57 protein-coding genes and 5 pseudogenes (1 of these 62 running past the window's edge) are annotated in these 55,844 nt (G+C 68.9%); 15 read left to right on the top strand and 47 right to left on the bottom strand.

Going from position 1 to position 55,844, the window contains the following annotated elements:
* Positions 1 to 35: 35 nt before the first annotated feature.
* From ACH45E_RS42945 to ACH45E_RS42955, 3 genes and pseudogenes are all read right to left on the bottom strand, one after another.
* Positions 36 to 380, bottom strand: coding sequence for a hypothetical protein (locus tag ACH45E_RS42945; protein ID WP_361456129.1), 345 nt, complete (start codon positions 378 to 380; stop codon positions 36 to 38).
* A complete protein-coding gene (locus tag ACH45E_RS42950; protein WP_361456126.1) occupies positions 381 to 515 on the bottom strand; it encodes a hypothetical protein in 135 nt (44 codons plus the stop codon).
* Positions 516 to 600: 85 nt separating this feature from the next.
* A pseudogene (locus ACH45E_RS42955) lies at positions 601 to 879 on the bottom strand (dCTP deaminase domain-containing protein); the annotation flags it as partial.
* A gap of 257 nt (positions 880 to 1,136) precedes the next feature.
* Between ACH45E_RS42955 and ACH45E_RS42960 the strand changes: the two are divergent.
* Positions 1,137 to 1,835, top strand: a complete 699-nt coding sequence (locus ACH45E_RS42960) for a hypothetical protein (RefSeq protein ID WP_361456124.1) — start codon at positions 1,137 to 1,139, stop codon at positions 1,833 to 1,835.
* A 45-nt stretch (positions 1,836 to 1,880) separates the two neighbouring features.
* Here ACH45E_RS42960 and ACH45E_RS42965 read toward each other — a convergent pair whose 3' ends face one another.
* Positions 1,881 to 2,087, bottom strand: a complete 207-nt coding sequence (locus ACH45E_RS42965; RefSeq protein WP_361456121.1) for a hypothetical protein — start codon at positions 2,085 to 2,087, stop codon at positions 1,881 to 1,883.
* A 22-nt stretch (positions 2,088 to 2,109) separates the two neighbouring features.
* On the opposite strand from ACH45E_RS42965, the gene ACH45E_RS42970 reads away from it, so the two are divergent.
* Positions 2,110 to 2,340: a hypothetical protein gene (locus ACH45E_RS42970; RefSeq protein ID WP_361456118.1), complete on the top strand. Its 231-nt coding sequence runs from the start codon at positions 2,110 to 2,112 to the stop codon at positions 2,338 to 2,340.
* A 62-nt stretch (positions 2,341 to 2,402) separates the two neighbouring features.
* On the opposite strand, the gene ACH45E_RS42975 is transcribed toward ACH45E_RS42970, so the two are convergent.
* From ACH45E_RS42975 to ACH45E_RS42990, 4 genes are all read right to left on the bottom strand, one after another.
* Positions 2,403 to 3,470: a hypothetical protein gene (locus tag ACH45E_RS42975; RefSeq protein WP_361456115.1), complete on the bottom strand. Its 1,068-nt coding sequence runs from the start codon at positions 3,468 to 3,470 to the stop codon at positions 2,403 to 2,405.
* A gap of 395 nt (positions 3,471 to 3,865) precedes the next feature.
* Positions 3,866 to 4,825 carry a hypothetical protein gene (locus ACH45E_RS42980; RefSeq protein ID WP_361456113.1) on the bottom strand — a complete coding sequence of 320 codons (960 nt, stop codon included), beginning with the start codon at positions 4,823 to 4,825 and terminating at the stop codon, positions 3,866 to 3,868.
* Between the two features lie 295 nt (positions 4,826 to 5,120).
* Entirely contained in the window at positions 5,121 to 5,981 is an 861-nt protein-coding gene (locus ACH45E_RS42985) for a DUF6551 family protein (protein ID WP_361456111.1), read from the bottom strand.
* Between the two features lie 200 nt (positions 5,982 to 6,181).
* Complete coding sequence (locus ACH45E_RS42990; RefSeq protein ID WP_361456108.1) at positions 6,182 to 7,579, bottom strand: replication-relaxation family protein; 1,398 nt, start codon at positions 7,577 to 7,579, stop codon at positions 6,182 to 6,184.
* Positions 7,580 to 8,289: 710 nt separating this feature from the next.
* Here ACH45E_RS42990 and ACH45E_RS42995 point away from each other — a divergent pair.
* Positions 8,290 to 8,733, top strand: a complete 444-nt coding sequence (locus tag ACH45E_RS42995; RefSeq protein WP_361456106.1) for a hypothetical protein — start codon at positions 8,290 to 8,292, stop codon at positions 8,731 to 8,733.
* Between the two features lie 86 nt (positions 8,734 to 8,819).
* Positions 8,820 to 8,930 (top strand): annotated as a pseudogene (locus ACH45E_RS43000) (RNA polymerase subunit sigma-70); the annotation flags it as partial.
* Between the two features lie 12 nt (positions 8,931 to 8,942).
* On the opposite strand, the gene ACH45E_RS43005 reads toward ACH45E_RS43000, so the two are convergent.
* Both ACH45E_RS43005 and ACH45E_RS43010 read right to left on the bottom strand, forming a co-directional pair.
* Positions 8,943 to 10,226, bottom strand: a complete 1,284-nt coding sequence (locus ACH45E_RS43005; protein ID WP_361456104.1) for a hypothetical protein — start codon at positions 10,224 to 10,226, stop codon at positions 8,943 to 8,945.
* Positions 10,227 to 10,281: 55 nt separating this feature from the next.
* A pseudogene (locus tag ACH45E_RS43010) lies at positions 10,282 to 10,497 on the bottom strand (transposase); the annotation flags it as partial.
* A 55-nt stretch (positions 10,498 to 10,552) separates the two neighbouring features.
* Here ACH45E_RS43010 and ACH45E_RS43015 point away from each other — a divergent pair.
* Positions 10,553 to 10,900 carry a hypothetical protein gene (locus tag ACH45E_RS43015; protein ID WP_361456101.1) on the top strand — a complete coding sequence of 116 codons (348 nt, stop codon included), beginning with the start codon at positions 10,553 to 10,555 and terminating at the stop codon, positions 10,898 to 10,900.
* Positions 10,901 to 10,917: 17 nt separating this feature from the next.
* Here ACH45E_RS43015 and ACH45E_RS43020 read toward each other — a convergent pair whose 3' ends face one another.
* Positions 10,918 to 11,745, bottom strand: coding sequence for an aminoglycoside phosphotransferase family protein (locus ACH45E_RS43020; RefSeq protein ID WP_361456098.1), 828 nt, complete (start codon positions 11,743 to 11,745; stop codon positions 10,918 to 10,920).
* Between the two features lie 144 nt (positions 11,746 to 11,889).
* Here ACH45E_RS43020 and ACH45E_RS43025 point away from each other — a divergent pair, with 144 nt between their 5' ends.
* On the top strand, positions 11,890 to 12,711 hold the full coding sequence (locus ACH45E_RS43025; protein WP_361456095.1) for a class I SAM-dependent methyltransferase: 822 nt from the start codon (positions 11,890 to 11,892) through the stop codon (positions 12,709 to 12,711).
* A 147-nt stretch (positions 12,712 to 12,858) separates the two neighbouring features.
* Here the strand turns inward: ACH45E_RS43025 and ACH45E_RS43030 are convergent.
* The 6 genes and pseudogenes from ACH45E_RS43030 to ACH45E_RS43055 form a co-directional block, all read right to left on the bottom strand.
* Positions 12,859 to 14,316 (bottom strand): annotated as a pseudogene (locus ACH45E_RS43030) (NF041680 family putative transposase).
* Between the two features lie 309 nt (positions 14,317 to 14,625).
* Complete coding sequence (locus ACH45E_RS43035; RefSeq protein ID WP_361456092.1) at positions 14,626 to 15,861, bottom strand: hypothetical protein; 1,236 nt, start codon at positions 15,859 to 15,861, stop codon at positions 14,626 to 14,628.
* A 680-nt stretch (positions 15,862 to 16,541) separates the two neighbouring features.
* Positions 16,542 to 16,712: a hydrophobic protein gene (locus ACH45E_RS43040; protein WP_133028738.1), complete on the bottom strand. Its 171-nt coding sequence runs from the start codon at positions 16,710 to 16,712 to the stop codon at positions 16,542 to 16,544.
* Between the two features lie 288 nt (positions 16,713 to 17,000).
* Entirely contained in the window at positions 17,001 to 18,962 is a 1,962-nt protein-coding gene (mobF, locus tag ACH45E_RS43045; RefSeq protein WP_361456089.1) for a MobF family relaxase, read from the bottom strand.
* A gap of 735 nt (positions 18,963 to 19,697) precedes the next feature.
* A complete protein-coding gene (locus ACH45E_RS43050) occupies positions 19,698 to 20,192 on the bottom strand; it encodes a lamin tail domain-containing protein (RefSeq protein ID WP_361456086.1) in 495 nt (164 codons plus the stop codon).
* Between the two features lie 430 nt (positions 20,193 to 20,622).
* Positions 20,623 to 21,900, bottom strand: a complete 1,278-nt coding sequence (locus ACH45E_RS43055) for a S28 family serine protease (protein WP_399042727.1) — start codon at positions 21,898 to 21,900, stop codon at positions 20,623 to 20,625.
* Between the two features lie 763 nt (positions 21,901 to 22,663).
* Between ACH45E_RS43055 and ACH45E_RS43060 the strand changes: the two genes are divergently transcribed.
* A complete protein-coding gene (locus tag ACH45E_RS43060; protein ID WP_361456080.1) occupies positions 22,664 to 23,554 on the top strand; it encodes a replication-relaxation family protein in 891 nt (296 codons plus the stop codon).
* 653 nt (positions 23,555 to 24,207) lie between these two features.
* Here the strand turns inward: ACH45E_RS43060 and ACH45E_RS43065 are convergent.
* Both ACH45E_RS43065 and ACH45E_RS43070 read right to left on the bottom strand, forming a co-directional pair.
* A complete protein-coding gene (locus ACH45E_RS43065) occupies positions 24,208 to 26,076 on the bottom strand; it encodes a serine/threonine-protein kinase (RefSeq protein ID WP_361456135.1) in 1,869 nt (622 codons plus the stop codon).
* 27 nt (positions 26,077 to 26,103) lie between these two features.
* Positions 26,104 to 26,385 (bottom strand): annotated as a pseudogene (locus ACH45E_RS43070) (helix-turn-helix domain-containing protein); the annotation flags it as partial.
* Positions 26,386 to 26,537: 152 nt separating this feature from the next.
* Here ACH45E_RS43070 and ACH45E_RS43075 point away from each other — a divergent pair.
* Positions 26,538 to 27,698, top strand: coding sequence for an NlpC/P60 family protein (locus ACH45E_RS43075; protein ID WP_361456077.1), 1,161 nt, complete (start codon positions 26,538 to 26,540; stop codon positions 27,696 to 27,698).
* A gap of 141 nt (positions 27,699 to 27,839) precedes the next feature.
* A complete protein-coding gene (locus ACH45E_RS43080) occupies positions 27,840 to 28,844 on the top strand; it encodes a hypothetical protein (protein ID WP_361456074.1) in 1,005 nt (334 codons plus the stop codon).
* Positions 28,845 to 28,975: 131 nt separating this feature from the next.
* Here ACH45E_RS43080 and ACH45E_RS43085 read toward each other — a convergent pair whose 3' ends face one another.
* Positions 28,976 to 30,220, bottom strand: a complete 1,245-nt coding sequence (locus ACH45E_RS43085; protein ID WP_361456072.1) for a hypothetical protein — start codon at positions 30,218 to 30,220, stop codon at positions 28,976 to 28,978.
* Positions 30,220 to 30,729: a hypothetical protein gene (locus ACH45E_RS43090; RefSeq protein ID WP_361456069.1), complete on the bottom strand. Its 510-nt coding sequence runs from the start codon at positions 30,727 to 30,729 to the stop codon at positions 30,220 to 30,222. Before ACH45E_RS43090 ends, ACH45E_RS43085 begins: the two co-directional genes overlap by 1 nt.
* 286 nt (positions 30,730 to 31,015) lie before the next feature.
* Here ACH45E_RS43090 and ACH45E_RS43095 point away from each other — a divergent pair, with 286 nt between their 5' ends.
* Positions 31,016 to 31,264 carry a hypothetical protein gene (locus ACH45E_RS43095; RefSeq protein WP_399042730.1) on the top strand — a complete coding sequence of 83 codons (249 nt, stop codon included), beginning with the start codon at positions 31,016 to 31,018 and terminating at the stop codon, positions 31,262 to 31,264.
* Positions 31,265 to 31,277: 13 nt separating this feature from the next.
* Here ACH45E_RS43095 and ACH45E_RS43100 read toward each other — a convergent pair whose 3' ends face one another.
* Complete coding sequence (locus ACH45E_RS43100; RefSeq protein WP_361456063.1) at positions 31,278 to 31,478, bottom strand: hypothetical protein; 201 nt, start codon at positions 31,476 to 31,478, stop codon at positions 31,278 to 31,280.
* Positions 31,475 to 31,651: a hypothetical protein gene (locus ACH45E_RS43105; RefSeq protein ID WP_361456060.1), complete on the bottom strand. Its 177-nt coding sequence runs from the start codon at positions 31,649 to 31,651 to the stop codon at positions 31,475 to 31,477. Before ACH45E_RS43105 ends, ACH45E_RS43100 begins: the two co-directional genes overlap by 4 nt.
* Positions 31,652 to 31,757: 106 nt before the next feature.
* On the opposite strand from ACH45E_RS43105, the gene ACH45E_RS43110 reads away from it, so the two are divergent.
* Positions 31,758 to 32,114 (top strand): DUF6233 domain-containing protein, encoded by a 357-nt coding sequence (locus ACH45E_RS43110; protein WP_361456057.1) that lies wholly within the window; start codon positions 31,758 to 31,760, stop codon positions 32,112 to 32,114.
* On the opposite strand, the gene ACH45E_RS43115 is transcribed toward ACH45E_RS43110, so the two are convergent.
* On the bottom strand, positions 32,111 to 32,995 hold the full coding sequence (locus ACH45E_RS43115) for a Ku protein (RefSeq protein ID WP_361456054.1): 885 nt from the start codon (positions 32,993 to 32,995) through the stop codon (positions 32,111 to 32,113). The genes ACH45E_RS43110 and ACH45E_RS43115 overlap by 4 nt on opposite strands.
* Before the next feature lie 276 nt (positions 32,996 to 33,271).
* Here ACH45E_RS43115 and ACH45E_RS43120 point away from each other — a divergent pair, with 276 nt between their 5' ends.
* Positions 33,272 to 33,403: a hypothetical protein gene (locus tag ACH45E_RS43120; RefSeq protein WP_361456051.1), complete on the top strand. Its 132-nt coding sequence runs from the start codon at positions 33,272 to 33,274 to the stop codon at positions 33,401 to 33,403.
* A gap of 125 nt (positions 33,404 to 33,528) precedes the next feature.
* Here ACH45E_RS43120 and ACH45E_RS43125 read toward each other — a convergent pair whose 3' ends face one another.
* The 7 genes from ACH45E_RS43125 to ACH45E_RS43155 form a co-directional block, all read right to left on the bottom strand.
* Positions 33,529 to 33,771 (bottom strand): DUF6207 family protein, encoded by a 243-nt coding sequence (locus ACH45E_RS43125; protein ID WP_361456048.1) that lies wholly within the window; start codon positions 33,769 to 33,771, stop codon positions 33,529 to 33,531.
* 215 nt (positions 33,772 to 33,986) lie between these two features.
* Positions 33,987 to 34,367, bottom strand: coding sequence for a CU044_2847 family protein (locus tag ACH45E_RS43130; protein WP_361456045.1), 381 nt, complete (start codon positions 34,365 to 34,367; stop codon positions 33,987 to 33,989).
* Between the two features lie 102 nt (positions 34,368 to 34,469).
* A complete protein-coding gene (locus tag ACH45E_RS43135) occupies positions 34,470 to 38,735 on the bottom strand; it encodes a trypsin-like peptidase domain-containing protein (RefSeq protein ID WP_361456042.1) in 4,266 nt (1,421 codons plus the stop codon).
* A 430-nt stretch (positions 38,736 to 39,165) separates the two neighbouring features.
* Positions 39,166 to 39,402: a hypothetical protein gene (locus tag ACH45E_RS43140; RefSeq protein ID WP_361456039.1), complete on the bottom strand. Its 237-nt coding sequence runs from the start codon at positions 39,400 to 39,402 to the stop codon at positions 39,166 to 39,168.
* Positions 39,403 to 39,531: 129 nt separating this feature from the next.
* A complete protein-coding gene (locus tag ACH45E_RS43145; protein ID WP_361456036.1) occupies positions 39,532 to 40,236 on the bottom strand; it encodes a restriction endonuclease in 705 nt (234 codons plus the stop codon).
* Positions 40,233 to 40,487, bottom strand: coding sequence for a hypothetical protein (locus ACH45E_RS43150; RefSeq protein ID WP_361456033.1), 255 nt, complete (start codon positions 40,485 to 40,487; stop codon positions 40,233 to 40,235). The genes ACH45E_RS43145 and ACH45E_RS43150 overlap by 4 nt, the downstream gene beginning before the upstream one ends.
* A 453-nt stretch (positions 40,488 to 40,940) precedes the next feature.
* Positions 40,941 to 41,162 (bottom strand): hypothetical protein, encoded by a 222-nt coding sequence (locus ACH45E_RS43155; protein WP_361456030.1) that lies wholly within the window; start codon positions 41,160 to 41,162, stop codon positions 40,941 to 40,943.
* Positions 41,163 to 41,413: 251 nt separating this feature from the next.
* Between ACH45E_RS43155 and ACH45E_RS43160 the strand changes: the two genes are divergently transcribed.
* Together ACH45E_RS43160 and ACH45E_RS43165 are read left to right on the top strand one after the other, a co-directional pair.
* Positions 41,414 to 42,568 carry a ParA family protein gene (locus ACH45E_RS43160; RefSeq protein ID WP_361456027.1) on the top strand — a complete coding sequence of 385 codons (1,155 nt, stop codon included), beginning with the start codon at positions 41,414 to 41,416 and terminating at the stop codon, positions 42,566 to 42,568.
* Entirely contained in the window at positions 42,565 to 43,872 is a 1,308-nt protein-coding gene (locus tag ACH45E_RS43165; protein WP_361456024.1) for a ParB/RepB/Spo0J family partition protein, read from the top strand. The genes ACH45E_RS43160 and ACH45E_RS43165 overlap by 4 nt, the downstream gene beginning before the upstream one ends.
* A 1,087-nt stretch (positions 43,873 to 44,959) precedes the next feature.
* On the opposite strand, the gene ACH45E_RS43170 is transcribed toward ACH45E_RS43165, so the two are convergent.
* The 12 genes from ACH45E_RS43170 to ACH45E_RS43225 form a co-directional block, all read right to left on the bottom strand.
* Complete coding sequence (locus ACH45E_RS43170) at positions 44,960 to 45,952, bottom strand: immunity 49 family protein (protein ID WP_361456021.1); 993 nt, start codon at positions 45,950 to 45,952, stop codon at positions 44,960 to 44,962.
* Positions 45,953 to 46,151: 199 nt separating this feature from the next.
* Positions 46,152 to 46,499, bottom strand: coding sequence for a hypothetical protein (locus ACH45E_RS43175; protein WP_361456018.1), 348 nt, complete (start codon positions 46,497 to 46,499; stop codon positions 46,152 to 46,154).
* Between the two features lie 80 nt (positions 46,500 to 46,579).
* Entirely contained in the window at positions 46,580 to 47,071 is a 492-nt protein-coding gene (locus ACH45E_RS43180; protein WP_361456015.1) for a hypothetical protein, read from the bottom strand.
* On the bottom strand, positions 47,068 to 47,259 hold the full coding sequence (locus tag ACH45E_RS43185) for a hypothetical protein (protein WP_361456012.1): 192 nt from the start codon (positions 47,257 to 47,259) through the stop codon (positions 47,068 to 47,070). Before ACH45E_RS43185 ends, ACH45E_RS43180 begins: the two co-directional genes overlap by 4 nt.
* Positions 47,256 to 47,651 (bottom strand): WhiB family transcriptional regulator, encoded by a 396-nt coding sequence (locus ACH45E_RS43190; protein ID WP_361456009.1) that lies wholly within the window; start codon positions 47,649 to 47,651, stop codon positions 47,256 to 47,258. The genes ACH45E_RS43185 and ACH45E_RS43190 overlap by 4 nt, the downstream gene beginning before the upstream one ends.
* Positions 47,652 to 47,688: 37 nt before the next feature.
* Positions 47,689 to 48,003 (bottom strand): hypothetical protein, encoded by a 315-nt coding sequence (locus ACH45E_RS43195; RefSeq protein ID WP_361456006.1) that lies wholly within the window; start codon positions 48,001 to 48,003, stop codon positions 47,689 to 47,691.
* Positions 48,000 to 48,677, bottom strand: coding sequence for a GGDEF domain-containing protein (locus ACH45E_RS43200; RefSeq protein ID WP_361456003.1), 678 nt, complete (start codon positions 48,675 to 48,677; stop codon positions 48,000 to 48,002). The genes ACH45E_RS43195 and ACH45E_RS43200 overlap by 4 nt, the downstream gene beginning before the upstream one ends.
* Positions 48,678 to 48,776: 99 nt before the next feature.
* Positions 48,777 to 48,911 (bottom strand): hypothetical protein, encoded by a 135-nt coding sequence (locus ACH45E_RS43205; protein ID WP_361456138.1) that lies wholly within the window; start codon positions 48,909 to 48,911, stop codon positions 48,777 to 48,779.
* Positions 48,908 to 49,417 (bottom strand): hypothetical protein, encoded by a 510-nt coding sequence (locus ACH45E_RS43210; protein ID WP_361456000.1) that lies wholly within the window; start codon positions 49,415 to 49,417, stop codon positions 48,908 to 48,910. The genes ACH45E_RS43205 and ACH45E_RS43210 overlap by 4 nt, the downstream gene beginning before the upstream one ends.
* A 121-nt stretch (positions 49,418 to 49,538) precedes the next feature.
* Complete coding sequence (locus ACH45E_RS43215) at positions 49,539 to 50,000, bottom strand: RRQRL motif-containing zinc-binding protein (RefSeq protein WP_361455997.1); 462 nt, start codon at positions 49,998 to 50,000, stop codon at positions 49,539 to 49,541.
* Between the two features lie 279 nt (positions 50,001 to 50,279).
* Positions 50,280 to 50,798 carry a hypothetical protein gene (locus ACH45E_RS43220; protein ID WP_361455994.1) on the bottom strand — a complete coding sequence of 173 codons (519 nt, stop codon included), beginning with the start codon at positions 50,796 to 50,798 and terminating at the stop codon, positions 50,280 to 50,282.
* A gap of 225 nt (positions 50,799 to 51,023) precedes the next feature.
* A complete protein-coding gene (locus ACH45E_RS43225) occupies positions 51,024 to 51,575 on the bottom strand; it encodes a hypothetical protein (RefSeq protein WP_361455991.1) in 552 nt (183 codons plus the stop codon).
* Between the two features lie 157 nt (positions 51,576 to 51,732).
* Here ACH45E_RS43225 and ACH45E_RS43230 point away from each other — a divergent pair, with 157 nt between their 5' ends.
* Positions 51,733 to 51,894 (top strand): hypothetical protein, encoded by a 162-nt coding sequence (locus tag ACH45E_RS43230; RefSeq protein WP_361455989.1) that lies wholly within the window; start codon positions 51,733 to 51,735, stop codon positions 51,892 to 51,894.
* Here ACH45E_RS43230 and ACH45E_RS43235 read toward each other — a convergent pair whose 3' ends face one another.
* The 4 genes from ACH45E_RS43235 to ACH45E_RS43250 all read right to left on the bottom strand — a co-directional run.
* The gene (locus ACH45E_RS43235; RefSeq protein ID WP_361455986.1) at positions 51,895 to 52,083 is read right to left on the bottom strand and encodes a hypothetical protein; all 189 of its coding nucleotides are present in this window, start codon (positions 52,081 to 52,083) and stop codon (positions 51,895 to 51,897) included.
* A 79-nt stretch (positions 52,084 to 52,162) separates the two neighbouring features.
* Positions 52,163 to 54,313, bottom strand: coding sequence for a chromosome segregation protein ParM (locus ACH45E_RS43240; RefSeq protein WP_361455983.1), 2,151 nt, complete (start codon positions 54,311 to 54,313; stop codon positions 52,163 to 52,165).
* Between the two features lie 80 nt (positions 54,314 to 54,393).
* Positions 54,394 to 54,810, bottom strand: a complete 417-nt coding sequence (locus ACH45E_RS43245; protein ID WP_361455980.1) for a conjugal transfer protein TraB — start codon at positions 54,808 to 54,810, stop codon at positions 54,394 to 54,396.
* 20 nt (positions 54,811 to 54,830) lie between these two features.
* Positions 54,831 to 55,844, bottom strand: partial view of an ATP/GTP-binding protein gene (locus tag ACH45E_RS43250; RefSeq protein WP_361455977.1) — the 3' portion only. The gene runs 1,158 nt beyond the window's last position; only the last 1,014 of its 2,172 coding nucleotides appear in the window; its start codon lies off the right edge, out of view; its stop codon occupies positions 54,831 to 54,833.

Genomic DNA, 55,844 nt, shown 5'->3' on the forward strand with positions numbered 1-55,844 from the left:
GGAACAGCTCCCACAACTCGTCTGGCACCAGCCGCTCAACAATCCCCACCACGGCCCACAGCATAACGACTCGGCCAAATGAGATGACCTCTTAGTGACCAGCCCTGGACGTCGGCGATCCGCGCACGCCACAACGGACGCGACGGGCCCTGCGGTGTGATCCCGTCCATGCTGCCCACGTAGTTCGTGATGAAGTGCGCATCCTTCAGGTGGAGATGGGTCGGCCGGGTCGGCTCGTGCTCCGCCAGCTCCTCCTTGACGATCCCGACCAGATCAGAAATGACGTCCGAGCCACCACCGATCGTGGCCAGCCACGCCTTCAACTCGCTCTGCCACCTGCCGTGCCCGATCAGCTCCCCGCAGACGAGGGCTCCACCCACCTACAGCGTCACGCTGAGGGCTGACCTGTTGCTCTTGTCCTCATCGAGCATGGCCAGGATCGACATCAAGTAGACGTCCCTGACCGGTTCGGGGATCACTACATGGCTGTGGGCTTCGTGGGTTTCTTCGCTCACCGTTCACCGTCCCCGCGCTGGTGCACATTGCCAGCGGGGCCATGCTATCCGGCCTGGCTGACAAAGGGGAGATCACGTAGGCGACGGTGCGGTGGAAGATCTGCCAGGACCGGGATGCGGTCGGCCCCCGCTGTCCCTGGTACCGGGGGCCGCGCTCCTCGGACCCGTACGGGAACTCCGCGGGGCCGCTCCTCTCCAAGACGGCCAACTGCCCGATCTTGATGCCCGGCCACACCAGGATCGGCAGACTGACCAGGTTGGACAGATCGAGGGTGACGTGCCCTGCGGAGCCGGGGTCGATGAACCCGGCGGTGGAGTGCGTGATCAGGCCCAGACGCCCGAGGGACGACTTCCCCTCCAGGCGGCCCAGGCCCGCGATCCCGGCTGCGGGTTCCGCACCGTCTGAAGCCGGTGCCCGGCAGTACGGCCCGCCGTCGGCGGGTCAGGGCACTCTCGAGTCATGCACGGCCCAGGGCGGTCATGGCCCCTGTGGTGGTGTAACCGCCTCGGGGGGATCTTCGGTCGTGGGGGCAGATCGAGTCCATTTCTTGATGGATGGATCCAGCCGGGACTCAATCCGGATCTTGAGCGGTGGGTTCCTCTGCGGCAAAATCGACATCCATGATCAAGGGGGAATCAACTTTGGTGGGCGACAAGTTGGCAGGCCGCCTTCCCAGCCTCGTGCGTGTTGTGCTCGTGTCGGCGGTTTGCTGCATCGCAGCGGCCGGGTGCGGTGGAACTTCCGCGGATCCGACCGGCAAGGGCGCTGCCAGCCCGTCCAGCGACCGCATACCGGTCGTGGACTCCACGCAATTGCAGCCCGTTCTGCCCACAAGTCGCAACATGCCCGCGGACTTGGGGGCACGCACGGTCGATTCCTGGGACTTGGCGGAGGATCCTTCCCAGTGTCAGGACGAGGATTGGCCGGATGCCTGGTGCGCCAGGGCCGGGGCGGTGGGCCTTTCTGTGTTTACCAACCTAGTAGATCAAGAGATCGGCATCCACCTGGTTTCTTTCCCCGACGAACGGGCGGCGGCTCAAGCTTTCAAAACAAGAGACAAAACGGATGATATGGACCGCTATCCGGGCCCGGCCGGAGGGCTCGTGTATACGCTCGACCTCGTTGCGCCAAAGGATCATTTGCTCTGGACGGGTAGGGGCACGACCTTCCAGCAGGGCACGGTCATCGGCAGGATCGAGTACTCGTGGAAGCCGGGAACGCACGTGCCGGCCGGCCGTTTGCTGGCGGTGACGCGCATGGTGATCCAGCGGATCGATGAGAAGGAAAAGGGCTTGAACCCTACGGCCTCAACGCGCTGAGGTTACGAACTTCGCTTCGGGGGCTCCTCCTGCTCTCCCGCGTGGTCATGTTCCCGGTGGTGGTCCAACCGCGTCCGGGGGGCTTTCGGTCGTGGGGTAGATCGAGTCGGCCGCAATCTCCTCCACCGGTACCGTCGCCCCCTGGGCGACCAGACGGGTCGCGTTCCCCAGTCCTGATCCGCCCAGAAGCGTGGACCACCGGGGCACCCAGTCGCCGTCGGCCTTGCCGTAGAGGTCGCGGTTCTCGGACATCGGTGCCGCCCGGACCACCGCATTGCTCAGGTCCTCAGCCCGGCAGCACCGCGAGCGCGGCATCAGTGATGGCCTGGGGTACGGAGGAGGGGATCTTTCTGACGAGCAGTGGGCCGTCGAGACCCTGGTCCACCTGGAGCGGATGGAGGCCGTGCCGTTCCTCCTGCGCGGCCGGTGGGAGGAGGAGTTGGAGACCGTCTTCCTGGACGACCTCGAGTTCGTGTGGGGGCCGCGCATTCGCCTCAGCCGGTGAGCAGCCGGGAACGAGCAGCGGGGCCGGGCAGGGTGATCCTGTCCGGCCCCGCTGTCGTCGGGTCAACCGAAGTCGAGCGTGTCCTGGGCTAAGTCGGCCGGGGTCGGCGTGGGCGGGGGCGCCGGCGGTCCGTCCGGGCGGGCGGCCTGCCAGCGTTCGGCCAGCTCGTCTTTCCAGCCCTTCGGCGGGGGCCACGGCACGCCCCAGGCGGCGAGCTGATCCCGCTTCCAGCCGCCAGCGGGCGTGCGGGCGGCTTCGACCTCTTCGGGTGAGGGGAGGTACGTCATGGATGGTGCGCGCTCCGTGTTCAAGAGTTGTCCCGCAATGCGGTGACGGAAGACCGACAGGTCAGATGCCTTGCTCAGAGGGAGCCACCCCTCGGGCATGGGAGAGTTCGCAAGCGAGGGAGGTTGAGCACCAACGGGTGCGTAGTACATCTCGGCACGTTCTTCCCACACGGTCGACTTCAAGGCGACCTGCTCGTCGAACACTTCCTGTCGAAGTTTCAGCATCCCGGCCTCGTTCAGTGCCCGGACAAAATTCAGGAGTTCGATCGTGCCGACCATCGCCCAGGCCACCAGGGGCACAGCGGCGCGAAACCGGTCGCGCAGTCCGAAGGTATCGCCTTCCTTGCGTCGCTCTGGGTCGTGATGCACCACGTCTCCGTAGATCCAGGCCATGGCCAGCCCATGCGCATCGAGGTCACGCTCTTCGCCCGTGGGCGTGTCAGCGACCATGACCCAATAGCCGGATTCGTCGCGCGTTGAGGGGCTCACCCGTGTCCGCCACTCAGCGCGTGCGGCCCGTATCCACGCCGCATCTTGCGGCGCTGCTCGACAGGTGTAGCCCAGAGCCGAGAGCGCCTTCATGTGAAAACAGTCCTCCTGCTCCAACAGAATTGGCCTGATACGCGCTGCCGCAGATTCGACCACTTCCTCGGGCGGGAGCTCGTACGAGATCCAGACCTCACCGCGGTCGACACGGACGTTGATGCTCATGCGGGTCAGCTCGACAAGGGCGTCCCAGTCGGCGGCCAGCGAATGCTCCTCCACCCTGCGGGCCCTCAACACGAAAGCTTCCAGCAAGCGCTGGTGCTTCTCGTCAAGAGTTTCCGTCTGCCCGCGGCTCACGCTTCCCCCTCGCATCGATCGCTTCCAGCATGACGTGCCTTCTCCGTCGTAGCCATCCAATTCGCCGGGCTGGTCCTTGCCACAAGGAGAAGCGCGGCTGGTCGGGAGGCGTGCCCAGCTCAGCGGCGCAGGCGCGAGAGCCAGCCGGTGACCTTCTGCTCCGGCACGGCCGACTCCTGCTCCTGGCGCGTCGCGTTCGGCCAGGCTTCCTCCCAGTCGGTCCCATGTCGCTGGCGCAGTCCCCGCACAGGGTCGGACGGGCCTTCGGAGGGAGGCGTCCCAGCCAGTGCACTCCACCGCCTGCCACCACTCGTACGTGAACGCTGCCTTGCACTCGGTGCAGCGAGGACGGCGGGCGTAGCGTATGAGGGCATGCCGTATGGATCTCCAGGGCCTCAGCTCTTGCCGGATCCGCTCAAGAACAACTCTTCGAACCGCTGATACTCGCGGCGCAGGCTGCCCTTCCCTGTGTAGGCGGCGTGCGTTGCAAGGAAGAGACGCGGTCCCGCCCAAGCGCCGTTCGACCACAACTGGATCAACCATGCCGGAGCTGTGCCGATGTCCTGGGACAGTTCAACCCACACCGCCGTGTCGGCAGCATGCTCGCCGTGAGCCATCGACGAGCCGCTCGTCCAGGCGTACCCCTCGATGCCGATACGGCGCTCAAGGTTCTCGCTGAGCCAGTCAATCGAAAGGGGTGTGATCTCGGGGGTGCGACGGCCCCTCTTCACAGGCCAGCCCCGGTCCTTGGCGTAAGCCAAGATGTCGCTGATGTCCTTCGCAGGATCGCGGTTGGTCCCGTGCGCGTCATCCACGTCGCCGTCGTTCTCAACGAGCTGGTCGGCATCGGTATCGCCGCCGAGCATTTTCCTGAGACGGATACCTGCCGAGAGTCGTGCGAGGCGACGCGTCAGGGCACGTTGCAGGCGTTCGTCAGTGCTGATGGTCGGGTCGATTACCGCTGTGGCCCACAGGCACGCCTCGAAGACGCCACGCGCGACCGAGACCGCGCCCATCAGCGATTTCTCTGCACGAAGCAGGACGGCGAAACCCCGAAGCTGATCGGCGGCGCTGAGGATGTTGACCGCTGATTCATACCGGAGAACCGTTGCGGCTGGTTCGGCGCGGTCACCGAGCATGACGTCCGGGACCTTCATGTCCTCTCGCGCCGGGCTCTTACGCTCCGATTTCCAAGGCTTGAGGCCCAGTTGCGTGAAACCGTCGGCTATTTCGTCGACCGCTGCCGCAAGCGCGTCGCGACGCGCATGTGCCTCCTGTCTGCCTTGGCGCAACTGGACGAGGATATCCATCGCCCACGCCTCGCCGTCCCTGCTCGTATCGCCTTCGCTTGTCACACGCCACACCCTGCCAGATGGCTCCGACCAGGAAGTAGCGCTTTCCGTCCCGTGCTCCATCGCGGCGACCGCTACAGGGTGGTGGACTCCTGGTTCAGCTACGACACCACGGCGTCTTCGATGACGGCCTGCGCATATTCCTCGAACCGGTCACTGAGGGAGATGACCGGCTCCGGCACCTCGCCCCCGACTACTTCCGGCAAGACCCCGACGCCTGAGCACCGCGACAAGGCCGCCCCGCAACCCGGTCCGGGTTGCGGGGCGGCCTTGTCGCGCCTCCTCCACGCACCGTGGCTCACGCGGCGACGGTGACCGTCTTCGTCTTCCGGCGCTTCGGCGGACCAAAGGCCGGCCCATGCTTCGGGCCGAACGCGACGGTGTACTCATACGCGATGTTGTTCGCGAGCGGGATCGAGCGGGACTGCGAGCCGCCGCCGCTGACCGTGTCCTTGATCGCGGAATCCTTCCATACACCGACCGGCTCCTGCTTGAGGGTCAGCGAGAGAGAGGGTAGGTCGATCGTGTCCCAGTTACGGTGGATCACGATGGCGACCGCCCGCAGCATCATGCCGTCCCAGCTGGTCGGGTCCGAGCCCCAGGCGCCCAGGACCGTCGTCAGCGTCTTGCGCAGGAGACCGTCTGCGGGGTCGCGCATCCCGTGGACCACCTTGAGCGCCTGGATTGCCGAGATGCCGTTCTTCGACGTGCCACTCGACACATGCAGACCGCAGCTCTCCACGTCCGCGTTGATCGTGACCGCCTCGACCTCCTGCGCGGTGACCGCCACTGCGAAGTTCTCATACGGCTTCACCGCACGGCGGTCGCGGTTCGCGGCTAGGAACAGCTTCGCCTCCTGCTTCTTGGTCAGCCCCTCGAACACCATGCAGTCCCGGAGGAAGTCCGGGCCCTCGATGTCGCGCGCGACCTTGGTGGAGTGCTGACCGTCGAGGAGGTAGTCGCCGTCCGGGCGGCGGGAGACCAGCGCGGGGCCGACCACCTCGGGGTCCCAGATCTTCGCCAGGCGGTTGGCCCACTTGGGCTGGAACATGCGCTGCGCGTCGAGGTTCGGGTCGACCCTCAGCTGCGAGACCGGGATGGCCTCGTAGGACTTCTTCACGACCGGCTTGGACCGGATGATTTTGCGCGTGCTGGACACGCATCTCCCTCGGTGTGAGTGGACGTCAGATGACGACCACCGTACGCGGAAAAATTTCCGCGCGTAGCTTTTTCTCGCGGGTAATGAATCCTCGCGGGTGGTGGCAGGGGCCGTAGTTCACCCCTACCGAATCAGCTACTCGTCATCACGGTCCATCCGTTCAGCCTGGCAGTTGCCACTGACAGGCAGGTCCGGCCGGGTCATCTGCGGAAGCGGGAGAGCCAGGTGCCGCCGGCCTTCTGCTCGGGCACGGCCTGGTCGTGCTCCTGGTGCTCGGGCCCGTTCTGCTCGGCTTGACGCTCGGGGGTGACGGCGCGCTGCTTGCATTCGTCGCACAGGTGCGGGTGGGTCTCGCGCGGGGTGCCCCACCCGGCGGGCTCGATGGCCTTCCACCGTGCGTCGGTGAACCGGGTGCCGCAGTCGGCGCACACGGGGCGGCGGGCTTCCCGCTCAGCCGCACGTTCCTGCGCCACGCGGCGCAGTTGTTCCTTGTACTCCCGCTCGCGGGCGGCGTACTCGGCTTGCTGGCGGGCGTCGTGGGCTTCGCGGCGCGGGTTGCCGATCGCCTCGAGGAGCGTCTGGTTGTGCGGCCGGCCGAAGCGCCGGAAGACCGCTCCGGCCGGGCCGTGCTCCTTGACGTGCTTCATGCCGGCGACCACGATGGGCAACTTGCCGTCGTACATGTGGAAGCCGCCCTCGTACGCGGTGCCCTGCCAGTGCCGCTCGGTCAGCTCAGCCAACTGCGCGATGACGGTGTTGGGGTTGCGCGGGCCGACACGGTTGAAGACGAGCAGCAGCGGCGGGTGCGGCTGGTCACCGCGGCGACCGTCGGGCACCCACCAGCGGGTGCGCCACATCGGCCGCTCCTTGCCGTCGACGTCCTTCACCTTCCGCTGGCAGAACCGCATGTACTTGTCGATCTTCGCGGCGAGGACCTGCGCGGACTCGAAGCAGTTGTCGATCTCCACAAACAGCAGCGGCACCCCGTCCTCGGGCGCGGTGATGACGATGTCCGCCTGGGCGCCGCCCCTGCCCGGGTTGGACCAGGTGCCGGTCGCGGGCAGCGCCACCTCGGTCGTGTAGGAGGCGATGGTGCCCAACCCGTCCGGCGCGTCGACGGCGGCCTGCGCGGCGGCGAAGACGTCGGCCGGCTCGCTGGCGAGCTGGGACAGGTCCGGCTTCGGGCGCAGCAGGGCGAGCACGGCTTCGTTGACCGTCATCGGGTGGGAGGCGCCGGTGCGCCCGGCGCCGCGGGCCGGGTTGCCCATCTCCCCCACCGGCCGCCCCAGCTCGCGAGCGGCGGCTTTCAGGCCCATGGGCGTCAGGTTGCGCAGCGTGTCCCCGCTCGGAAGCTGCCCGCCGTTCTCCGCCAGGCCGTGCTTGCGCAGATCGGACAGCGCGCCCGTGTGGGAGGCGGTGCGGGCCTGTTTCCGCTTCGACGGGGTCGGCTTGTCGGTGTGCCGGTAGCTCAGGTGCGGGGCTGCGATCTGCTGGATCTGTTCGACCGTCGCGACCTTCAGCACCCCGAGCACGCGCAGCACGTCGCCGCGCAGGTTGTTCGACGACCCTGCCGGGTTCTCCTCACGCTTCCTCGCCATCAGCCCCGCCCTCCCGTCGTCCGCGTCCGGCCACCGGCCGGGCGCCGGCCCCGCCCGGCCGCAGAGGGCACCAGGTGCGCCCTGAACCCGGTGATCGCCTCCACCACTGACACCCCACCCCCACCTATTTCCCAGGGCTTGGTCAGTGAGAGGAGGAGAGAAGAGGGTTGTGACAACGCGGGGCGCGGCCGTGTCTGCGTGGTGACCTGGGCTTTCTCCGTCCGGTTCGGTGCCGGGCACCAAAGTGGGTTCCACAGTGGCGTCCCGAGTGCGCACCACAGGAGGCCGGGGCGGCGTGCCCGGTGCTGGTCGGGCCCATGGTCGGGGCGGGCGCGCCGGGCGCCTGCCGGTGGTCGGTGCGTGGTCATCGCGGTGGCTCCTTCGCTTCGGGCCGCCCTTGGGTGGGCGGGGACTCGAAGGAGCAGCGTGCAGGGGAGCCCCTTGTCCGCGGTCTGACGGCCGCCGGTAGCGGGCGTGGACGGGGAAACGCGGCGGTGGTCGGGGCGGTAGCCGACCCGGACAAGGGGTCATGGTCGGGCTTGTGGTCGGGCCGACCAGGCTAGGCAAGGGGGCTGGGTTTGGCCCTTGCAGCCCGATTCATTCCGTCTGGCGGGGCCGGAGAGTTCTCCGTCCTCTGTCCACAGGTCAGCGCGCCGACCATGCGAGGACGACGCCGTGAGTCGCGCGGCGGCCATCGTGAGGAGAGCTTGATGCCGTACCTGATTCCGTCCCGCACGCCGCTGACGCCCGAGCAGGTGGAGCGGGGATTCGACTACCTCCTGGCGCTGCAGACGGGTGGCTGCGCCGCTGTCGCCGGGCGGGCGGAAGCGGACCCGGAGCTGGCGTTCGTCCTGTTGCGGCTGGCCGAAGACATCATCTGGCCCGTCACGGCCGTGGACGGGGAGGCCGACCCGTGCGCGGACTCCTTCGCACTGGACGAGGTCGGGTGCGTGCTGCTGTCCGCGCTGAGGGACTGGGCGCGGGACTCCCCCACCACGGCGGCACCTGGCATCGCCCGCAGCATCATCCGGTTCACGGTGAGCGTCCTCCCGGACCCCGACCATGCGGACACCGCCGACACCCTGGAGGCGATGCGCGATGAGCGCCTGGTGCTGGCTCACGCAGTGCACTCCGTACCCGGTGCGCACCGGTAGCCGCACCACCGTGCTGGCGTTGCTCGCCAACTACGCAATCGGGGTCTCGGACGGCTACGGAATGGTCATGCGGTCGACGACCGGGCGTGGGTGCCGTGGCGTTCGAAGTCAGCGACGGCGAGGTCGCGTACCTTCACGGCATCGCCGCCGCGGACCGGCTCGCGCGCGTCAAGGATGCCTGGCAGCGCGGGTCGTGAGCACCCGCTGAATTACTGGAGTCGCTGGTCGACTGCTTCGCGCCACGCAGCAAACTCACGGAACCAAAGGTCCGGGACCTGCTCAGAATTCTTCAGGTAGGCGTTTGCCCGTGCCCATCCTCCAAGTCTGCGAAGCCCGGGCTCCCCCAGGGTAAGGAGCGCGGTGCGAGGGTAGCGAGTCACGCGTTGAGCCAGGCGGACTTTGATGAATTCAAGGAGCGCGTCTGCCGCAGCAAGAGCGGTTTCAGTCTCCTGGTATGTCGGGCGGTAGCCGCGATGGACGACCCTGTTGCGCAGTGCGGCTACGGCGTGGGCCCAGTCATGAATCGGGCCCGGGGCCGTACTGTCCCACGTGCCACCGAGTCGGGGTGCATACTCCGTCTTCACGCGGGTCGCCAGGCCACCGCCCCGGGAGAAGTCGAAGACGGCAACAGCCTCGTCGATGGTTGGGGTGTCCAGTTGTTCTTCCCACATCATCATGGCAAGGGTGCTGGTGAGGACAATCTCGGCGAACATAGCGGCCTGGACGACGGCGTTGCGGTAGTCGCCTTCGTAGCGGAAGGCGCGGTTGGCTTCGGTGGAGCGTTCCATCGCGAGCTCGAAGGGCGACCCGTCCCAAAAGCGGTGGAGGTGCGCGTTGAGGCGGGTCGTCTGAGCCTCATCAAGGACGGCCCCAAGCGGCCCGGAGGGAGGCGCCAGGGGCATCACGCCCATCCACCCGTCGGCGTAACTGCCGGTCAGGGTCCTAGCGAGCCAGATGGTCACCGCTACCTGTTCCGGAGCGGCCACCGGGTGGTTGTGGGGCAGGACCAGCTTGGCCATGGAGGAGACGTCAGTCAGCACCTCGAAGCAGCGAGTGAACGCCTCGTGCAGGGCTTGTTCCTGCGGATGCAGACGGTCGGTGCTCTGGACGGTGACCATCTCCACGACAGTGCGGTAGGCCTCGATCGTCCCGTCGGCGAAGTCCTGTTCAGGCAGGGGCTTACCGGTGATCTTGGCGCAGACTTGAGTCAGAGCCGACAAGTGCATTGGCCCATCGCTCTGGCGCTCCTGGAGCTGCCAGAACTTCAGCGACACGAACGGCCGGCCCTGCGCCGTGGGCGTCGGTGCGGGACCGTCTTGAGTGGCATGTGCCTCTATGCCTTCCAGCCCTTCGACTGTTCCTTGCAGCACCTTGCTGATCACTGCCCCGTGCGGCAGGGGGCACGGAAAGGGCAGCGTTACCAGAAACGTAAGCAGTAGCGGGCCCAATGCGGCTTGGGCCTCGTCGGGATCAGGCTCGTCCAGTTGGTCCATCGGGAAAGCCTAAAACCGACCGCACAGACGGCGAGCCGATTAGCTTGTTCTTTATCTACCGAGATCTTCCGGGCTTGCCGATGGCCTTGAGGGTCTCGGGGCGTTTGACGGTTTTGCCAACGTCGTAGCGGGGTGCCCGGTGTCTGTTCTTGGCACCGGGCGGGCGTCCGGGGCCGGCGCCGCGGGGTTTGGGAACGCGGGCCGGGCAGGCGAGGTGAGCGCGGATGTTCCTGAACCCCCGGCGGACCCGGGCCGGGCTGAGCCGGTCCGAGGCGGTGGGACTCTCAGTCCGTGAAGGCCGCAGAGACCGTCGGCAAGGACTCACCGTGATCGCGGAATCCGTGAACCCCCTGGCTGTCACCCGCGACAGCTGGCAAAGCGTGGGCAATCGGGCAGCCGTCCCCGTCGTCGAAGTGGAAGTCATCTGCTCGGACCCGGACGAGCACCGAGACCGCGTGACCACGCGATCGAGCGACATCCACGACCTGCCACTGCCCAACTGGCAGCAGGTTCTCCAGCGCGACTACGAACCGTGGAACCGGGAGCGCCTCGTCATCGACACAGCCGGGCAAGACCCGCAACAGTCACTTGCCCTGCTCCTTCACCGTCTTGACCACACCCTGCGGACGTCATGCAATCCCAGTGCCCACCGGGCTCCAAACGGAGCTGGGTAGACCCTGGAGGCCGTCCGTTACTCCAGCACCGCACGGAATGCGCGCTCACCGATACCGCGCATCAGCGGGTTGTCCGCCGAGTGCGACAGGAAGACCAGGGACAGGGCGAGCGCCCATCCGCGGGCCCGCTCCCAGGTTGCGTCGTCCGCGCGGCCGTACGCCTGCCGAAGGGCAGCACGCTGCCCCGCGGTGAACAGCGTCCAGGCCATGGACAGGTCAGTGGCGGGATCGCCGGAGGTGATGTCACCGAAGTCGATCACGGCGCTGATCCGGCCGTGGTCGACCAGGATGTTCGCCGGGTGCAGATCCCCGTGCAGCCACACCGGCGGCCCGTCCCAAGCGGGCGCAGCGGCGGCCGTCTCCCAAATCTGCAGTGCGGTGGCGCGGTCGTCCAGGTCAACATGGGCCAGCCTGGTCAGGACGCCCTTGGCACGTCCGGCAAGCGGAATCCCGCGAGCTGGGTTGACGGGCGCCTCCGAAGAGGCTGGGGCGTGCAGCGCATCCAGAAAACCGCCGAGCGTCGCCGCGGCCGACCAGGGATCGTCGAGCTCTGATCGCGCCGCGATCCGGCCCGGGAAAAAGGGTACGACGCTCCAGGACCACGGGTACTGAGCCGTCGGCTGCCCGATACGCACCGGCGCCGGCACAGGCAACGGCAGGTGGTCGGCCAACTTCGGCAACCACCGCTGCTCGTGCGCGACGAGACTGGCGGCCAGGGCACGCCGCGGCAACCGGACGAGGAACTCCTCGCCAAGCCGACACACAAGGTTGTCCCAGCCGTTGGCCAGCACCTCGACCGGCAGGTCCGCCAGGTCGGGGTGCTGTTCGTTGAGCAGACGGCGCACTAAGTCGACAGAGACTGAAACCTCCGCGGCAGGCATTCGGTGAGCTGTCACAGCGAGAACTCTACGGCGGCGGCCCGGCGCGCTTGGAGGCCAAAGAGGGAAAGCTTGGCCGGAACCGCCTCCGGTTCATGCGAGGGTGGCTCTATGACCGACGCGGTAAGGTTCGAGCCCAACCTGTACCGGGGCACCGCTGGCTACTACGACCGGTTCCGGCTCCCCTACCCCGACACGATGATCAATGATCTCGTACGTCAGGCAGCCCCGTCGGGGGACGGACGCCTGCTCGACCTCGCATGCGGCACCGGCCAGCTCGCGTTCCCGCTACGCGACTGGTTCGCGGACGTATGGGCCTTGGACGCCGAACCCGATATGACCCAGGTGGTCCGCGCCAAGGCGATCGCCGCCCACGCAGACCACATCCTGACGGTCACCGCCAGCGCCGAGGATCTGCACGCCGAGCCTGGCAGCTTCGAGCTGATCGTCATCGGCAACGCCTTCCACCGGCTCCGCCGCACAGTTGTCGCCGAGCTCGCCCACGCCTGGCTCAAGCCCGGCGGCTGCCTCGCGCTGTGCTGGTCAACGTCCCCATGGGCAGGCCCCAAGGACTGGCAGCACGCGCTCGACAGCCTGCTCCGCAGGTGGCAAGACGCCCTCGGCGCGACGGGCCGCGTCCCGCCCGGCTGGGATCAGGCACGGCAGGAGGACCCTGATCACGTGGTGTTGTCCCATGCCGGGTTCGAGCCCGTAGGACGCCACGAGTTCTCTGTCGAGCACCACTGGACGATCCGTGAACTCGCGGGCCACATCCGGTCGACATCGTTCCTGCCCCCCTCGGTGCTCGCGGAGCATGCCGCCGAGTTCGATGCCGCGCTCTCCGCCGAACTCGGCCCCTATACAGCCGACGGCCGCCTCACCGACCCGGTCAGCTTCGCCTACGAATTGGCCCGCAGACTCGGGCCAGCGTGACCGCCAAGAGGCCTCCACGGGGTGGGGAACAAGAGCAGGTGTGGGGAACGGTCCGAGCACGGGCGGGGAATTTCAATTTCAGGAATCCTTATCAGCCCTCGCCATGTCATGACCGGCTCAGGAACAGGCACTTATCTTGTTCTTTATCTACCAAGATCGGCCAGGTCTGCCGATGGCCTTGAGGGTCTCGGGGCGTTTGACGGTTTTACCCACGTCGTAACGGGGTGCGGGATGGCGGTTCTTGGTCCCGGGCGGTCGTCCGGGACCAGCGCCGCGAGGTTGGGGCACACGGGCCGGTCAGAGCAGGTGGGCTCGGATGTTCCTGAACCCCCGGCGGACCCGGGCTGGGGTGAGGCGTTCGGGCTTGGTCGGCTTCTCCCAGGGCCGGCGGAGGTCGGCGGCCAGCGGCCGGGCGAGGCGGAGCTGGGTATGGGCGACGACCACGAGCCATGTCCACCGGTCCGCGGCCTCGGGAGTACGGACCTTCGGGGTGGTCCAGCCGAGAATCTGCTTTCCGAACCTGAAGGTGTGCTCAAGATCGAATCTCCTGAGGAACACCTGCCACCACAGATCCTCGTCTGCCGGGGCGGCGCCGGTTTTGGAGGACCACAGCCAGACCGGCGGTGCTTCCCGTTCCTTGGAGAGGTGCTCGACCTTCAACCGGACCAAGGTGCCTTCGACGACGGGGAGTTCACCGTCGTGCTCCAGCCAGGCCGAGCGGTGGGTCAACCTCGGGTGGACCCGGTCCCACCCTTGGGCTTCGGCCTTGCCGTAGTTGGCGGTGTCGGTGACGGTGGTGATCGCCGCCTCGGGCCAGGTCTCGGGTTTGGCGAAGCGGAACTCCTTGCCGTGCTTCGGCGGTCGCCCGCCCTGGGGATAGGCCAGGGCGTACTCCTTGGGCGAGGGCTTCGGCAGCCGCATCACCCGGTCACTGCGGATCCGCCCGACCAGCTCGACAGGAAGATCCCGCAGGACCCAGGCCAGGCGGGTGACGTCGTAACCCGCGTCCATGACGATCGTGATGTCCGGGTCGCCGGGCGCCCACTGGCCGGCTGAGATGAGCCGCTCGGCCACGGCGCGGAGTTGGGTGGCGGTGACGGCGGTCGCATCGTCTTCGGGTCCGAGCCGGACCACGTCCAGGATCGACGTCCACGAGGTGGCTCCCGGTTCGAGGGCGGCGACGAAGGAGTACGGCCAGCCCGGGATGAACTGGGAGGCGGACTTCGCCCGGCCGTAGACGTGGCAGAACAGTCGGTCTGCCGAGCACGGCGCGTCCGAGCGCAGCCACGGCGACACGTCGACCGCCAGCACCAGGCGCCCACCCTCGAACCGGGGTAACGGCAGCCCGGCGAGCAGGGTCCGCAGCTTCTCGACGTCGATCCGGCCCCGGTTGAGAGCTCCGTACAAAGCGCCGTGCCCACGCCGGTGCTCGGGCACCATCGTCAGGTCCACCGGCGAGGTGACCGGCCCGTCGACGCACAACAGAGCGTCAGCCAGTTCGAACAATTCGTCACGCCGGGCGGTCAGACACTCGTAGAACTCTGCTCGGAAGCGTGACGCTTCCGCGAACGCTTCCCGCCGGACATCTGGGCACACCACACTCATGACCACGGCCTTCGACTGGTTCTCCTCGTGACGGAGCACAGGATCAGACGAAGGCCGCCCTCATGTCCGGCGAATGCCCAGGTGAGTGACCTCGTTCGGGACACCGTTCGAGGCCAGAAGAAAAAGAACAAGCTTATTCCGGCTCTGACCTCACATAGCGCGGGTTGGAGTCCGCAGCCGGTGGCAAGGTGCCGCCCGGGCGCCGTACGGCGGCGCGGCTGTACCGCAGCAGCCATGCGCCGCCCGGGCCGCCTGCTGGGAGGGCTGGAGTACGCCAGCAGGCGGCCGGTGTCCCAAGGTGGTGGGCGATCACCAATCGTGCTCCCCAGTTTCCTTGGACTCGATTCCTGCCGCTGCAAGTTCTTCGTCGTTATCGAGGAGCAGCCCGCAGAAGGGGCAGGAGAACGATTCGATGGTGCCGATGTCGATGACTCCATCGGGGTGGGTGTCGCATTCATCACCCGACTTCACCCATGGGCATTCCCACGTCCTGAGGTTGCCGTACACGTTGCCGGCGTAGCCGCAGGCCGGGCAGTCCCGCCACCATGCGCGATCTCCGTCTGCTTGGCTGCTTCGGAGCCATCCGGATGTGTCGAGATGGATCAAGCTCGGGATGATGGAGAGCTCGGGGTGAAGGAGCCGGGTGTCGAGGAGTCCTGTGATGACGCTCGACGCGATCACCACCTTCACGGTCACTACAGTGTGCGCCCTGTGTGCGATCCCGGGCTCGGTGAGGGATGTGTCCGGCTGGTCCGGGGATGGCAGTGCCCCGTACTCCGACAGGAAGGTTGCCGCGGCCTGACGGGCTCGTGCCCCCGCAATCCGCAGGCCGATGACAAGAGCAGTGTTCAGGGCTGTGCGGTCAACGTCCCTCTGCTGGTCACCGACTCGTGTCGCCGACTCCCAGGACGCCGCCTCGACGGCCGCCGTCACAGCAGTGGAGAGTACGCTGCGGGCGGCGACTCGTTCGGCGAGCGCGAGGTCCTCAGCGGCGGCCTCGAGAGCGGGCCGGTTGGCCTGTGCTGACAAGGCAGGCATGGCGGCGACCTGGGACAGGTTGGAGAACACGGTCTCGTACTCGCCCCAGAATGCGGTCGGATCGAGTCCGAGTTCGGCGCGAACTGCCTCAACGACTGCGAGGCCAAGTTCCACAACCTCCCTGACGCCCTGGTCATTGAGGTAGGCGGAGTGGGCGACACCGTTGCGGGACTCGGCGAACGGCCGGAATGTCCGCTCGTCAATGGGCATGCGGCCATTCATGACGATCGTGGCGGTCCTGAATGCCTCGACGATGCCGATCGTCTTCGCCTCGCTGAGAGGCTTGACGCCCTGGGCGTTGCCAAACCCGAGAGAGTGGAAGCGGAGGGACTGGTCGCCCTTCTCGGAGATCAGCAGCGGGTTGTGACGGCACAGGAGCGCCTTGAGGATGTGCTCGCATCCGACGCCGGCATGCAGTACGGCGAAGGCATGATTCCCCGCACGCCATGAGTCCAGGGTTGCCCGCAAGAACTGGCTCGCCATCTCTGCGAACGTCTGCTCATTCAAGTATTTTCCCCCACCTTCTGCCCCGGCTCAGTGACCGGGCCCCCGTACAGTACGGCGGCGAGCGGCCTCGGCTCCCTGCTAAAGGGGATCCTTTGCGTACTCGTCTTGCTGCCTGCGCTGTGGCTGTCGCCGTAGGCGGCGTCTTCTCAGCGCGCCGGCCTCGTCCGCGGCGACGCTGCAGTCCACCAACACCGCTCACCACTGCGGCCACCACACCACCGGGGTGTGCGGCTGGACGCACCACAAGAGGCCCGCGGACAAGTACGAGACCGCGAAGTGCAAGGACGCTTCCCTGTCGTACTCACGGCACTCGCAGGGCACCTGCTCCCCACCACCACGGCGTCCGCTACTGGTTCAAGTAGCGTGCTGCTCGGTGGCCTCGTGCAGCAAGAGGCCACCGAGCAGGCTCTCCTGGCGGTAAAAGGTTGGCGTTCGTTGTGACAGGCGTTCAACCAGGGCGCGTGCAGCAGCCCCGCAGAAATTAGGAGGCGCAGGGTTCCACTGCTGCTTCTGCGGGGCCGGTGCAGCACCCACGTACCCTCTGATGCGCCCGGTACGCCCGATCTATCCGCTCCGTCTGAGCGAGTATGCACTTGTTGCATGACGTGGGCCCGGCCTTCCCGGCCGGGCCCACGTCATATTCCGCTACAGGCAGCGCTCCTCGCGCTGAGGATCTGGGTCTACCAGCGGTACCAGCGACCCTTGCGGCCTGCGCCGTCCGCGGACCGGACGACGAAGCCCAGCGCCCACACGATCAGCACGATCACCGCGATCCACCACAGCGCCTTTAGTGCGAAGCCCGCACCGAAGAGGATCAGAGCCAGAAGAAGAACCAGAAGCAGGGGAACCATCGTTATCAACCTCCTGGCCACCGGATGCCCTTACTCTGCCCCTACAAGCACACAAATTATGAGTTTCTTCCGCGAGATGAAGGGGATGTGCGCGCCATGCACGGTTCCCTCTCGTCGGCAGCTGATGCACCGTGGTGATGCAGTAATGATCACTCAATGCACCGCTGTGGGTTTGGGTTTGCCAGCGCACGTACCGGATGTGGGCCCCGGACGCGACCGCGACGGTGGAGTGGATGCCGGGCATCGTCGGTGCGCACCACGGCATCGGGTGCGCGGCATCGGGTCCACTCAGTGGCCGGCCTCCCGGCCGCGGTGCGGTCCGGGCTCCTGCGGAAGGTGCGCCCGCTGGTCGTCCTGGCGCACCGGCTGCGCTCCATCGGCATCGTCCTGTTCGGCATAGCGGTCCGCGCGGGTGCGGGAGGCGTCGGCTGCCTTGGAGAACGCGTTCTGAAGGTGGCGTAGCCGCTCGTCCGTGAGATCGAGGGCTTCCACGTCCGTGCGCGACTTTCTCAAGGCGCGCAGCGCCGTCAGGTCGATCGCCTCCCGGCGTCCGGCCTCCGGCTCCTGGTCGTCGTGCTCGGGGTCGGCGGCCGCGGGCGCGAGCAGTTGCTCGGGCATCGCTGCCCGCTGGTGCGCGACGACGTCGTACGCCCGCCCCACAGCGGTGGTGGTGCGCAGCTTCTCCCGCACCATCGCACCGGCGAGGGCAGCTCGCTCGTACTGCGGCGGGATGCGGGGTATTTCCCACTCCCCCGCGTCCTGGCTCGGGGGCCGGGGCGCAGCCGGCTCGCCGGGATCGGCCGGGGGTTGCCGGTCCGGGCCGGGTGCGGGGGTGGGTGGGCGGCGCCGGGCGGGGAGGTCGGACAGCGCCCACCGGGCGGTGTAAAGGCGGTAGCCGGATTCCAGACCGCGTACGGTCTTCGGTTCGCTGATGTCCAGGCAGTGGGTGGAGATGGCGGTGGCCACGATTTGGTCGTCCAGGCCGGGGTCGCGGCGGCGGCCGCGCAGGACGAGAGCGAGGTGGCGGCGGGCTTCGGCGAGGAGGTGCCGGCGGTGGAAGCGGCCGCCTTCGTTCATCACGAACACGGTCGCGGCGACGTCGACGGCTGCCAGGGCGACGTCGACCACGGCGGCGACGCGGGCCCGGATCGCGGCAGCCGCGGCGCGGGCATACTTGAGGAGGGAGTTGATGATGTCGACGGCCACCTTGGAGGTGCGGATCGCGCTCTCCTTCCACTCCTTGCGCAGCTGCGCGAGCGGCCGGGTCTTCTGCTTGGGCGGGCGGGTCTTGCGGGCGGCTATCTGGGTCAGCTTGGCGCGGGCCCGTTCGGAGACCACGGGCAGGAACTTCAGCTCGCCGTCGTCGTCGACGGCGGTGACGTACTCGTGCTCCAGGTCCTCGAGGCAGGCGGCGATCTGGTCGCTGCGCCGGGAGGTCCAGCGGATCAGCTCGTGCGGTACCCCGGCAATCTCCATCACGGGCCGACGCCCCGGGGTGACGGTGCGCGGCTCGGTCGCCAGCCCCAGCGCCTCGCAGACCTCAGCGGCAACGAGCTCGTTGTAGAGCGCTGAGGCGGCCACGGTGTTCTCGTGCAAGGCCAGGGTGTGGATCGAGCCCCACTTCCCGTCCAGGCGCTGCCCCTTCACGGACAGGATCAGATGGTCATGGAGCAAGGGCATGCCCGAGCGTGCCTCGTAGTGGCGGAAGCGGGCCGCGACCAGACCGCCGGGCGGCCGCACCCGGTAGATGCCGTCCTTGCCGTACCGGATCACCGCCACCTCGTCCTCGATCCACTCCAGCACCCGCTCGATCGCGCGCTCGTGCGCGGCCTCGATCACCCGCCGCGTCTCCTCATCCCCCAGCGCCCACAACAGGTAGATCGTGGGCTGTGGCCGGAAGACAAAGTCGACACCGGGCACCGTCACCCGGCGACCGAGGGCGCCGGCCTTGAACGCCTTCTTCGGGGACGCGCCCTTGGCGAGCAGGTCGGCCTCGATCCGGTCCGCGTACGGGTGCCGGCCCCGCTCGCCGAACAGGTTCCGCAGCTGCGCCTCGGTGACTTCCTCGCCAGGCGCCAGTCCGAGCACGGCCAGGCCTCGCCCCATCCATCGCCCGACCGGGACACCGGCTTGCTCCTGGGCGGCGCGCAGCGGCGTGCGGGCCGGGCGCCGGCCGTCACCCACAACGGTCTCGCGCAGGTAGTACCGGTACATCTGACCGGCTCGGACGATCCTGATATCCACTGTCATGCAGACCACGCCACACGACTGTGACCTGCAAGAAAAGGCCGATCAGCGGTACGTCCCGCCAGGCGGGAGCAGCGGCCCAACTTTCTTCTCAGGTGCCCGCCAGGCGGGAAGCGGCTCCGGCCGGGCAGCGAATGTCATCGCTCTCCGGGTACATGGGCCGGGCCCATGGGTCCAAGCGCGGCGCGGCCAGGGTCGTGGTCGGGGCTGTGGAGGGACTCAGGCTGCTACCAGCGGAGCGTGAGCCTGGACCTCTTCCGGGACGACGTTGTTAGAAACGATCCTCGGCTCAACCGCAAGGACGGGATCCCGGTGGGCCGCAGCCGGCTCGGCAACCGGCTACGGCACCACCCACAGCCGGGGCGCCAAGTCGAAGAAACTCACCCCAGCACACATCATGTGATGGCCGGATCGGCATACCAGCACACGGAGCCGAGCCGGTGATCACCCATGCAGCCGGTCCCGCACCCCTCGGCTGGTCCAAGCCCACACTGCGTCAGCTACATGACGTCAACGCGCGGAGAGCGGCTGACGGGAGCCAGCGTGCGCGCCCTGGCGCAGGCGCCGGCGTTCATGACGGAGAGAGCATGAAGCGTCCGGCCGGCCGCGGGTGAAGGAAGCGGACCTGAAGATCCGCTAGGCGGCCTCTGTGCCAGGGCAGCTGCGTCTGCACAGCGCAGCCACACTACGGCGGCCGTGGCCGGCCGGCATCACGGCCGCACCGCGCGGCCTGGACAGTCAGCCGCGGCGGTTGTGGTGGTGGCCGCCCCAGGAGTAGTCGTCGACGAAGCGGCCGTGATCGTTGCGCAGGGTGGCGGTGTCGTGGTCGTTGTTCCACACTTGCTGGCGGCGGTCCTGGTACAGGTCGGTGGCGCGGTCGCGGCCCTCACCGGTGTGGATTCGGACGGTGGAGCGGCCGTCCAGCCGGTAGTGGTGGAAGGTGTAGGTGTGGCCGTCCTCGTCCGACAGCGTCCACCCGTCCAGGTTCACGTCCTGGCGGGAGTTGTTGGTGACGTCCACCCACTCCTTGTTCAGGGAGCGGTTGGAGCGGTCGTCGCGTCCCGGGGAGTCGTACTGCACGGCACTGATCACCACGTGCTCACGGCGCGAACGGTCGCGATCGTGGTCGTGGCCGGCGGCTGACGCCGGCAGCGCCACCGCGCCCACCAGGGCGGCCGCTGCGGCAGCGGCGGCAGCGACACGACGGGCGGTCACAGAAACGGAAACGGACACGGGATCCCCCTCAGGGCTGGTGCACACCCCCGACCGGACACGGCCTTTGGACCGCGAGCCGGGGGTGCAGTGCGGGTCGGCGGCCGGTCGGCCGCACACCCACACCCTGCAGTCCGCGTGCAGAACGAATGAGGTAAACACGAAGTCCGTTACGGTCCGTGCATGTATCCGTAACCCTTACATGTAACGTCCATTAATGCACCGAATGCACCATGTTGACGACCCGCCAGATCCGTTGGCCGTACGGACACCGGGCCAGGCACGCAATCCGCCACACCACGCCACCCCGACAGCATCCAGGCCCCCACCCGAAAGTGAGCAACAGACACATAGCCCTGGCCAAAGCCCGGACGGCACAGCAGCCCGCTTCCGAGGACGCACCAGGAGCAGGGCTGACCGAGCGGTGGGCAGTCTTGGTCCGGGTGCCCAGTCACACCGAGGGAGACTGCTGTCCGTTTGACGGGCTGCCCGCCCAGCGGGTCAGCATGCCGACGGCCTCCGCACGGTCGGCGGGGGACAGCTCGGCGATCGCGGTGCTGTGGTTGGCTTCAGGGGCCCACAGGGTGTGGGAGTCGCGCGTGCCGGGCCGGAATGGTTCGGCGATGGCGGGGTCCTGGGCGCCGTTGACGAAGAGCAGACGGCTGCCGTGACGGCGGACCCAGTGGTCGATGTCCGGCATGGCGTCACGATCAAAGCGCATCGGGATGTCACGCGGGACGAACGTGCGGGGCTCGACGGCGTTCGGGTACCGCAGGAGATCGGACAGGCGCTGGGTGGGGAAGCCGACGTACCCCAGCTGAGTGCCGAGTTGGTAGAAGTACGGGACGTAGTGCTGCAGGGCCGCGTCGGCGTAGAAGGGCAGGCCCGTGATGTCGTCCAGCCAAGCGTACAGCTCGTCGGTGCCGGCATCCTGGCCAGGTATGGAGGCGCGGTCCGCAGCGGTATTGCGCTGCCAGAACATGAACGGAGCGCGCAGGACCGCGATTTCGAGGGCTTTGTCGGCGTTGCCGACGATGCAAAATGAGGTGTTGTTGGCGGCGGCCCAGGCCTCGTAGCGGGCCACCAGATCGCTGCGGCGCAGCAGGGCCTGCCGCTGCACGGCCCAAAGGGCCTCGCGGCAGTCGGCGGTGCCCACGTGCTCCAAGAACCGCAGGTACGCGGTGTTGTCACGGTCGTCGACGTTGTTCGGGGCGGAGTAGGCGACCGTACCGTCAACGTCGTGAGGGTGGAAGCGGCGGTGGTAAACGCTGGTCATGCCGCCTTTGCTACTGCCGGTGGAGATCCACGCGCCCCGGTAGAGCTGGCGGAAGAGGCGGACCACGCGGTGGTGGTCGTCGGCGGCCTGGCGGATAGTCAGCAGGGAGTAGTCGGGGTTCGCCAGGCCTGAGGTGCCGAAGAATCGGTGCTCGACCTGGAGCTGGTTGCCGCCCAGCAGCACGGTCGGCTCGGCCCGCAGGGGCGTGAGCACGGCCTGGTAGCCCGTGCTGAAAAGGACGGTGGGGCGGTCGACGGAAGCGTGGAGCAGGGTCAGGCGCTGCTCGAAGGTCCCGGCCCCAGGGTTCGCGTGGTCGGCCGGCTGGCGTAGGCCAAGGACGAAGAAGCGGTACCCGGGATCGGCTCCCTGGCGTTCCTCGATCACGCGCAGTCCCGGCAGGGTCCGCAAGGCCGTCAGTATGTCGTCGCCGCCGAGGCGGGTCTGAGCCCCCACCGCGGCACTGGCGGGTGCGGCCGCCGTGACAGCGAGACCCGCCGTCATCACTGCCGAGCTCAGCAAACGCCGTCTCGTCCACGTGCGCATATGGATCCTCCTGAGCTGCGACGACACCGGTACCGGAGCCGTCGCAGCGTTCTCTTCCCTGACTTGCTGACCGTTCCAGTACAGCCGTCGGGCGCCGCAGCAAGATCCCGCGCGCGAGGGAACTGTCTCCCCCAGGAGAGGGGGACGGCCCCCCGGCTCGCGTGTGGGTGTGCTCGCTTGTGAACGACTCAGTGCTGGGCGAAGCTGACGTGGTTCCTGAAAGCTGCGCCCGGCCGGCGCCCGGGCGCGCCGACTCGTCGGGCGCCGAGCGCGAAGGCCCCGCCGACGCGCAACACCCCTTGAGGGCCGCCCGATCCCCCGGCCGCTCCACCACACGACACCACGCCCGCCCTCCCCTTTTCCTCTTTCTTCTTGGGTGGGGCCGTTGTGGGGGTGCAGAGGGGGATGTCGGCCTACCCGACCAGGGCTGAAAGGCGTGGTGACCTGCGGATACGCCGTCAGGTGCCGAAGATGTGCGGACAGTTGTCGGCGGGGTTGTTGGCGGGGTCCCCGATGGGGTTGCGGGCGTGGTCGGGGGCGGGGTTATCGCATCGTCACGCTGGTCGGGCCCTCGTGGTCGGTCCTCTGGTCGGGGCCGGCTGCTGGCCTGAGCGGTACGCGCAGCGGCCGGATATGAGCCGCGCTGCACCGTACTCGGAGGACAGCAGTGGGGATGCTGAACGTGGACGCCGGCGGCGCAGACCGGGTGGCACTGGCCGTACTGGCGCAGTACCGGATGGCGACGACCGAGCAGATGCATCTGGTGATCGCACCGGGGGTGCGGATCGAGCAGACGCGCCGTCGCCTGGCCAAGCTGCGCGGCGAGGGGCTCATCGACCGTGTCACTCTGCCGCAGGCCGGCCGCACCCGGGCATGGTTCGCCACCCAGTACGGCGTGGACGTCGCCTCCGAATGGCCCGAGCTACGCCAGCGGCGGCCACCGAAACTGATCGCCGACCGCACCGCGGCCCGGCTACGGGCAGGGCACGCGCTGACGGTGACCGAGACCGGGCTCGCCTTCCTGCAAGATGCCCGCCGCCGCGGCGACGAGTGCCGGCCACTGGACTGGATCCCCGAGGTCCACCACCCCCTCGGCAACGGCGAAGCCGTCATCCCCGACGCCCTCATGTACTACCGCACCTGCGAGGACGGCGGGTCAATGCTGCGAGCCTTCGTCGAAGTCGACCGAGCCACCATGGGACCCGAACGCCTCGCCGCGAAACTCACCTCCTACGCCCGCCTCCACGACTACATACCCGCACCCCCACCCGGACGCCCGAGGCCAGCCGCCGGGCAGCAACTCCCAGAAGAGGACTGGAGACGCCGCTACCCCCTCTTCCCGCGGCTGCTGTTCGTCCTGGACGGCACCGGCCCCACCGGCATCGAGACGCGTATCCGCGCCCTGCGCGCGGCCGCCTCGGAACCGGCGCTGTCCGGCTTCCTGCGCCACGTCCCCGTCCTGGCAGTGCCCCTGGTCGACTTGCTCCGTGGTGGCCCCTCCGCACCCGTATGGCGGCCTGTCCACGACCCCGACCGGCGCGTCCCTTGGAGTCAGTCCCGGTAGCCGTAAGCACCGTGCGCAATCGCTGCGCAGCAGGTACCGCGCAGCCATTGCGCACCACCACACCGAACGTACGACGATGCGCACCACCCCGACCACCAGCCCAACCATGAGCCCCGGCACCCCGACCACAGACCCGACCACAGCAGGCCACAGCGCTGCGCAGCCGCTGCGCAATCGCGTCAACGACTGCGCAGCCGAGACCCGGTGACGGGTGGGCGGTACGCAACCGCTGCCCGGCAGGTGATGCGCAGCCATCACTGTCACAGCAACGCGGGCGCAGCCCGGCTGTCCTCGAATGCGCACGACCCGCCGCCGACTGCCAAAGCACCTTGGGAAGTTGACAGGCATATGCGTAGCCTTGCGGCTGCACACGTGCACCACACCGCGCTTATGACGGAGAGGGAACGTGACCAGACACTCCTTCGGCCATCCCATCAAGTCCTTATCGCTTCGCACTCGTAAGCATCTTGTCGGCCTGGCTCTCGTCTGCACTGCTGTGGCCGGGTGCAGCAGCGGCAGCGATTCAGCGGACTCCGCCGCTTCCACCACGCCCGAGCCGGCCCGGTCCGTGACGACCTCCCGGGCGCCTGCCGATCCGGACGCTGCGGTGAAGAAGACCGCCCTCGAGGTCTACCAGGTGGCAGCGGCCCAGCTCAGCCCCAGCACTGCCAGGAGTTCTTGTCATAGAAGTTCTGGAATCGGCTGACGGGCGGGCTGCTGTGGTAGAGGGCCTGGCAGGCGGCCTGAGTGTCGATACCGGTGGATGTGCTGGTGCAGTACCAGCCGTAGGCGTAGCGGCCGGAGGTATAGGTGGCGCCAGGGTGTCCCGTGGCGGTGCAGTAAGCGTTGAAGTCGAGGGGACCGAGTTCGCGGGTGGCGTGCCAGCACTGCCAGGTGTGGGGGTTGTTGAAGTCGGCGACGCGGTTGGTGACCTGGGTGGTGGGGGTGTTGTAGGTCCAGGCGCATACGGCTTCGGCGTCGTCTCCGGTGCCGTTGTCGGCGCTGCAGTGCCAACCGTAGGCATTGTTCGCGACGAGTTTGGCTGCTCCTTGGCCTGTGGCACGGCAGTAGCCGTCGAAGTCCGGGGCTCCGAGGAGATGGGGAGTGGCGGCCTGGACGACGTTCGGTTGGGCAGATCCCTTGCCGGTCCTTCCGCCTCCACCTCTGGTCGTGCCTGCGGGGGGTTGCGCGCTGGAGGAGGTGTTGCTGCTGGGTGAGGGGTTCTGTGCTTGCTGTACTGGCGTGCTCGTAGGCGGGATGGCGGAGCGGGCGGGTGCGGAGGTGCTGTCGGCAGGCGACGGCGAGAGGGCTGAGGGGGTGGGATTTTTGCTTGGCTGGAGGATGCTGTCGGGAGTGGTGTGGCCGGGGCCCGCGATGACGGTGGCCACGATGACGGCCACGGCGAGCAGCAGCGGAACGGCGCTGATCTTGACGCGGACCACCGTGCGCCGGGTGGCTTCCTTGGCCAGGAGGGCCGAGGCCTCGTTGCGGCAGGCGGCGGCCTGGGCGGCGAGGGCGGTCGGCAGCCAAGGTCCCTCGTCGCGGTCGGCGCAGGCGTCGATGATCTGCTGCGGGGTGGGGCGGCGGTCGGGGTCCTTGTCCAGGCAGGCCTTGATCACATCCCGCAGATTGTTGTCCTCGCAGGCCACAGCGGCAGGATCGGGCTCCGAGTGGACGATGCGGTAGAGAATCTGGCCGCTGGAGCCGTCGCCGAAGGGGGCAATGCCGGTGGAGGCGTAGGCGAGCAGAGAGCCGAGGGAGAAGACATCCGCAGCGCCGGTGACGGGCCGGCCGTCGGCCTGCTCGGGGGCCATGAAGGGGATAGTGCCGAGCTGGGCGCCGGTCTGGGTGAGCCGGGAGGCGTCCAGTGAGCGGGCGATGCCGAAGTCGATGACTTTGGGTCCGTCCACGTCCAGGAGCACGTTGGCCGGCTTGAGATCGCGGTGGAGGACTCCGGCCGCATGGATGGCCTGCAGCGCCTCGGCGATGCCGGCGGCCAGGCCCGCGACGACCGCCGGGGGCAGCGGGCCGTCTCGGTCGACGGCGTCGCTCAGGCAGGGGCCGGAGATGTAGGTGGTGGCCATCCAGGGCTGCGCGGCCTGCGGATCGGCGTCCACGACCGCGGGTGTGTACGGGCCCTGGACCTGCCGGGCTGCGGCGACCTCGGCGGCGAACCGGCGGCGGAAATCGGGGTCCTCAGCCAGGTGAGGACGGATCACCTTGACCGCGGCCAGGCGGCCGGCCTTGGAGGTTCCCAGGTACACCTGTCCCATCGCGCCCCCGCCCAGACGCCCCAGCAACTGGAACGGGCCGATCCGGGCGGGGTCGGCACCCGTCAGCGCTTCGACGACCGGCCTGCTCTGCAAGTCGCTGTCGGTCTCCTGGGCCGTGGACGGATTCGAGGTGGTACCGGCAACCGGGGCCTGGGGCGCTTCGGACCCGGGCTGCGCGGCGTCCGTGCCGTCCGGGTCGTCGGTTCCGACGGCCAGTCCCGGGTTGGTGGCCAGAAGGACATCGCGCACTTCCTGCCAGCGCTGCCTCCATTCTTCGACATCGCCTCCGCAGGCCTCAACGAACGCCTGGGTGATGGGCCAGGTCGGCAACCGGCGGCCGGCTGCAGCGTCCGACAGTGCCGAGTGGGAGTAGCGGGCCCGGTGTTCCAGCTCCCGGTACGTCGGGTTCCCCGGGGCCGAAGCTCTCAGATGCCGCAGTGCCTGCGCGAAGTCGTGTAACGGACCCTCCGGAATCGGCGTCTCCCGTCTGCCCATCCGTGACACCCCCGTCTGTTTTGTCCTCGCCCCGGCGCCCGCGCGGCGCTCGATGTCCATCATCGGCCCACGCCCGTGCGCGCTGCCAGCGGTTCTTCACACCTGGCATGTCCACAACCAACTGGTCAACAAAAGCCCCTGGCAGGTCAACACGCCAGGCCGTGCACTGAGGTCACCGACCGCTTCCGCCAACCCGATGCTCCGGGAGATGCGCCATGACCTCAGGCACCCCTGCGGCCCCCGTCAGAAGGGGACTGCACGCCCGTCTGCTGACGGTGCTGCTGGCCGCCGTCCTGGCCCTGCTGGCCGCTGCCGCCGATCCCGCGGCCGCCCGTCAGGCCTCCACCACCCGGCCCGCCGCCGCCGCAGCAGCGGACACTGCCCAAGTGCACCAGCCGGTCGTCACAACGCCGCACGGGGCATCCCGGAGCGTCACCCGAAGCACCACACATCCGGCCGTCTGGGCCGCCGTCCGCACCATCCGGCTGCGCCCCGGCGACACCTTATGGGGACTGGCCCACCGCTACGGCACCACCGTCGCGGCGCTGCAACGAGCAAACGGCCTCGGCGCCTCCACGCTGATCTACGCGGGGCACCACCTGACCATCCCGACCTCCGCCGGCCGCGCCGCCCACACCATCAGCCACCCCACGCACCACCGTGCCAGGCACACGACGCTGACCACGCCCGGCGCCGCCACGGCCGTGGCGTTCGCCCGCCGGCAACTCGGAGTCCCCTACCTGTGGGGTGGCTCCGGAAACAGTGGATACGACTGCTCCGGCCTCGTCCGGGCCGCCTGGTACGCCGCCGGCGTCACCCTGCCCCGCACCGCCACCGCCCAGGCCCGGGCCGGCATCCGCATCATCCGGCCCCAACTCCAGCCCGGCGACCTGGTCTTCACCCACGGATACGGCCACGTCCAGCTCTACACCGGACACGGACGCGTCATAGAAGCCGCCCACCCCGGCACCCGGGTGCGCTCCGCCCCTCTCCCGTCGGCCTCCGCCGTCGATGCCTACCGCCGCCCCACGGACCCGGCCCGCATCACCCACGCCGCCCAGGCCACCGACCGCCGCCCCACCGTGCCCGCCGCCGGCTCCGCCCGCAAAGCCGCCGTTACCGTCTTCGGCAGCCAGTACTCCTGCGCCGCGAACATCATCACCCGCGAGTCCGGCTGGAAGGTGACCGCCGCCAACCCCGTCTCCGGCGCCTACGGCCTCGCCCAGGCCCTGCCCGGTTCGAAAATGGCCCGCTACGGCACCGACTGGCCGACCAGCCCCACCACCCAGCTGCGCTGGATGCGCGCCTACGTCAACGCCCGCTACGGCAGCGCCTGCAACGCCTGGACCTTCTGGCAGACCCACCACTGGTACTGACCGAGCCCGCCATGACCCTCCGGTCTCCACCTACCCCCGCTCGCCGATCACGTGACCTGCCGCGTGGCCCGCCATCACCGCCCGAAAGCCCCAGCCAGCTCGACCAGCCATGACATCAACCCAACCTCCAAGGAGACTTCCGTGAAGGCTCTGACCGCACGAGTACACCGGCCTTCCTGGCGCGCCCTGGCCGCGCTCCTGGCCGCCATCGCCATCGTCGCGACTGGCCTGGTGCTGCGTGCCACCGGCACGATCGCCACCACCGCCAGCCACCACTCGACCAACGGGGTCCACCTCGCCGCCGCCGAGATCAGCGACGCGCAGACCGGAGCTGACGCCGCAAACTCGCACGATGCGAACATCACGGGCCCGGGCGGCGTCCGCGACAACCTGCCCACCCTCGTCGCCACCCCGACGACGCCGGCCCCCTTCCGCCAGGAAATCGGGACCGCGGCCACCAACGGCACCTCGTTCTGCTTCGTGGGCACGGTCATGGTCCAGTGCACCGCATCCAACCCGACCAACCCCGCACCCGAGTACTACATCTCCGCCGTCGTGAAGTACGCCGCACAGGCGGGCGTGGACCCGCGGCTGATGCTCACCATGCTGTGGAACGAGCAGCAGCACTGGCACGCCCCCGGCGGTGACACCGCCAACGGATGGTGGGACTCCCTTCCCCTGGTCGGCAACCCGGACGGGCCCAGCTACGGCATGGCCGACATGAAGAAGGAGCCCTTCTACCAGGTCCACGACTCCCACTCGAGCCTGTTCGGCTCCCACCAGTGGACGGACCTGCAGACCAACAACGACTTGGCCATCCAGATGCTCGCCTACCAGCTGGCCGACGAAAAGGGACTCCGCACCGCCGACCAATCCGACCAGGACTGGGCCATTACCCAGACCATAGACAACCACATGCACCTGGTCATCCCGGCCACCTGGAAGGACACCAGCATCAAGCGAGACGAGATGCTGGCCATGGCCGCCAACGTAGGCGCGCGCACCGCAGCCGACATCGCCAACGGCACACCGGCCACTGAGAAGATCAAGGAAAAGGGCACCTGGTACAAGTCCTCCATCGGCCAACAGTGGGCCAGGGCCGACCAGATCATCTGCCAGTCCGGAGCCTTCACCTGCTCCCTGTGAACTTGTTGCAGGCCGGCGCCTTCTGAAGAAGGTGCCGGCCTGCACCGTCGTGGACGCAACGAAGCGGGTTGGCTTTATCGATATGGCCTACAGCCCGCCAGTGCTATCGCCACCGAGGAAGACCTTGAGAACTACCTAGCCTGGGAGCCGGGGACATTCCAGGCATGGAGGACGTCATCACGGTCGATGCCTTGGAGGAGCCGGCCGGTGTGGTCGAACGTCAATGTCGTGACGTCCTCCTCGCCGACGGAGGTGATCTCGCTGTACTGGCTGCCGCTGAGGACGAGAATCGCACCGTCTTCGTAGGCGATGGCCAGTGCGTCGTTGTTGGGGCCGAAAGCCATCGTCACGACGCCGTCGTGGCCACGGATCTGGGGGGCTTGGATCCTGGCGGGACTCTGGACCTTGGTGATGTCGTAGAGCTGGACGTCGCCCTCGTACCCGGCGACCGCGAGAACACCGCTGTCGGACCCCAGGGCCAGGTCGGTGATGTCATGGTCGTCGCCGGTGGTGAAACTCGATACCAGGACGGGATCGCGGGGTTCGGTGAGATTCCACAGACGCACGGTCCCGTGGTAGTCGGCGGTCGCGAGGATCCTGCCCGTGACAGCCGACGCGGTGAGACCGGGCAGGGCGAGGTATTTGACGGCTCGCCCTGTGCGGACGTCCCACAGCGCGGCCGTGTCCCGCTCGTACGTGACGGTGAGCGCCGTCCCGTCGGAGGTGAACGCCAAGGAGCCGACATGGCCGTGGCCCTTGCTCGCGAAAACTCCCCGCGAAGCAGGCCTGTCGGGCGTCGTGAGATCCCACAGCCGGACGGTTCCGTCGGCGTCACCGGCCGCCAGGATCCTGCTGTCGGGGCTGATGGAGACGACCCGGACAAGTCCCGGATCTTTGATGGTCGCCAGGGTGTCACCGGTCGTGGTCGAGCGCAGCCGGATCGAGAAGGAGCCGGTGGTGGAGGCGACGACCTTGCCGTCCGGGCTGATCGCCAGCGCGGCAAGGGCGCTTTTCGATCCGTCGACGGAAACAGGGGCGTTCACGGTGAAGAAGGCCACCGCGGTCCCTACACACGCGATCAAGGCGGTCAGCAGGACGACGATGCCCCGACGACCGCCGCGCATGCCCGTCACATGGGCGTCATGCAAGGGCCGCGGTGGGCCGACGACCGTCGCCTCGTCGGTGCCGGTGCCCGCCTCGGCCTGGTGTGCCGGGTACGCCGGAGGGGGCGGAGCGGCAGTGGCCGCCTGCCGGGTGAGGCGGGCACGGTAGTACCCCTCGGCGGGGCTGCGGGGTGCCCCGGGTCGGGGTTCGAAGGCAGCAGCGCGGCGGGAGAGCAAGGCGATGACGCGACCCGTCCGGGTGCCTGTGTCCATCACTCGGCCCCTCCTTCGGGCTGCGGCCGGTGCAGGCGGGGCGGAGTCGGCGAGGCGGCACCGGTGCTCGGAGTACCGGAACTCGCCCCCTCGGGCTCCGCGTCGCCGTTGGCGTTCTGCGGAGGCGCCGTGCCGGACCGGAGGGTGCGCACCGACTCGTCCCACGTCTCCTGGAGGTGGGACGGCTCCACGCGGACGGCAGCGGGAGGTTCGGTCAGGGGGATCTGCGCCGTGGCCTTCTGGAGGGTGGCCATACCGCCGGCGCCGAGGCCCACGGCTACCCAGGGGCTGATGCCATGCGGGTCGGTAAGGCCCATAGCGCTTGCCACGAGCCCCCCGACCGCCGCGTTGATGAGCACCATGACGATGTACTCGGTACGCCACAGCGGCTCTTTGGTCTCACGGTCACGCCAGGGAAAGCAGTGGTCCTGGCGAACCGCCTTGGCGATGTCCAGCCCGTCCATGGCAAGCGCGCCACACACGCCCCACAGCAGGTTCAGCCACACCATGCAGTGAGCGTAGGGGCTGGTGAATCACCGTTGGAGGGATTCGGTCATGCTCCCGGAGACCGACCGGTCTAGGGGCTGTCCGGCGGATCATGCCGCAGACGCGGGGTCTGGCACGCCGATCTGCGGCGTTGTCGTCGATCACCCACGCACAGCGTCGGCTCCCTCCTCCGCCTTGCACCTCGACGCACCAGACCCCGCTCACCCGCGCCGACACGTGCCGTGGCAGCTCTACCCGATCGGGCGGTAAGTGTGATCGTCGGCCCGTCGCACCCGCCGCTTAGGATCCATGCTCGTGGCCGAGGTACCCGATGAACTGATCAAGCTGGAACGATCCGCCGAGGAAGAACGCGCGAAGCTCGCGGGCCTCAGCGGTGACGAGTACGACGCCCAGTGGCGACGCTGGCGCGAGGCCTCCGAGACGGTACAGGCGGCCATCACCGCCTACGCCGAAGCCACCGAAGCCAGCCGCTACCAGCTGGAGCAGGCCGTGAAGAAGGCCGTCCGGTACGCCCAGGAAGACCCAGCCGGCGAGTAGCCGCCGCCCCGGCCTACCCCTGATCCGGCCAGGAAGCCAGCATCTCACCGGTGTCCTGGTCGGTGAGGCTGATGCGGGCGCCGGGCATGCTGCCGTACTCGCCGACCCAGCGGCGGAACTTGTCCCACACCACTTCCGAGCGGTTCCACCAGCCGTGCTGCACCGGCCGGCCACCCGAAGCGAGCAGCAGGTGATAGCGGCCGGGACTGCTCACGCGAGGCGGATCCCTCTGGCCCGTCCCGGCTCGCGGACGATCGCGGCCTTCGTCTCCAGCTCGGTGAGCTGGTAGTGCACCGACGCCCTGCTCCGCATGCCGACGGCCGCCCCGATCTGCTGCATCGTCGGCGCGTGCCCGTGATCAGCGATGTGCCGGCGGATGCAGCGCACGATGCGCTCCTAGGTGTCGGTGAGGTAGTCAACGCGGTGCATAATGCAATTAGAGCACTTGTTCGAATTCGTGGGCAAGCGGAGACACGGCAACCGGGAGCAGCAGATGAGTGGTGAGCAGCCGCTCTCGCGTCTCGAGGCGCTGCGCTTCGCCCGGCGCGTCGTCGAGCAGCAGGCCGTGAGGCAGCTGCGGGTCATCGACCGGTGGATCGCCGAGGAGGAACGACGCGAGACGGAGCGGCGCCAAGGAGCGGAGAGGCGGCCGCCTCCGCCTGACTGGCTGATCCAGTACGGGCTCAACCGCACGAACGTCGACGCCGTGCACACCGGTGAGTGCTGGGCAGCGGCCAAGAGCGGACGGTGCCGCCCGGTAACCCGGCAGCAGGCTATGGAGGCACTGCGCCAGCGGGTGCCGGCCTGCGTCCACTGCCGACCGGACACAGCACTCGGCATCCTCGACTAGGCGCTGCGCCCTCGCCGACCTGCCGTTTTCTTCGCGGTCGTCTTCTTCGCGGCGGCCTTCTTCTGCTTCGGCAGTTCGTGCACCTCGGCGTCGGCCTCGCCGCGGGCCGCCTTGGCTTTCGACACCGATTCCTGCAGCGCGGCCATCAGGTCCAGCACCTGCGGCGGCTCCTCCGGCTCGGGCGCCTCGGGGAGCGGCCTCTCCTCGCGCTTCGCCTCGATGATCTGGGTGATTGCCTCGGTGTAGCGGTCCTGGAAGTCGGGGCCTTCCAGCTTGTCCACGGTCAAGGTGTCCATGAGTGCGAGGGCTCCCTCGATCTCCTCGTCAGATACCTGGACCGGCGGTGGCAGCAGCTCGGTGGGGTCGCGAATCTCGTCCGGCCAGCGCATCGCGTGCAGGACCAGGACATCGTCGCGGACGCGGAGCAGGCCCAGTCTCTCCCTGCCGCTCCAGGCGTATTTCGCGACGGCTACCTTGCTGGAGCGGCCGAGGGCCTGGACAAGGAGCTTGTACGGCTTGGCCGCGACCTGGCCGGCAGGCTGCAGGTAGTAGCCCTCGGCGACCCGGATCGGATCGATGGATCCCAGCGGCACGAACGCGTCGATCTCGATGGCCTTCGCCGTCGGCAGCGGCAGGTTGCTCAGGTCCTCGTCCGTGATCGGGATGACCTGGGTCTTGGTCAGCTCGTAGCCCTTGCCGATCTCGTCCTGGGAGACCTCCCGGTCCTCCAGCTCGCACACCTTGCGGTAGCGGACCCGCCCCTGGTCGGTCAGGTGGTACTGGTGGAACCGGATGCTGTGGTCCTCGGTCGCGCTGACCACGTTGATCGGCACGGTGACCAAGCCGAACGAGATGGCACCGGACCAGATGGTTCGGGGCATGGCAGACCTCCGAGGTAGCCCCGAGCACCACCAGCCTATGCCGCAGCCGCCCCGCGCTTCGACGAAAAATGGGGGCTGGGGCTGGGGCCGGTAGCTGCCGGGGCCTTCGCCGGCCCCCGACGCCTGCTTACGCGCACCGACCGGACCGGCGCGGCTCGGAAACAGGGTGAAGGCCGGTGCGCACCGGACGGCGCCGCGGCCCGTGCTGGCCTCGCCTGGTTACCGGGCCCGCGTGACCGTGATCGGCGCGTTGGGGCACTCTCCGTGGGATTGACCGTGGATCTCCTCAATGACGCCTGCGACGGCCCCCGGGCTGGCGTTCCCGCCGCGATCTGGAAGGTCGCGGCCCTCGCCGCGACCTCCGCCGGAGACGTCGGCATCACCTACGCGCCTCCTGGCGACGCCTGATGCAGGCATGAGACCGCCGCGCTGCACCAGCGTCACCGCCCAACGAGCACAACCCGGGCAATGACACGACCACGACAGCACACGACGAAGCTCCTCTTTGACCTTGAGCTCTGAAAACCAGTCACTCAGGCCGTGGGCGGCTTCGTGGTCGGGCCGGCCACGACGGGGAGCTCCTGGCGCAGATCGAGGTAGCAGCGCAGTCGTACGCCCGGCTCACCGGGCGTACGGGTTGTCCGGTCGTCTGTCGCGGTTGCCCAGCGTCCGGCGAGCGCCTTTGGGAAAGCGAAAGCGGTGTCGTCATCCGCGGCCGCGACGTCGACGACGATGAGCCCCGGTTCCGCAACGTGGTCGTCCCTGATCAGCCTCATGCTCGGGTCGACGCTGGGGCAGCGACATCGGTTCGCCAGCACCGGGGAAGTTCACCCGACCGAGGGCACAGTGCGCTCGGAAGGACAACATCACCAAGTACGACCTGCCCGGCGAGATCCGCAACGGGGCCTGTGCGAAACCTTGCATATGACTTGATGCACGGGGCTCATCGTTCTGGACCGCGTCGCGCGAGAGGCAACGGCAGCCTTCATGGCTATGAACCGTCGCTTCCGTCGCGTCCCGGCTTCCAGGTGGCTGTGACCGTCAGATGCGCCTGCCCACTGCCGTTCACGACCCCCAGCTTCAGGTCCTGTCCGAGCTGCACGCCAAAGGTGACGACAACCTCGGTGGGCGGAGTAGGGCCGACGCTCACCGCGTCATGCACCTCTTGGACCAACGGGCCGAGCGGTTTGAGCGTGGTGCGCAGCACATCGGCGGCAACGGCGGCAACGACCTGTCCGCGCCGGGCCACAGGGACGAGCGGACCGATGTCGTCCGGGAAGCTCTCTTCCTCCGAGGCGGATTGTCCCTCCTGTGTGATCAAGAACCGAACCGTCGTACCGTCGACAAGGGGGAATTCCTGTGAACCGGTCATGATCAGAATTGTGCCGAAAGGAAGAGCGTGGGCTGGGCAGTGAGCAACTCGGTTACACGATCGTGGCAGTTGAGGTGCGGCACCTGGCACTCCCAGGGCCAGTCAGGCGCAGGGCTGCTTCGATGGGGTCCCTTCCGGTAGCAGCTTTCGTTCTGCCTCGGTGAAGTCGCGGGCTGCGGCAGCGCAAAGGGTGCGGAACTGGGCGTCGGGGCTCAGGTCGAAGGTCTGGCGCAGTGCGCCGTTGTCCAGGGTCAGGTGGGAGCCGTGCACGAAGCCCACCGTCCAGTCGCTGCTGTTCCCGACAGCAGCGGTCAGGGTGGTGGTGGCGCCGTCGCCCGTCAGGTCGTAGATCTGGATCTGCTTCTTGGCGTAGAGGAACGTAACGACGCTGTCGCCGGGCCCGAATCCGACCAGGATGTCGGAGGCTGAGCGGGGGGCGCTGCGGGCCGATTGCTTTCTGTGGTCGACGTCCCACACGTGCACCTGGCCGTCGGAGTTCTGCACCGCGAGGTGTGAACCGTCGGCGTCGAAGGCAAGCGCGCTCGTGACGGATCGACCCCCCGGCGGCGGCACGCTGATGGCTGGTCCCCGCAGTGTTGTGATGAGCCGCGGAGCGCGGGTGTTCCACAGCAGGATCTCGCCGCGCAAGGCTCCGTCATTGGTGACTGCGGCGACCTGTCCGGGGTGCCCGGGGCGGGTGATGAGCTGGCTCGTGAGGAAAGCGCCAGAGAGCGGGGCGACGGAGTTGGGTGCGGGGTGGACAAGGAAGGGCCGGTTGAGCAGCCTCGCGTCGGCTGCGTCGACGCGGGCGAGGGTACCGTTTTCGGTCAATAGTGCGATCTCGCTGCCCTGGAGCGCGGCGACGCTGTCCACCTTCTTTGCTCCGGGTACGGCTTCGTCGAGCGGCACACTGTCGCTCAGATACCTGGCGGAGTACGAGCGGTAGAGGTCGCCGCCTTGGCCCCACACCACGATCCGCTGTGAGTCGGCCGTCCAGGTAGGCGTCCAGTCTCCGTAGCTGGCGGGGACCGGCAACTTCACGGAACGACGCAGGGTACGGGAGGCATTCATGACCTCGAGTCGCTGTCCGGTGGCCCGGGCCACGAAGCGGCCATCGGGCGACGCGGTGTACCGCTCCCCCCGGTCGGCGTTCGCCTGGAACTGTTCGCCGCCCACCGGTTCGGCGCGTACCGCCATCAGGGCCGTACCGACAGGGACGAGGACGGTGAGCCCGCCACCCGTCCGGGGTGTGGCCGCGACGCCCGTGTAGCCCTCGCCCGAGGTCGGAATGCGGGCCCGGTACGTGCGCCCGGTGCGCAGATCGGTCAGGGTCGCTTCGGCATAGCCGCTGTTCGATGGCACGCCGCCTAGGTCGTCGGTGCTCGTCGAGCCGTCGACGCCGTAGCGGCCGGTAGCGTCGGTCGCACTGCCCATGGTGGGAATCTTGATCGTTCGGCCGGGGGTGCGGCCGAGCGTGCGGGCGTACGTCGTGGTGCCATCCGTCTTGAGTACGAGTTCGCCGCTGGCTCTGAGGATCCCGAGGGGGATCGAGGACAAGGCGCTCTGGGTGAGGCGGTACCGCAGACGGCCGCTTGTGAGGTCCCGGACTTCGATACGCCCGTCGCCCCCGTTGATGTAGCTGACCACCGCGATGGTGTCGGGGTCGGAGGTGAACGCGGCGTCCTGCACCCCGGTTTTCGGTACGAGTTGCTTTGCGGTGTGAATGCGGGCGCCGGAGGCGACCTGCCATGCTTCGGCGAAGGCGGGGGTGCACGGCTTGGTGCCGTTGTTGCACGCGATGGAGTTGTCGTCCATCACCAGCAGCAATCGCTTTCCGTCGCTGCTGAAGTCCAGGGATCCACCGGCCTGTTCGGCGGCTTTGTGGTCGCCGAGGTCCAGGACGACGGGGTGCTTCGGGTCGCTCAGCTGCCATAGCCGCACCCCGCCGCCTGCGGTGGCGGCAATGACCCGGCCATCGGGGCTGATGGCGGTTAGCAGCTTCCCTTCCGGGACGCCGCTCAACTCTTGTGCCAGGGGTTTGCCCTGGAGAGAGCCGGTGATCACGGTGACGGTGAGGCGGTCGCCGCCGCCGGGCTTCGACTGCACGAGGAGGGTGCGGCCGTCCGGGGTGGCGTCCATGTCGGTGATGCGGCCCTGCCACACCGACGGGTAGCTGCCCGTCAGGTACTGCCCTCGCATGTACTGGTGCAGCAGGGCTTGGCGGGTATCGCCGGTCTGCTTGGTGTTCCAGGCGGCTAGAGCCAACTGCAACGCGGTGGCGGGGTCGCTGCCTGGACGGCCCTCGGCGGCCTGGGCGAGAAGGCCCGCAGCCTGGGTGCGCAGCTGCTGCTCGGTGCGCTTGAGGCTCTGCCAGGTGGAGAGCGCCAGTATGACGGCGAGAACGGTGAGAACGGCCAGCGAGCCGATCGCGGCCTGTTTGAGACGGGTCCCGCGCCGGGAGTGGCGGCGGCTGAGCAGGATGTAAAGGTGCTCGTCAGAGGAGATGTCCTGCGGATGCGCGGCCAGCCGGCGGTCGGCCTCGGCCAGGTCGGTTCCACTCAACAGACGTGAGGGCTCGTGGTGTTGTGCCTGCCATCGGTTCAGGTCGTCCCGCAGTTGTTCCTGCCAGAGGCGGAAGTCACGGGAATCGACGAGCCATCGCCGCAGGCGGGGCCAGAACTCGGTCAGCGCCTCGTGCGCCAGGTCAACGATCTCCTCTTGCTCAGTGCCGCCCGGGGCAGGAGACAGGACGACGAGCTTGCTAGGGGCCAGCACCCGTGCCAGGGCGAGGAGCTCTGGGGCAAGGTCGGCAGTGTGGGTGGGCCTGCGAGTGAAGGCATCACCGTCGGTGGGCCGGGCCAGCTGCACGAACAGCCTCCGGGCACAGCTCTGTTGGGCCTGCGTAAGCTCGGCAAGGGTGTCGTCAGCGTATCCAACGAGGGCGCCCGCAACGCCGCCCAGATCGTCGTAGGCGGCGTGGGTGAGCATTGAGCGGCTGCGGCGCCTCCACAGCTCGGTCAGGGCGAACTGGACCAGCGGCATCCGCCCAGGCTCGTCCCCCGCGTCCGCAACGATTCGCTCGGGCAGCCCTGGCTCGAACCACAGCCCCGCCACGGCGTCAACGGGGGCGGTCACCGCCCGCTTTAGGTCATCGGAGGCCAGTGGCGCGAGGAACTGCACGGCGTCACTGACGAGGTCGGACGTGCCGGCCGTCACCAGCACGGCGAGGGAGTCGGGACGCACGGTGGCGACGACCCGCAGCACGGACGCGCCGTCTTTGCCCGCCAGGCAGCCGAGCAGCCTGAGCAAGTTGCACGCGGCGGCCGGTTCGGCACTCGCGTACTCCTCGAGCTGATCGACGAAGAGCACACGGCCAGCACTCTCGCCGCGAGCGAGAATCCTGCCGCGCAGCTCGGCGAGCACATCGTCATCCTGCTCCAGCAGCCCTGCCAGGTCCTCAGCCTTGCCCAGCCGTGCAATCTCGCCGAGGCCCGGCTCAAGAACCCTCATCAGCGCCCGCGCAAGCACCGCAGACGCCCGCACACCGGGCACCGGACGCAGTTCGCTCACACTCATGCCCTCGGCCCGCAGCCGGGGCAGCAACCCTGCCCGTACCAGAGACGACTTCCCGCACCCCGAAGGCCCCGCCACCAGTGTCACCGGCCGCCTGCGCACAGCCGTGTACACGCGGGCGGTGTCGCTGCTGCGGCCGTGGAAGTACTCCGCGTCGTCTTCCGTGAACGCGGTAAGCCCCTTGAACGGGCAACGCGGCCTAAGCGTTCGCTCGTCGACCAGCTCGGCCGATGGCAACAGATACGCCGTGCGCTCGCCCCGGTGTGCGGCAACCGTCATCCCCACGACGCCGTCCTGTGCGTCGTCCCAGACCGGCGCCCCGCTGAACCCTGCCGAGATACGCGGCCCCGGCCCCTGCACCTCCATCTGCACCCAGCCCGAGCCCTGCCCGGCGCGCAGCGTGCCCGAGGCCCATACCCCGTGGTCGGCACCAGCCGGGTAGCCAAGCGCCCGGAACGTGTGCCCCCATACGCCGGTCCCGTCGACGAGCGGCACGGGCCGTGCACCCTCGACCGCCGCATCGAGCCGCAGCAGCGCGACGTCCGCCCCGCCGTGCCGCCAGGACACCACCCTCGCGCGCGCCCGGGGGCGGCCACCCAGCAGCGGGAAGTCGAGGTCTACCGGCGTGCCGGGCTCCGCAGTATCCGGTACGCCGAGCGCACGGGTGACGACATGGGCGCAGGTGCACACCACATCGGCGGCGACGAGAAGCCCAGCGCCGACCACTTCACCAGCAGCCGAGAAGATCCGCACCTGCGACGCCTCCAGGACGTCGCTTTCCCGCACAGTGGCCATCGACTCCCCCGTTGCTGACTTGTCGCATGACACGCCGCAGATCAGCATCCCCCTCGCAGCCGTCACCTACAACTCGCCGCGGACAGCTCATAGTTGACGTGTACACCAATAGCCTTGGACGTGGTGACCGCTTCGCTGAGGGCCTTGGAAACCGGCGAGGTCGTGTGCGTGCCCGGACTGGTCGACGGCGAGGCGGTGGATCGCATCGCCGCGGCGGAATCGGGCTCCGCGCTCGTCCACCAGCACACTCGCCCCGCGATACCACAACCCCGCCCAGCAGTGAGTCCCCAGCCTCCCTTGCTCGGAGGCCGGGGACGTCTACCGCCACCGCTTCACCGCGGCTCCGGTTCAAGCGCATCCATACTGACCTCACGCCCTACAGTGCCGCCCGGCTCGACACTCCCGCCGGGAAGTGAACAGACTCCGGCACTCAATGGCCTGACCGGGTGATCCCGTCCGCAAGCTGCCCCACAGTGTGGAGCACCCCCTGGCCGAAGGCCGTGGGGGCGATGAGAACGCCGAAGGCCATGACGATGATCACGGTCAGCAACTCGTCGTTGCGGCTGCGGGCTTCGGTCCGGCGGCGCAGCCGGAAGTAGATGATGACCGCCAGCAGGAACGCACGTTGATCGACAACACCACGCGGCCAGTCCTCCCCCTCAGACAACCTCCCAGCCTTCTGATGTAGCCAGAAATCCCTATTGGGGGCAGCTCAGTTGGTGCTGGTTGGCGGCAAAGTGCTTCTCTGCGGCTGGATCACTCGGATGCGCGGGCAGGCGATGCGGGACGTTTCCGGCTAGGGCTGAGCTGTCGGCTGCCGCGGCGGGGGTACCGCTCGCAGCAGCTCCCACAGGGGACGGGAGCCGGCCGCCCATTCTGCGAGGACCCTGCGGTCAACAAGGTGGAGTCGTTGCTGCTGGGCGAAGGTGCGGCCGGGCTGGGTGATTCTGCCGTTGGTGACCATGACGACGACGTCGCCTTTGTGGACGGGACGGCCTGTGCCGTTGAGCACCTGCAGGTCGGGGGTGCCCACGGCGGCTCCCCGGTCCCCGTTCTTACGGTGCTTGCACTGAATCACCCAGCGCCGGCCGAAGGGATCGGTGGCCTTCACATCCGCACCGAGATCACCCTGGCCCCCGACCTGGACGGCGTCTGCGCATCCATCGCGGTGCATCAGGTCCCGGACAGCGTGCTCGAACTGTCGGTGGGCGAGCGCATCCATCTGAGCGATCGTGTAGCGCAGTGCGCGTGCCTGGGCTTGCTGCCACTGGGCGCGCTGTGACCGCTGCTGCCACCATCCCACGCCGCCCAGCAGCGCGATCAGGGCGGCGACGAGGAGGATCCACCAGTGCGCGAGCAGCCAGTTGACCACCATGACGGTCAAAGCGACGGCTGCGACAGCGGCGACGCCGATGGTGACCAGTTGGGCGTCCTGCTGCTGCCGGCGCCTGCGGCTGGGACGTCGGGCCGGTCGCCGACGTGCGGGCGGACGTCGGGTCACCGGCCACCGCCCATCGTGGAGAAGTCGATCGGATACGACACCGTGGGCCTGGGCACGGCCGGCTTCGCCTTCTGCGTCTTGAACTTGATCGGGTAGGACACCGTGGGCTGCGGCAGCACGGTTTGGGGCGGGTTGCCGGTGAGCTGGTCGTAGTGGATCGGGTACGGCCCCCTCGATCCCGGTCGGGGACTTGTGGGTCTGTCTTCGTGGGCGTTGTTGTGCCCGAAGCCGACGACCGCCAGGGCGGCCACCGCCAGGATGGTTAACTCCCGGCGTGCACCCGGCGCCCACCGGGAGTGCCCCCGAACCGGTGTCCCATCGGAACGTACGTAGTCGCGTACGAACGGCATGTGATCCTCCCCCGAAGCATCCAGTCCCTGCGCAGCCACCATGCTGACGGCAGGCACTGACAAACGATCACTTCGAGGCGAAGTCCGATGCCGCAAAGTGCCGGTTCAGGACACTGGTTGCGCGTGAGGAGCATCCCGCGGCGTCCAGTTTCGGTCGGACAGGCGTTCTGTGTTCATCGAGCCGTGTCTGCGCGGCTCGTTGATGACGGGGTGGGGGCGCTTCGGCTGTCCCGTGCACTGCTGTGCTGGTGATTCGCTGTGGCCAAGGCCGATCAAATCCCCGCCACCGCGCCCGAGCATGTCCTCGCGATCAACTCAGTGACGGGCCTCAGTGCATGGGCGCAGTGGTGGAATTCAGTCGGCCTGATCCGGTTCGGCCTCGCGCAGGGCGTGCGCCGCACGGTCGCAGGCGCGGGCCAGCTGCTCGCGGAAGGGGTAGAGGCGCGCGGACCCGGCTCGGATGCGCAGGGCGGCCAGGGCTTCCACCCACTCGACGGCGTCCGTGGGCAGGGTGTACGGCTCCCCGCTCAGCCGAACGGCCAGGCAGGGTGCCGTCGGGATCGGCACAGTCAGCACGACGGGACGCTCCACCACTTCTCGGACGGACTCCGACCTTCAGGGTTCAGCCCGCGCGGCGGTCGCCGCTGAGCACCTCCCTTGCCCGGGACCGGCGCGCAGGCGAGCAGTAGACGGGGCCCCTGCCGTGTAATCCATCAGCTGCCCTACTCACGGCGCCTGGGCGGAGCTTGTCGTCCGCGGACAACAAACGCAACCGCGACACGACCCGGTAATACCAATATCGCTCCAGGGGTGAGTAAGGTAGCGCCATGACCGCGCCATACGACCCGAGTGATCGGGAAAAGGTAGTAGCGAAGCTGCCTGCCGACCTGCGTAAGGAGTTGAAGGTCCGGGCAGCGGAACTGGACAGAGACATCCAGGATGCCGTGACGGAAGGCGTTGAGGCCTGGCGAAAGGCGAAGCCGCGTCCCGAGGTTGCCACCGGCGGCGGATCTTCGTTCTCGACCTACCTGCCGACCGGGCTGTACGGCAAGCTCAAGAGTGTCTGCAAGACACGAGGTATCTCCTATAACCAGGGAGTGGCCCAGGCGATCCGTCTCTGGCTCGACGGCAACCCCTCCCCGCGGCCGAAGCCGCCGCGGGAGACAGGAGCCCGCCGGTTCATCTTCGCCAACCAGAAGGGCGGTGTGGGCAAGACCTCGGTGGCGGCCGGCACGGCCCAGGCCCTCGCCGAGTCCGGGCACCGCACCCTGCTCATCGACTTTGACCCGCAGGGCCACCTCACCGTGCAGCTGGGCCACCAGATGCTGGACATCGACAGTCCGAGCCTCGCCAAGCACATGCTGGGCGAAGCGAAGGGCGAGCTCCGTGACCTGCTCGTGCCGATAAAGGGCGGCGACTTCGAAGACCACCTCTGGCTGCTGCCCTCGTGCAAGGATGCCTTCCTACTTGACGCGAAGCTAGCGACCAGCCGCTTCGTGCGCGTCAAGGAGACCGCGCTGGAGAAGGCGCTTGAGCCGCTCGAGATGGAGTTCGACTTCATCGTCGTCGACTGTCCTCCCAGCCTGGGCTACTCGATGGACACCGCGCTGTACTACTGCCGCACCCGTGACAGCGAGGAAGAGAACACGTCCGGCGTCGTGGTCGTGGTCCAGGCCGAGGACTCCTCCGCCGACGCCTTCGACATGCTCTACGACCAGGTGCAGGACCTGACCGGCGACCTAGACGTCGACATCGCCTGGCTCGGCTTCGTGGTCAACCTGTACGACGCCCGCAAGGGTTACGTGGCGACGTCCTCCCTCGAGGAGTGGCAGAAGATGGGCGACCCGCCAGTGATCGCCATCGTTCCCGAGCTGAAGGACCAGCGGGAAGCCGTCCGGGTAAAGCAGCCTCTTCTGGTCCATGCCCCCTACGGTGAGCAGTCGGAGGTTATGCGGACCGTGGCTCGGAGGATCAGCGCATGAGCGTCGCAGACAAGCTCGGCACCGGGTCATCGTTCGGTCAGGTACGCCGGGAACGCAGCGCCCGAGGCCGCGCCAAGGCCGTCGCCCAAGGCGATGTGCCCGCCTACGAACTCGTCCGCATCCACCTGGACGAGGTCTCCCCCACTCCCCTCAACCCGCGTCGCAACTTCGGCACGGACGATGAATTGACCCGCTTCGGCGAGGAATTGCGGAACGTCCAGCTCGCCGCCTGCGTAGCCGTCACCCGCGACGCCTACCTCGCACTCTGGCCCGACCACGCGGAGCGGATCGGTTCCGCGCACCACGTCCTGGTCAACGGCGAACGCCGCTTCCGCAGCGCCGTCCACGTCGGGCTCGACGCCCTGGACTTCGTCGTCCGCGACGACCTCGCATCCTCCCGCGAGACGTTCATAAACCATCTCCTAAAGGAGAACCTCGACCGTGAGGACTTCGACGTCATCGAACGCGCCCGGGGCGTCCAGGAACTCGTGAACGTCTGCGCGGAGCAGAATGAACGAGGTGCCCGCTCCCGTGCCGCTGAACAGCTGGGCAAGGACCGGTCGTGGGTGACCAACCAGCTCGTCCTGCTAGAGCTGCCGGATGAGATCCAGGCGATGCTCAGTTCTGGCAGCATGTCCGAACGCGATGGCCGGCTCCTGGCCCGGAAGCTGAAGGACAATCCCGAACTCGACGCTCCCGCCCTGCTGGACTACCTCAATGAGACGAAGGAGTCCCTCGCCCGCTCCAAGGCCTTGGAGAAGGCGGCTGTGGCTGCCGCGCGCGAGAAGTTGTTGTCCGCGGACAACAAGTCTTCCGAGGCGCCCACCGAGCCGAAGGCATCTGGCACGTTGTTGTCCGCGGACAACAACGCCAAGGTGCCCACCCAGGGCCACCCCGCGAACGAGGAACCTGACCACTCACGTCGTTCGGACGCAGCCGATGCCGCCCCTGCTGCGTCGGCGACCGAGGAGAAGATCACCGATGTGAAGACCTTGTTGTCCGCGGACAACAAGGAACGGAGGGAGGATCGCAGTCCCTCCCGTGCCGGCGCTGAGCAGGCTCCAAAGGCTGCGGAGCCGCTGGCGAATGAGGCTACGGACGCACCGGGCCGCCACGATGGCAGCACGCCACGCCAGCTGCCGTACGACGACGCTCCGTTCATCGCCTTGCATCTGCAGCGGAAGATGGAGCCCAGCGTCTTTGCCCAGTGCGCCCGCACGATGCTGACGGCCCTGCGCGAGCAGCATCCTGATGAGTACGACGCGCTAATGCGTGAGCTGATCCAATTGCAGCAGCCCGTCTGATATCTGCTTGCAAGCACGCGATGAGGCCCTGTCCCCACCCGGCGCGAACCAGGCGGGACAGGGCCTCATCGTGTGTTGTGACCGGGGCATCGCTGCCGAACAACCCTCGACGCCGGAGCCGTCTGCGCTTGTTGTCCGCGGACAACAAGCGCCTAGGGACACGCCACGCCGCTGCGGATAACCGCGCTGACAGGGTGCTTGACCGGTCGAGCTCGGCCCGGCAGGCAGGCTTTGGACCACCTGGGCCACCCGCAACCTCACCGCCACCCTCGAGCAGCTCGGCGCCGACCGCCAGCTCGAAGAGGCCCTCATCCACAGCGCCGACCCGCTCCACCTCGCGCTCGTTTTCGGGATCACCGAGAAGACCGCCATCCGCTACACGGACACGTGCGCTACGCGCTGATCGCCAACATCCACCGGGTCGACGTCCCGCCCATGGACCAGAAGAAGACGATCCAGGAACTCGTACGGGTCCACGGATCACAGGGGAAGGTAGCCAAGGTCGCGGCAGGAGGCATGGTTACTGAGGTCGAACAGGGTCGCCTCCGCCACGAGTCCGGACCCGTCCAACGGCAGCTGCGCGTTGAGCTGGTCGGCGGCGCGCCAGCATGGCCGCACGGGTGTGGGGGCAGATCCGGAGCAGGGACCCCCATGGCCGACGATGTCGCAAGCGCTCAACAGTCAGGAGACGACTGCTCTGGCTGCCCTTCCTCGGCACAGGATGCGCACCCTTCTATCGCCGCGGCGCGCAGAGCCTCCGTCTCTCGGTGATGGTCGCCCAGCTCGTGGAAGATGTTGGTCCGGGGCCTCGGTGAGGGCGTCGATCGCCTCGCCGTACCGGCCCGTCTCCCGCAAGGCCGTGTCCTTCGGACCCTCGCGAAAGTCACGGACTGAGGCTCGGCGCCGTCGGGGCTACCGGGGTCGCAGGGCGTGGAGATCCGGCAGATGGCATTCGCCGACGTGGGGCAGGGTGGTCTTCCGTCCTTGGCTATCGCACAGACGTACGCGCTGCCTCGGTGGGGACGAGTCCGTCTCCACGACGATGTCCTGGATGTCGGGCCAGACCCACTTCCGCACCCCAGGTGGCCTATTTGGCGGCCCAGCAGCCCAAATCGTTCCGGTTCCCCTCCGCCGCCCGGCGCGGCGCGTCCGGCGATCCCAGCAGACCGTACGGCAGATACCCGGACCGGACACCGAGTTCCCACCCATGGACCTGGACGGCGAGGCAGGCCAGGGCGAGGGTGCCGAGGGGGAGGAGGGACCGGGGCGCGGGATCACCGGCATCGGCCTCGACGCTCTCCCGGTACGCGACCAGCCGGGCGACGAGGGCGTCCTCGAAGGCGTGCTGGTCGTCGTCGAGGAGTACGCGGAGCAGCCGCTGGTCCGCGCTCAGCGCGTCGCCGACCTCGTCGAGCCGCCGGGCGGCCTCCGCGCGCTCCCCGACGTCCGGCTTGCGCAGCGGAACCGTAGGCCAGTCGCGGGGCAGATGCCCGGCCGCCTCGGTGAGATAGGGGCACAGGGCGTCCATGGCGGCAAGGTCGGCGGGGTCGGAGACGGAGGTGTACCGGTTGTAGGGCACGCCGTCACGGATGGCGGGCGCGTAGTCGCCGCGCAGCAGCAGCCCGGTGACCCGCTCCCAGTCCCACACATGCCCGCTGACGACACACATCTCAAACATGTCGAGCCAGGTCCGCGCGGTGGGCGCCTCCTTGACGACGTCCCGGAAGGTGATGGGCCCGTCCCCGAACTCGTCGTCGTCCGGGTCCGTGCTGATCCGCTCCCCGACGAGCGGGAACCGGAGTTCCTGGTCCCCGCTCGGGAAGCACATGATGCTCAGCACCCCGTGCACACACTCCGCGGCGGTGACGGCGACCGTGCCGGCCGCAGCGTCGAGCCCCGGCTCCGTCACCGTTCGCGCGGCGACATGGTCGAGCAGTTCGTCCGCCATGGCCCGGATCAGCGTCGGCGAGACGCTGCCGTACCGCAGCGAGTGCCACCGCGTGTAGGCCCGCCCGTCGATGTCGTCGAGCGCCTCGGCCAACCCCTGCTCGCTGACCTGATGGCATGTCACATTCCGCACGTACCCCGTCCCTTCATGAACTCCACGGCTGGACGAAGCACGTTATCAACGGGCACTGACAGCACTAGAGCGTTGCTTTCGGATCACCTCGCCGACCAGATGATGACCTGCGCGATGGGCGCGAAAACAAGAAAAGGCCCGGTTCCCGCCGCGACTTGCGCAAGGCGGGAACCGGGCCGGTGAACTGCCAGTGGTCGCGTCAGGATGCGGGGTGGGTGTAGCGGATGGGCTTGCCGAGACTGCGGGCGTAGTCGATCTCACGGCGGGTGCTTTCGCCGATGTAGCCGCCGGGATTGACGATCAGGACGTCATCGGCCATGTCGATCTTGCGTAGGTGCAGGGCGTTCAGCATGTGCTTGATGCGGTCGGCCTTGTCGGGGGTGGCCCACAGCGGGTGTGGCTGCTTGAGGTTGCAGCCGGGTGCGAGGACGATCCGGCCGGCGGCCGTCTCGTACAGGGTGGCCTCGCTGATCTCGTTCCAGAAGCGGGTGGATCCGCAGAGGACGACGATCGGCGGGCGGGAGGTGGTGCCGGTGTCGCTGTGCATGGGGTCCCTCCTTGTCGGGGGGTGGGAGATCGGGGCGGCCCGCCGTACGCCGGCGGGCCATCGTGGCCGTCCGAAGGGGGCTACCCGAGGGCCAGGGTGGCACGGACGCTGTGGCAGTCGACGGGCGTGACGGAGTGCGGGGACCGGCCGTGGGTGGGGGCCAGTTCCGCGAGGATCTCGATCAGGACGTCCTCCGTGTCGAGCAGGATGTCGGCGTACCCGTGCCCGCAGGTGCAGGGGACGATCAGGGTCAGGACGTCGCTGGCGCCGTGGGCCTCGCTGACGTTCAGGGTGTGGTGCAGCCACGCCCCGCCGTCCAGCCAGGCAACCGCGGCCGGTTCGATACGGCGGCCGCCGTCGAGCGTGACGGTCGGGTGTCCCTGCCAGTCGAGCCCGTCGACCGCCCGGGCGAGGGTGTCGGGGTAGGCGCGGTAGACGTGGTGGGCAGCAGCGGTTTCGGCGTCCTGGCGCTGCTCGGTCTCGTCGGGCCTGGTTGAGTCGGCGGCGAGTTCCAGCAGAACCGCGAGCGGGCTGTCCGGCGCGTACGGGCGGGTGCGGGAGACGGTGGTCATGACGTCCTTTCGGCTGTGGTGGCGGCGTGGATGCGGCGGTGGCCGCGTTGGGCGATGTCCAGCAGCTCGCGGTTACGCCGCTGCTGGGCGGGCGTGAGCGGCCGGGCCTTCGCGCCGTGGCGGTGCCAGTACAGGGAGGCCGGCGGCTCCGGGTAGGCGAGGGCGCGGTCGGTGTCACGCGCGCTCATGCGGCACGCCCCCGTAGCGGCTGGGGCTGGCGGCGTGGGGTGCGTGCTTGGTCGGCCTGGACGACGCGGTCGACCCAGTTGTCGCCGAGCCGTTCACGCAGTCGACGGCGTAGCGCGGTCCGTTGCCGGGCGGTGGTCGCTGCCCAGATGCCGGAGGTGGTCATCTTGGGGTTGGCGAGCGCCCACTTGAGGCATCCCTCTGCGATGGGGCAGCGGCGGCAGGCGGCGCTGGCCTGCTGGATGCGGGCGATGTCATCAGGGCTGGTCGTCTGGCCGTAGTCATGGACGAACAGGCCCGGGTCCTTCCGGCACGCCAGCCGCGTCTGAGTGTGGGGGAAGGGGATCCGGGTGTCGGCGGTGAGGACCGCCGGAGGCTGATTGGTGCGGCTCATGGATGAGCCCTCCTTGCGGAGTCGAAGGCGTCGGGAGTCAGGCGTGGGCGCCCTGGGCGTCTTTGCGTTTCGTGGGCGGTGCCTTGGCGTCGGAGGCGAACCGGCCCAACCGCGCTTCCACGGGGTGGGCGGTGATCCAGTCCTCTGCGCAGGCCTTGTGCACGGCCTCGCCGGCGTGGGAGCGCAACGGCGTGGGCCTGCCACACAGCACGCAGGCTTCGTTCTGCCAGTGGTCGAAGTGGCGGCCGTCTCCCCAGTCCAGGAGCGCACCGGGCGGCGGGACCAGGCCCGGCTTGAACGGCTTCTTCTTGGAGCTGTCCTTGTCGACGGCGGGCCGGGCAGCGGTACTCACGCGGCACGCCCCCACAGGCCGGTGCCCAGGCGGCCCATCCGGCGGCCGTTGACGGTCGGCACTGTGATGTGCGCGGGGCCCGCGAAGGTGGCCTCGCCGGAGTGCTTGCCCGCGTACAGCGCGGCGTCGGCGGCCCGCTGCAGGACACTCAGGTCCCGGCTGCCGATCACGTCGGGGTTCGCGACGCCGACCGAGACGGCGACGTCGACGGTGCGGCCGTCGTCCAGGATGACCGGGGCGCGCAGCATGCGGAGCAGCTGCTCGAAGCAGCGGCCGCGGGCATCGGCGCGCAGCTCCAGGACGACGGCGAACTCATCGCCTCCGAGCCGGCCGACGGCGGCGCGCGGGCCCGCCCACGCGGTGAGCCGGGCGCCGGTCGCGGCGAGGACGGCGTCCCCGGCCGCGTGCCCCAGGCCGTCGTTGATGTCCTTGAAGTGGTCGGCGTCGATCATGACCACCGCCACGTTGTCGCCATGGCGGGCGAGGATCCGGCGGGCCCGGGCCGTGTAGGCATCGCGGCGCAGGAGACCGGTCAGCGGGTCTTTGCGGGCGGCGTCGAGCTGGCGGCGCAAGCGGACGTCGTCGCCAGCGAGGGCCGCCAGAGCGAGCGGCACGGCGGCCGCGGTGATGAGAAGTGTCCGGGAATGCTGCCGTAAGACGCTGGCAGGAGGCATGATGGGATCTCCGTTCTGCCCGTGCGGGCGGATATGGGAGAGGCGCACCCCGAGCTGTCCAGGCGTAGGGGGTGCGCCTCTTTCTGTGGCGGTTGTCGGTTACAGGGCAGTGATGCCGGCAGCGGCGAGCAGGACCAGCGCCAGCAGGGTCAAGTCGTCCTCGATCTGCTGGAGGGCGAGCGCGGCGATGCCGAGCGAGGCGCGGACGCGGTCCAGGCGGGTGCGGGCGGTCACCGGGTCGTCGCCTTGCTGGTGGCGATGAGCGCGGCGAGGGTTTCCCAGCCGTGGTGCCACGCGCCGTCCAGGTGGAACGCGCCGTTGATGCCGTAGTCGGTCAGACGGTAGAAGCCGCCCTTGCCGGTCTTGGTGGCGATCTTCTCCAGCAAGCCCATGCCTGGCACCCGCCGGTCGGCGGCGTAGTGAGTGCCGAAGGACACCGCCAGCGCGGCTGCCGCGGCAGCGGGGCGGACCCGGATCCCGAGCGCGCGGGCCCCGGCCCCGGCGATGACCGCCTGCGTGGCCGTATAGGTCAGGCAGTGGTGAAGGCACGCCTTACGGCCGTCAGCCGTGCCATGGACGGTCTTCTCGTCGGTGAACGGGTCGACGTACGTGACCGGCACGTCGTCGGCGGCGCCTTTCACGCGGGCGCAGAAGTCGCTCTGTACCCAGTAGTCGCCGATCGCGCTTCCGGCGCGGGTCAATCCGAGCAGGGCGGCGAAGACGGCGGGACGATGCTGCATGCTGGGTTTCTCCTGATCTCGAAGGGGAGTGAGGGAGCGGGGCGGCCGGCCTTTGCCGGTGCTGCGGCCGCCCGGGTGTGCGGGCCCCGTCCCGGCCTGTGTCGCCGGGACGGGGTTCGGCTCACGCGGCCAGCCGGTGCGTGCCGGAGGCCAGGGCTGTCATGCAGCTGCCGGGGTCCACGGGCGTGCCGTCGAAGCACTCCAGGCAGCACCCGAGCTTCTTGGAGAGGCAGATGTAGAACCGTCTCCCGCATTGGCCGCAGGTCTGTCGAGCTGCCATCGCTTGGTCCAAGGCGCGTTCCTGGGCGAGTGTCAGGACGCGCTTGGGCTTGGCCAGGTCGACGCGGAGCAGGAAGCCGCGGCTGGGGTGGGTGCACGACCACTGCGGCCGGGTGGCGCACAGCTTGCAGCGCAAAATCGCGACCGGGCCGTCGTTGTCTCCGGGGCTGAGGTTTAGGTCCCGTAACTGGCGCCGGGTTACCAAGCCTTCGGGGACCGCGCCACGGTCGTACTCCGGCAGGAGCGCGGCGTTGCGCGGCACCCGGTTCACCTCGCGGCGGTGCTTCTTCTTCGGGCGTGGCATCACCTGCTCCAGGCGCCGGGGAATCGGGCGGGCCGGTGCGGGTAGCGGGGGCCGGGGCGCTGGGGGCGGGGGCGGCCGATCCGGCGGCGCGGGCGGGGTATGAGCACGGGCAGGTCCTCCAGGTGGTCTGTCGGATGCGGGCATGACCGCGCCCACCGCCGTGGAGCCGGGGGCGGTGGGCGCGGGGAGCTGTGCGGGTGGCTGGTCCGGCTCCCCGCCCGCCCCCGCCGGCCCGTGGATGGGCCGGGCGGCGGGAGCGGACAGGCAACGTCCAGATCGTCAGTTGAGCGACGGGGGAAGCTGCGGCGGCACCGGGTACGGCATGTGCGTGCACGGTCCGGGCTGGGCCTGGTAGACCTCGGTGTGGATATCGAGGGCGAGCGGGGCATCGCCGTACACGTCCGCTTGCATGCGCAGAGTCGGAGCGAGGCTGAGGCCACGGAGCACGGGCGCGGACAGCACTGCCCAGGCGAGGACGGCAAACCCGACCGCGACCGGACGGCCAGACGCCGGGGTGCCGGCCCACACCATGAGCGCGGTTGCCGCGCCCCATCCGGTCCAGATGAGACGGGCACCGGTGGCACGCAGGATGCCGAGCACGAAGGCGCCCACGCCGACGGCCTGCCAGACGGTGATGGCGATGCCCGCACTGACCGGCAGCTGCGCGGTGTGCGCCGCCAGGTACTGGCGCACGGGCTGGTTGATGGTGGCGGCCAGTCCGCCGGCGTTTTGCATGCAGAGGATCAGGCGGTAGATGAGCCCGGCCAGGGTGTAGCCGATGAGACCGGCAGCGGGCAAGGTGACGATCTTGGCCCACAGGGGCGCGAGCCGCCATGGGGCGGCCAATGCCGCGTGTGCGTCGAAGCGTTGGCTGCCCCAGGTTCGTGCGCGGCCGCAGGCGCTGCCGAGCCTCGCAAGCCATGCGCGGGGAGCGGGCTCAGGACGAGTACGGGGACCGGGTAAAGGAGTCTCATTCATGATCGGGTCGCCTTTCGGTGACGGAAAAGCTGGACGGGGTGTGGGCTACAGGCCGCGGGCGTCGGCGAGGCGAGCTGCTTGGTCGACCATGCGCATGGGTGTGCGGCCATGAGCGAAGGAGTCGTTGAATGACGGCACAGAGTCGACGTCGTCGCCGAACGTGCGGCGAATCGCGTCCAAGAGCACGGCGGCCGCGTCGGCTTCCAGGCCACGGTCGCCGCGGGCCTCGATTCGGATGGCTCCGAGCATGCAGCGCGCGCCGTCCTCGTCGACCAGGCCGTCTTTGCACCAGCCACCGGTCATCAGGCGGTGGTGGGCCCGCTGCAGAAGCGCTGCGACCGGCGTCGGGTACAGGTCTGGCAGCGGCTGGGGCACGGTGCTGACGGGAGCGATGGGGGCGGTGACGACGTCGGCTAGGTCGACGGGCTCGGTGGGGATGTGCGCGGTGTTGACCTCGTAGGCGAGGGCGGCTTCGTCCAGCCGTACGGTCATCGCCGCGTCGACGAGCGCCAGCCGGTCCTCGAGGGACAGCTCCGCCGGCGGTGCGGCGGTCTGGGTGAGGTGCTCTGTGGTGGGGGAGGGGGCGGGGCGGGTCATCGGGGCTCCTACGAGGAACGCCGAAGGGCGCCGCCGGGATGGTTCCGGCGGCGCCCTCCGGCGTTGTGCAGCAGGTGAGTTGGGGCTGGCATGCGGGTAGTCACCGCACCTGCGCCCCGGGCATCCTCGATCCGACAGGCACGGGGAAGGGGATCGGGTGGAGTTCGTCTTCGAGTGCGGATGGTGCGGCGGGGAGAACTACTTCGTGGGCAAGCAGGTCGGCTTCTGGGTCGACAAGTGGGAGGTGCCCTCGGAGTGGGACTGCCGCTTCTGCGACGGACTCAACTACACGCCCGACCCGCCTTGGACAGAGGCGTAGTCAGAAGCTGGAGATCAGTCCGGCGAGCGAGGCGAGGCCGCTGTTGATGATGGGGGCCAGGCCAGTGGCGGCGAGGGTGAAGCCGAACAGGCTGCAGGCCAGCGCGGAGCCTGCACGGACGTATCCGCCCTTGAGCAGGACGAAGACGATGATGCCCAGCAGCACGGCGGCGGAGATGGAGAGGGCCACGGCGGGTGGTACTCCTTCGCGGGGGTCGGGTGGGCCGGCCGTGCTCGGGCGCGCCGGCCCCGGGGATGGGTGGGTGTGGTCAGGCGTCGGTGAGGCTCTTGATGGCCTCCAGCGCCTGGCGGGGAGAGGTGACCTGCTCGAAGCGGCGACCGCCGCCCTTGGGGCCGCGCCCGCCTCCGCCCTTGCCGCCTCCTCCGCCGCCGCGCCGACGGGACCGGCCCTGGCCCTCGTCGTCCTCGTCGGGTTCGGGCCAGAACTCGCCGGGTCGCACGGGCTCGTTCCAGTCGAACCACAGGCCGCGCTTCTCCAGCTCGCTGATCTCGTAGTCGGTGAGCCGGTTGACCTCGTCGGGGAACAGCTCGGAGAGGTCGGTGTCGAAGTCCGCGTACAGCGACCGCATGAGGACGGCGCGGCCGTTGTCGAGGACGATGACCGCGACGCCGCCCGTGGAGACGCCGTTCTCCGGGTCGGCCTCGCCCTTGATGGCCCGCTCGATCGCGGAGCCTTCGCTGCGGGAGTAGCGGGCCGGGATGGTCGGCACGTCGTAGGCGTTCTCCATGGTGCCCTCCGCCGCCTTGCGGGTGGCGCCGGGCGAGCCCATGTTGAAGATGACCGGGCGGCTGTTCTGCCGCAGGTTGTCCTTCATCTCGGTGGAGAACCCGTTGTGCGCGAACGGCGACTGGCCGGCCGGGTTGAAGCCGATGCCGTACTTCAGCCCGGTGACCGTGAGGTCCTCGCCGTCCTTCTGGATGAACTCGCCGAAGTCCCCGTCCTGCGCCGCGGTCATGAACTCATCCGCGTACACATTCAGCTGCCGGTAGGGGCAGCGCGAGTCGCCCGGCTTGTAGTCGTGCGGCTGGCCGTCGTGCGGCCAGGGCATCTCTGCCCTGATCTCGCAGAGCGCCTTCGCTGCGCGCAGCTGGCGGGCCATCCACAGGGCGTTGGAGCCCTGCCGGTCGATGTACCGGCCCAGCGTGGTCGTCTTCTCGTCTTTGCGGACGGTGGACAGCCACACCACCTGGCCGTCCAGGGACTGGGCGGCCATGTTGATCGCGAAGTACTGCGTCTTGCCCGACCGGCTGACCCCGAGGGTGAGGCCGTGGGCCGGGGCGTTCTTGTCGTGCTGGTACACCATGGTCTTCACCGGCTGGCCGGTGATGGTGAACCCGCACACGTACATGCCCTTGTCGTCCGGGGTGAGCAGCTCGCGGGTGGCGGGGAAGATCGCGCTGAGCGGCGGGGTGTCGAACGCGCTGATCAGGAACTCGTTGCCGTCGATGAGGACGAACACGCAGGAGTCGTCCTCGGGCAGGTTCAGCGCGCGGCAGACCTTGGCCAGGTCGATGCGCGGAGTGTCGGTGGAGTCGGTCATCTTCGCCCGGTAGAAGGTCACCCCGCGTTCGTCGTCGCGGGTCTTGTGGACCAGCTCTGAGCCGGGGGCGCCGCCCTTGGGTCCGCCGACCCGGTCCGTCCAGCGCTCCTGCGGGGTCGGCTTGGTGCGGCGGCGCTGGTTGGCGTCGGGGGTGATGCGCGCCTCCATCCAGCCGGGCCCGCCCTGACGGCCGGGCTGGATGGCGACTTCCGCCAGGACGACGTCGCCAGAGTGCACGCCGAACGGGGCGGCGACCGCCGCCTCCGACAGGCCGGTGATCGGCCGTCCGGTCTCCGAGGCGCGCAGCAGGATCGTCATGTCGTGCTGCATGCCGGGGTGCCGGGTGGCCTTGACGATGTGCGTGCGGCCGGGCATCCCGGCCTGCTCCCACAGCACCCGCGCGTCGCGGGTGAGCAGGTCGGCTCCGTCGTCCGGCCGTGCCGGGGACGGCTCCGGGGCTTCGGCGGGTGCCAGCTGCGGGGCCGGGGCCGGGGCCGCGACGGCGGGGCGGTGACGGCGGCGGGTGTGCCGGGAGAACGGCATCACCAGGTAGCCGGCCGCCGCCCATCCGGCGGCAAGCAGCCCGTCCAGCCAGTACGGGCCGAAGCCGGTGGTATGCCCGGCGGCGACGTCGACTGCGGCGGCCAGGACAAGCGGGGACCAGCGCAGGATCTTGCGTCCGGCCCCGGGCTCATCGCTCTTGGCTGCGAGGAACCAGCCGCCGATCCCGGCCGCGCCGGCCAGTTGCACAACCTGGTTGACGGGGCTGTCGGGGTAGAGGTTCGGGGCCACGGCCAGCACAGGCGCGGCGAGGGTGTAGGCGAGGCGTTCGAGCACGACACTGCGCGGCGTGGTCACCGGTGTCACTCCTGGGGAACGGCCGCGGGCGGCCCCGCGAGGTGTGCGGGGCCGCCCGTGACGGGGTGGGTTGCGGGGGCTCAGCGGGTGAGGAAGCCCGGCCTGGGGGTGCGCTCGCGGCGGTTGGAGCGGATGTCGTCCAGCGCGCCGTAGAGCTTGGAGTGGGTGTGCTTGGTCTCGTAGGTGAGGTCGGCGGCCTCCCGCGCGGTGTCGTGCAGCTTGCGGACCTGGATGGCGGCGCCGCCCAGGGCGAGCGCCACGTTGTTGGTCAGTTCCACGAACTTCCCGTCGAGTTCGGCGTTGGCGATGTCGCGGGCCACCCCTTCGGTGCGGGTGGCGTTGGCCTGCATGCTGCGCCGCAGGGACTCGAGTTCGAGGGCGGCTTCGTCCATGGCCTTGCCGAGCTTGTCCAGCTTGGCCTGGACGGCCTTGTAGCGGTTGTCGCCGTCGGCCGGCGCGGGCGCGCCGCCGCCGGTGCTGGGAGCAAGGTCGCTCATAGGCGAGGTCCTTCCGGCTTCTAGTCGTGGTGGGCGGCGGCCGACGCGTACGTGAGGCCCGCATCTTCCTTGGCGGCCATGTCCTGGCCGTAGACGCGGGCGACCATGGCGGCCGCGAGCTTGGCGGCCTCGTAGGCGATCGCGCACTCCTGGGCGCAGCGTTCGGCCTGGAGTTTCATGCGGGCCGCGGCGTCGGCGAGGTCCGCGACCATGTCGGTGACGGTCGTGGTGACGTTGTGGTCGCCGACCAGGTCGGCGGCCATGTCCCGCAGGGCGTCGGCGACCTTGCCGAGCGCTTCGGCGAGGGCTTCGGCCCGCTCCTGGTCCAGGCCGGCCTGAATGGCGATGCGTGCCATCTCCATCAGGTACTCGTCGAACGTGATGTCCGTGCGGTGCTGAGTGGCCAGGCCGCTCTGCCCGGACGGCCTGCTGACCTCCGCGCTGCTCACGCTGCTCCCTTCGGTGCTGGTGGGTCGGCTGCTGGTGGGCGGGCGGCCGGCGACAGGCCGCTCGGTCTCGCCGGGTGCGTCGGTCGTGTCCGGACGGCTGGTGCCGGGGCGCTTGATGACCCCCCGCCTGGCGCGCGGTTGCCTGGGTGCGCGGGGCAGGCCGGCGCGGCGGGCGGCATGCCAGCCGAACGGGTCGCCCTCGTCGTCGACGATCACTGCGTCCGGGATGTCCTTGCTGGTGTCCGACTGCGGGGTGGGACGGTGCGGGCGGCGGTCGGGCCACTCCACCGTCGGGACGGATTCATCCGGCTCGAACAGGCTCTCCCACGGCTCCCGGCGCCGCTTACCGCGGCGGGTGCGCCGGCGCCGGAACCGGCGCCGCTTCGTCGAGCCGTCAGACGGCCCTTCACCGGCCTTGGATTCCTTGCCCGGCTCGTCCGCCGGGGCGTCCTTTGCGTCGCTGGGGGCTCCGTCAGTGCCGTCCTTGGCGGTCTTCTCGCCCTTGCCGTCGGTGCCCTTGTCCTTGGCGTCCTTGTCCTTGGTCAGGTTCACCTGCTCCGCGCTGGCCTTGCCGTCCTTCGCGTC

The organism is Streptomyces sp. NPDC020299 (genome assembly GCF_044387825.1).
Classification (GTDB): Bacteria; Actinomycetota; Actinomycetes; order Streptomycetales; family Streptomycetaceae; genus Streptomyces.

Bases quoted from the DNA above. Each gene is read 5' to 3' on its own strand.
- ACH45E_RS43185 (WP_361456012.1), bottom strand. From the start codon at position 47,259: ATGAGCGCGCGTGACACCGACCGCGCCCTCGCCTACCCGGAGCCGCCG.
- ACH45E_RS43025 (WP_361456095.1), top strand. From the start codon at position 11,890: ATGACCGACGCGGTAAGGTTCGAGCCCAACCTGTACCGGGGCACCGCT.
- ACH45E_RS43110 (WP_361456057.1), top strand. From the start codon at position 31,758: ATGAGTGGTGAGCAGCCGCTCTCGCGTCTCGAGGCGCTGCGCTTCGCC.
- ACH45E_RS43130 (WP_361456045.1), bottom strand. From the start codon at position 34,367: ATGACCGGTTCACAGGAATTCCCCCTTGTCGACGGTACGACGGTTCGG.
- ACH45E_RS43095 (WP_399042730.1), top strand. From the start codon at position 31,016: ATGCTCGTGGCCGAGGTACCCGATGAACTGATCAAGCTGGAACGATCC.
- ACH45E_RS43085 (WP_361456072.1), bottom strand. From the start codon at position 30,220: ATGGACACAGGCACCCGGACGGGTCGCGTCATCGCCTTGCTCTCCCGC.
- mobF (WP_361456089.1), bottom strand. From the start codon at position 18,962: ATGACAGTGGATATCAGGATCGTCCGAGCCGGTCAGATGTACCGGTAC.
- ACH45E_RS43215 (WP_361455997.1), bottom strand. From the start codon at position 50,000: ATGCCACGCCCGAAGAAGAAGCACCGCCGCGAGGTGAACCGGGTGCCG.
- ACH45E_RS43225 (WP_361455991.1), bottom strand. From the start codon at position 51,575: ATGACCCGCCCCGCCCCCTCCCCCACCACAGAGCACCTCACCCAGACC.
- ACH45E_RS43190 (WP_361456009.1), bottom strand. From the start codon at position 47,651: ATGAGCCGCACCAATCAGCCTCCGGCGGTCCTCACCGCCGACACCCGG.
- ACH45E_RS42960 (WP_361456124.1), top strand. From the start codon at position 1,137: ATGATCAAGGGGGAATCAACTTTGGTGGGCGACAAGTTGGCAGGCCGC.
- ACH45E_RS43165 (WP_361456024.1), top strand. From the start codon at position 42,565: ATGAGCGTCGCAGACAAGCTCGGCACCGGGTCATCGTTCGGTCAGGTA.
- ACH45E_RS42995 (WP_361456106.1), top strand. From the start codon at position 8,290: ATGCCGTACCTGATTCCGTCCCGCACGCCGCTGACGCCCGAGCAGGTG.
- ACH45E_RS42990 (WP_361456108.1), bottom strand. From the start codon at position 7,579: ATGGCGAGGAAGCGTGAGGAGAACCCGGCAGGGTCGTCGAACAACCTG.
- ACH45E_RS43160 (WP_361456027.1), top strand. From the start codon at position 41,414: ATGACCGCGCCATACGACCCGAGTGATCGGGAAAAGGTAGTAGCGAAG.
- ACH45E_RS43075 (WP_361456077.1), top strand. From the start codon at position 26,538: ATGACCTCAGGCACCCCTGCGGCCCCCGTCAGAAGGGGACTGCACGCC.
- ACH45E_RS43180 (WP_361456015.1), bottom strand. From the start codon at position 47,071: ATGACCACCGTCTCCCGCACCCGCCCGTACGCGCCGGACAGCCCGCTC.
- ACH45E_RS43060 (WP_361456080.1), top strand. From the start codon at position 22,664: ATGCTGAACGTGGACGCCGGCGGCGCAGACCGGGTGGCACTGGCCGTA.
- ACH45E_RS43040 (WP_133028738.1), bottom strand. From the start codon at position 16,712: ATGGTTCCCCTGCTTCTGGTTCTTCTTCTGGCTCTGATCCTCTTCGGT.
- ACH45E_RS43005 (WP_361456104.1), bottom strand. From the start codon at position 10,226: ATGGACCAACTGGACGAGCCTGATCCCGACGAGGCCCAAGCCGCATTG.
- ACH45E_RS43210 (WP_361456000.1), bottom strand. From the start codon at position 49,417: ATGCAGCATCGTCCCGCCGTCTTCGCCGCCCTGCTCGGATTGACCCGC.
- ACH45E_RS43090 (WP_361456069.1), bottom strand. From the start codon at position 30,729: ATGGTGTGGCTGAACCTGCTGTGGGGCGTGTGTGGCGCGCTTGCCATG.
- ACH45E_RS43115 (WP_361456054.1), bottom strand. From the start codon at position 32,995: ATGCCCCGAACCATCTGGTCCGGTGCCATCTCGTTCGGCTTGGTCACC.
- ACH45E_RS43135 (WP_361456042.1), bottom strand. From the start codon at position 38,735: ATGGCCACTGTGCGGGAAAGCGACGTCCTGGAGGCGTCGCAGGTGCGG.
- ACH45E_RS43245 (WP_361455980.1), bottom strand. From the start codon at position 54,810: ATGAGCGACCTTGCTCCCAGCACCGGCGGCGGCGCGCCCGCGCCGGCC.
- ACH45E_RS43200 (WP_361456003.1), bottom strand. From the start codon at position 48,677: ATGCCTCCTGCCAGCGTCTTACGGCAGCATTCCCGGACACTTCTCATC.
- ACH45E_RS43125 (WP_361456048.1), bottom strand. From the start codon at position 33,771: ATGAGGCTGATCAGGGACGACCACGTTGCGGAACCGGGGCTCATCGTC.
- ACH45E_RS42965 (WP_361456121.1), bottom strand. From the start codon at position 2,087: ATGTCCGAGAACCGCGACCTCTACGGCAAGGCCGACGGCGACTGGGTG.
- ACH45E_RS43175 (WP_361456018.1), bottom strand. From the start codon at position 46,499: ATGCACAGCGACACCGGCACCACCTCCCGCCCGCCGATCGTCGTCCTC.